A 57,671-nucleotide genomic window follows, 5' to 3' on the forward strand; every position below is an offset into this window, starting at 1 on the left:
TCAGCCCGGCGAGGGCGAGCGCGCCCACTGCCACGGCAGCGGTCGCCGCGGCGCAGGCGCGTCTGCGGAACAGAGTCGTCTCCACGTCACTCTCCTTGTGTTCGGGGGGTGTCGGGCTCCGGGGGAGCGGAGCCCGGGGCGGGGGAACTGCCGCGAACGTAACCGCGCGGACCCGGGGAGCAGGAGATCCCGTCCGCCCCCTACCGCCGCGTTATGGAGCGCCTGGGGCCGGCGCCGGAACCCGCGGGCGGGGGGCACCCGGCGCGCCCCGGATCCGTTCCCGGGCGGTGCGCCGTGCCGCTATAGGCTCCGGCCATGGCGACGCACGAGCACGAGATCACCGGGCCGGTCGACCTCTGCCTGCCCGACGGGGGCCTGAATCCGGCGGCGGTCGGCTGGTCCAGGAATCCGCTGCACCGGGCCAATCTGCGGGGCTGGGGCCGGACGAAGCGGTGGGAGCACTGGTGCGTGACCACCCCCACCCACCTGGTGGCCCTGACCGTGAGCGACCTCGACTTCCTGGCCCTGAACTCGGTCTACGTGCTGGAATTCGGCCCCGGCGGGCGCGAGTTCGAGTGCTCCTCGATCGTCCCCGCGGCCAGGGGTGTCCGGCTCCCGGAGGGCATCGCCGGGGCGCCGGGCTCCGAGGACGTGGTCGTGGGCCCGGCGCGGCCGACCGGCGGCAAGGTGCGGGTCGAGATCCGTGACGAGAACGCCGGGACGCGGCTGCGGGCCCGCTGCCTGACCCCGGAGCGGCTGCCGCTGGAGGTCGGACTCCTGGTGGCGCGGCCGGAGGGGCACGAGTCGCTGTCCGTGGTCGTGCCGTGGAGCGGGCAGCGCTTCCAGTACACCTCGAAGCACACCGCGCTCCCCGCCTCGGGCCGGGTGCGCATCGGATCGGAGATCCTGAAGTTCGGCGGGGAGGGCAACGACACGTGGGCCGTCCTGGACCACGGCCGGGGCCGCTGGCCGCGCACGGTCGACTGGAACTGGGGCGCCGCGTCCGGCCGTACGGACGGTCACACCGTCGGCCTCCAGTTCGGCGGGCGCTGGACGAAGGGCACCGGTTCCACCGAGAACGGCCTCTGTGTGGACGGTCGGCTCACCAAGATCGGCGAGGAGCTGGACTGGCAGTGGTCCGTCTCCGACCCGCTGGCCCCGTGGACCCTCCGGACGCCCTCGTCCGGCCAGGTGGACCTGACGTTCACGCCGTTCCACAACAGGGCGGTGCACACGGACGCCGGCCTGGTCGCCAACCGCACCGACCAGCGCTTCGGCCACTACAACGGCCGGATCCGCACGGACGACGGCGGCGAGATCGTCGTGGAGCAGCTCCTGGGCTGGGCCGAGGACGTCCACATGCGCTGGTGACTCCCCCTCGCCGGACGGCGCGGGTAGGCAGAACCCGGCGGTTCGTCGCGTCGGTCAGGGAGAGGTCGAGCTTGGTCAGGATCGAGCCGAAGTGCTTGCTGACCGTGCCCTCACTGACCGTCAGCGCCTCGGCGACCGAAGCGTTCGACCGGCCCTCCGCCATCAGGGCCAGCACCTCCCGCTCCCGCGCCGTCAGCCGTGACAGCGGGTCGCGGCGGTGCCGCAGGAGCTGACGCACCACTTCCGGATCGACGACGGTGCCGCCTTCGGCGACCCACTGGAGCGCGTCGACGAACTCCTCCACCTTCCCCACGCGCTCCTTGAGTGGGCTCGCTGCTCGGCACCGTGGCCACGATCGGGGAGGGCAGGGCCGCCGAGACGGCGGCGACCGTCTCGGGCGTGGACTACGTGGCCGGCGGGGGCGGCCCGCTGGACCCCCGCTTCGTGCAGCGCGTACGGAACCTTCCCGGAGCCGTGACCAGTGCCTCCCGCTCCACCGGGGTCACGGTCCTCGAAGAGGGCACCGCGCTCGTCTCCTCGGAGGCACGGGCAGCCGATCCGGCCGCCCTGGCGGCGACCGCCCGTCTGCCCCTCGTGGCCGGCCGGACCGGCGACCTCGACGACGGCTCCGTCATCGTCAACGAGGAGTGGGAGACGCGGACGGTGGGGCAGCGCGTGAGCCTCTGGCTGGGCGATGGCCGCAAGGTGTCGCTCCGCGTCGCGGCCGTGATGCGGACCGGCACCGGAAGCAACGGGGGTCTACCTGACCCCGGCGAACGCGGCGGGTGCCGCGATCGACCGTATCGACGTCAGGCTCCGTGCGGGCGCGGACCGTGCGGCCGTCCGCGCCCTCCTGGAGAAGGCCGGGCGGGACACGGGCACCCCCGTCCTGACGAGAGATGCCTGGGTGGCCGCGCAGCACCCGCGCACCGGCGGCAACGCCCGGGCGGGCCTGCTGCTCATCCTCGGCATCGCCCTGCTGTACACGGGGATCGCGCTGGCCAACACCCTGGTCATGGCCACCTCGGACCGGGTACACGAATTCGCGTCGCTCCGGCTCACCGGCGCCACGAGGTCTCAGGTGCTCCGCCTGGTGGCGGTCGAGGCCCTGATCGTCGTCGCGGTGGGGGCGGTCCTGGGAGGAGCGGTGGCCGGGCTGAACCTCCTGGGGGTGAAGGGCGCCCTGGAACTCCTCGCGGTGAGCTCACCGGTGGCCGTCCCCTGGGCGAGCCCGGGCGGGGTACTGGCCGCGTGCGCCGCGGCGGCCACGGTCTCCGCCGTGCTCCCCGCGCTCGCGGCCCTGCGCACGAGGCCGGCCGGACCGGCCGGCACCCGCGAGTGAGGCGACGGGTCCACGGGCCGGGCCCGTGGACCCCGGTGACCAGGTACTCCCGCTCGGATCATGCCGGGCTCGCGGGGCCTGACCCGAACGAAAGACCCTACGGGCCCGTCTCGACCGGAAGCGCCGACGGCAGGCCCCACTCGCTCCATGACCCGTCGTACACGGACACCTCGCGGTACCCGGCGAGTTCGGCCCCCAGCGCCAGGACACACGCCGTGACCCCCGACCCGCAGCTGACGACCAGCCGCTCCCGGTCCCCCGCCGACGCTTCGAACACGGCGCGGAGTTGCTCCGGCGGGAGCATCCGGCCCTCGCGCTGGAGCGTCCCGAAGGGCAGATTGACCGCCCCGGGCATGTGGCCGCCGCGCAGCCCGGGCCGGGGTTCGGCCGCCGTACCGGCGAACCGCTCGCGGGAGCGCGCGTCGAGGACCGCCGCCCCGGGGTCGGCCAGGGCCTCCACGACGGCTCCGCTGCCGACCAGCGCTCCCGGGCGGGGACGGGCGGTGAAGTCGCCTGGCCGCTCGGCGCCTGCGGGCTCGCGGTCCTCCACCGGGAGGCCGGCCGCCTCCCAGGCGGGAAGCCCTCCGTCGAGGACCGCGACGCGGTCGGAGCCCATCGCGCGGAGCATCCACCAGGCACGGGCGCTGGAGTAGATGCCGGCGGTGTCGTAGACGACGACGGTGTCGGTGTCGTTCACCCCCAGGATCCGCATCTCCTCGGCGAACCGCGCCGCCTCCGGCATCGTGTGCGGCAGCGGCCCGGAGTGGTCGGAGAGCACCCCGTCGATGTCGAAGCGCCGGGCCCCCGGGATGCGCCGGCCGGTCGCGCGGTGCGCGCCCACCGAGGCGTCGAGGACCACGGTCCCCGGACAGGTCAGCCACACGGCCAGCCGGTCGGCGCCGACGAGCGGGCCGTGCCCCGGTCCGCGGCCATCCGCCGTTCCCTCGTGCCCTGTGCCCATGAAAGGCCTCCCCCACGTCGATCTCGCCCACCTGAGCACCTGTTGTACGCCGCCGGCCGGGCCCCGCGCCACCGGGAACCCGCGTACGCGGCGGGCTCGCCGGCCCGGCCGGTCAGGCGGCCCGGACGGAGTACTCCCCGGCACCGTTGAGGCGCTGGTAGGCGTGGGCCGCCGAGACGAGGGCCCTGTGCCGGTGCCACCCGGGCAACGAACGGCCCTCGAAGTCCTGCGTGCCGTGGTGGGCGCCCAGCGCCGCGACCGTGTCGGTCGCTCCCTGGAGCAGCTGGGTGAGCATCAGTGCGACCGTACGGGACCCGTCGGGCCGCAGGACGGCGGTCCTGGTGGGGGCCGACACCACCTGGACACGGCGGGGGCGGCCGTCGGAGCCGGTCACGGTCGTGACGCGCGGGCGCCGGATCCCGGCGCGGAGCAGCCGCCGACGGGCGGTCTCCACGGCCCGGCCCCGGGACGGCACCGGCGGGGGCCTGGTCGGGAAACGGCGGGGCCGGCCACCGTCGTCACCCCGCACCACTTCCGGAAAAAAGCAAAAGCCCCAGGTCACGGCGAGTGAGTCCTGAGGCTTCCACAGAGCCGCCTTCGGGATTCGAACCCGAGACCTACGCATTACGAGTGCGTTGCTCTGGCCAACTGAGCTAAGGCGGCACGCTCTGTCGCACCATGGTGCGGTCAGCAGCGACGCCAAGTCTACACAGTTTCCAGGGGTGCTCCGCACCGCCCGGCGCCGCCGCCGTATCCGCAGGTCAGCTGCACTTCTTGCCGTCCTTGGGCGGCGTGCCGTCCAGCAGGTAGGTGTTGATCGCCGTGTCGATGCAGTCGCTGCCCCTGCCGTACGCGGTGTGCCCGTCACCGTCGTAGGTGAGCAGGGAGCCGGACGAGAGCTGGTCCGCGAGGGACACCGCCCACTTGTACGGGGTGGCCGGGTCGCGCGTGGTACCGACCACGACGATCGGGGCGGCTCCCTCGGCCTCCGTGCGGTGCGGGGTGCCGGTGGGCTCGACGGGCCAGGAGTCACAGTTCAGGGCGGCCCAGGCGAAGCCCCTGCCGAAGACCGGGGAGGCCTTCTCGAACTCGGGGAGGGCCCTCTCCACCTCTGCGGGACCGGCGAAGGCGGGGGCCAGGTCGAGGCAGTTGACGGCGGCGTTGGCGAACATCAGATTGGCGTACTTCCCGCTGGGCCCACGCTCGTAGTAGCTGTCGGCCAGGGACAGCAGGCCGGAACCGTCGCCACGCTGTGCGGCGGCAAGGGCCTCGCGGAGCTGGGGCCAGGCGGTCTCGTCGTACATCGCGGCGATCACCCCCGTGGTCGCCAGGGACTCGGTCAGCTGCCTGGTCTCGCCGGTGGGCACGGGCTCGGAGTCCAGGTCGCGGAAGAGCTTCTTCAGAGCGGTCGCCGCGTCGGCGGTGGACGTGGTGCCGAGCGGGCAGTCCGTCTGCTTCACACAGTCCGCGGCGAAGGACTGGAAGGCCGCCTCGAAGCCCGCGGTCTGATCGCGGTTGATGTCGATCGCGGGGAGCGAGGGATCCATCGCCCCGTCCAGGACGAGCCTGCCCACCCGGGCGGGGAACAGTTCGGCGTAGGTCGCGCCGAGGAACGTGCCGTACGAGGCTCCGACGTAGTGCAGCTTCTCGTCGCCGAGCAGGGAGCGCAGGATGTCCATGTCCCGCGCCGTCTCGACCGTGGACACGTGCGGGAGGATCGTGCCGGAGCGCTTCTCGCAGCCGTTCGCGAACGCCTCGAAGGACTCGTTCAGCTCCCTGACCTCACCGCTGTCGTCGGGGGTCTGGTCCACCTGTGTATAGGCGTCCATCTGCTTGCCGGTGAGGCACTCGACGGGTTCGCTGCGGGCCACCCCGCGTGGGTCGACGGCCACCATGTCGTACCGGGCGCGGACAGGGGCGGGATAGCCGATGGCCGCGTACCCCTGGAGGTAGTCGACGGCCGAGCCGCCGGGGCCTCCCGGGTTCACCAGGAGCGAGCCGATGCGCTTGCCCGGTCCGGTGGCCTTGTTGCGGGAGACGGCCAGCTCGACGTCCCCGCCGTCGGGCTTCCCGTAGTCCAGCGGGGCCTTCATCGTGGCGCACTGGAAGCCCTCCACGCCGCAGTCCCGCCAGCGCAGCTTCTGGCCGTAGTACGGCTTGAGTTCCTCGGCGACGGCCGAGCCCGTCGCCGAGGCGCTGGGCGCCGAACCTCCGCTGCTGCAGCCGGAGACGAGAAGGCCGGCCGCGCCGAGCGCGGTGGCGAAGATGCGGAGCAGGCGCCTGGAGTCCATCCCCGGAGCGTAGCCGCCGCCTGACGACTCGATCGATTCCCTGCTCATACGGGTGAATTCGCTCAGCCCGGTGGCATACGGGCCCCTGGCTCCGCGCGGGACGGCGACTCCCCGGGACCGTGCCACGGCGGGATCGCGCTCGGAGCGCGCGGGGGGCGGGCGTCAGCCCGCCCGGAGCGCCACCGCCATCGCCTCCACGGCGAGCAAGGGCGCGACGTTGCGGTCGAGGGCACGGCGGCAGGCGATCACGGCCTCGATCCGGCGCAGGGTGCGCTCCGGCGTGGACTCCTCGGCGACCCGGTCGAGGGCGTCCCGTACGTCGGTGTTGGCGAGGGCGATCCGGGAGCCGAGCTGGAGCGCCATCACGTCCCGGTAGAAGCCGGTGAGTTCGCTGAGTGCGAGATCAAGGCTGTCGCGCTGTGTACGTGTCCTGCGGCGCTTCTGCCTGTCCTCCAGCTCCTTCATCGCGCCGGCCGTTCCGCGCGGCATCCGCCCACCGGCCACACCACCGAGCGCCGCCTTCAGGTCCTCCGTCTCCTTGACGTCGACCTCCTCGGCGACCTGCTTGGCGTCGTCCGTGGCCGTGTCGATCAGCTCCTGGGCCGCCTTGAGACATCCGCCCACGTCGTGGACGCGCAGCGGGAGCTTCAGCACGGCGGCACGGCGGGCGCGCGCCCGCTCGTCCGTGGCCAGACGGCGTGCCCTGCCGATGTGCCCCTGGGTGGCACGGGCGGCGGCCGCGGCCCGTTCGGGGTCGATGCCGTCGCGCCTGATCAGCACATCGGCCACGGCGTCCACGGGGGGCGTGCGCAGCGTGAGATGACGGCAGCGGGAGCGGATCGTCGGCAGCACGTCCTCGAGGGACGGGGCGCAGAGCAGCCACACCGTGCGGGGGGCGGGCTCCTCCACCGCCTTCAGCAGGACGTTCCCCGCGCCCTCGGTGAGGCGGTCCGCGTCCTCCATGACGATGACCTGCCAACGTCCCACGGCAGGGGACAACTGGGCACGGCGGACGAGCTCACGGGTCTCCTTCACACCGATCGAGAGCAGATCCGTGCGGATGACCTCGACGTCCGCATGTGTACCGATGAGGGCCGTGTGGCAGCCGTCGCAGAAACCGCAGCCCGGAGCCCCGCCCAGGGCCCGGTCGGGGCTGGTGCACTGGAGCGCCGCGGCGAAGGCCCGCGCGGCGGTGGACCGGCCGGAGCCGGGCGGCCCCGTGAACAGCCAGGCGTGGGTCATCTTCGAGCCGGGGGGAACCGGCTCACCCTCGGAGTGGGCGGTCACCAGCGCATCGGCGTCCCGGGCGGCGGCACCGAGCTGCTCCTGCACGCGGTCCTGTCCGACCAGGTCGTCCCATACGGACACGGTCACGCCCTTCCGGTGGTGTGGTGCGGAACGCCGGAATCCCAGCGCTTCCCTATTGTGCGGGAAGGCACTGACAATCCCGGCGTTCCGTACGCGGGCCTGAGCCCGCCCCTCAGCGGCGCGGCTTGCGCCCGCCCCTGCCGGACCCGCCCTGGTCCTCGTCCTGGCCGCCGAGCAGTTCGTCGGCGAGGGACGGCAGATCGTCGAGCGGTGTCTCCTCGGCCCAGTCGGGACGCGGCCGCTTCGGACGGGCGGGGGTCTCCCGGGCCGCCCGTCCGGCCCGCGGGTCCTCGCTGACCTGGGGCAGTTCGCGGGTGCGCTCGTTCTCGCCCTCGGCAGCCGATGTGCGGCGTTCGTCGCGGAAGACGCCCGGCGGCACCCGGTCCGAGGGGGCCTCGTCCCGCACGGGCGGCAGGACGGCCGTCTCGTCCGCATCACGCACGGGCGGGAGGACGGTCGTCTCGTCCGCGTCACGCTCCGGCCTGGCGACCGGCACGGGCTGCGTGATCTCGTTCGGGTTGACGACCGGGGTCGGGACGGTGAGCTCGTTGTCCTGCACCGGCGACGGTCCGGTGGACCCGGTGCCGGTACGCCCGGACTCGCGGGCACGCTCCGCGGACGCGGCGGCCGCGGCCTCCTCGGCCCGTGCGGCCGCCTCGGCCTCGGCCCGGCGGCGGGACTCCTCCGACCGGATCAGCGCCTCCTCCGCCTTGCGCTGCTTCTCCAGGCGCACTTCCTCCGCCTCCTTGCGCAGCCGCGCCTCCTCCAGGGCCTGCAGGCGCAGCCTCTCCTGCTCGGCCTCGCGCACCTGCTCCTCGGCCTCGAGACGGGCCCGCTCCTCCTCCGCACGGCGGCGGGCCTCCTCGGCGCGCTGCCTGGCCTCCTCCGCCTGCCGCTCGGCCTCGCGCTGCCGCGCCTCTTCCTCCTCGCGGCGCCTGCGCTCCTCCTCCTCGGCACGGAGCTTGGCGAGCTGAGCCTGCCGCTCGGCCTCCAGCCGCTCCTCCTCGGCCTTGCGTGCGGCCTCTTCCTCGGCCTTGCGCCTGGCCTCCTCCTCGGCGGCCCTGCGCGCCTCCTCCTGCGCCTTGATCTCGGCCTCGGAGAGCGGGAGGAGCCGGTCGAGCCGGTGGCGTACGACGGTGGTGATCGCCTGCGGCTCCTGCCCGGCGTCCACGACCAGGTAGCGGGCCGGATCGGCCGCGGCCAGCGTGAGGAACCCGGACCGCACCCGGGTGTGGAATTCCGCCGGCTCGGACTCCAGCCGGTCGGGTGCCTCGGTGAAGCGTTCCCGCGCGGTCTCCGGGTCGACGTCCAGGAGCACCGTCAGATGCGGCACGAGCCCGCTCGTCGCCCAGCGGGAGATCCGGGCGATCTCGGTCGGGGCCAGGTCCCGGCCCGCGCCCTGGTAGGCGACGGACGAGTCGATGTAGCGGTCCGAGATGACGACCGCGCCGCGCTCCAGTGCCGGACGGACCACCGAGTCCACGTGCTCGGCCCGGTCGGCGGCGTACAGCAGTGCCTCGGCCCGGTTCGACAGACCTGCCGACGAGACGTCAAGCAGGATCGAGCGCAGCCGCTTCCCGACGGGGGTGGCCCCCGGCTCGCGGGTCACGACGACCTCGTGGCCCTTGGCCCGGATCCACTCGGCGAGCGCCTCGACCTGGGTGGACTTGCCGGCTCCGTCGCCGCCCTCCAGGACGAGGAAGAAACCGTTCGCCGCGGGCGCGACGGCGGGGTCGCCCCCACGCAGCGCCTCTCGCAGGTCACGGCGGAGCGGGACACCGGCACGGTCGTCGGTCCTGGCGAGGACGAGGACCGCGACGGGCAGCAGCAGCGCACCGATGAGCATCAGCGCGAAGGCCGCGCCGCCGTGCGCGAAGACGAAGTCGCCGGAGCCCAGACGGTGCCGGCCGATGGCTGCGGCGAGCAGCGGACCGCCCACCGCGCCGAGCGCGACGAGCACCCGGACGACGGCCTGGAGGTGCTCGGCGGCCCGTGCCTGGTGGGCGGCCTCCGTCTCCTGGTCGATGACCGCGTGGCCGGTGTGGGCCGCGACCCCCGCCGAGTAGCCGGCGAGCAGCGCGATCAGCAGGCCGGTCGCGGTGTCGGGCACCAGGCCGAGTGCGAGGAGCGCCACCCCCGTGAGGGCGACGGCCAGGGCCAGCAGCCGGCGTCGCGACAGTGCGGGCAGCACCTTCTGCGCCGTACGGATGCCGAGCGCGGTGCCCCCGGTAAGGACCAAGGTCAGCAGGGCGAACGTGGCCGGTCCGCCCCCGAGGTCGGAGGCGTGCAGCACGGAGACGGAGGCGGCGGCGGCGATGGCTCCCGCGACCGCGGCGCACGCGGCGACGACCAGCGGGATGCTGCCGGTCCGGCCCTTGTCGGAACCCGTGCCGGCGGCCGGCCGGCGCAGGCCCTCCAGGGGCGAGCGCGGGCGGGGCGTCCGGGTGGCGGGAAGTTCGAGGAAGTACAGGGTCGACACGGAGGCGGAGAAGAGTCCCGCCGCCACGTACGACCCGAGAGCGGCCTGGTGGAAGGAGAACCACTCGAAGCCGGTGCCCAGCAGTTCACCGACCAGTGCGGCGACCACGAGGACCGCCGCGGCCGCGGGGACCGCGAGGAAGTTCGTCCGCAGGGACAGCCTGCGCAGGGCGTCGAGGTGGTCAGGCAGCGGGCGCACGGCGGCGCCCTCCGGCGGCGGGGCGGGGAGCAGCGCGGGAGCCGCGCTCTCCTTGGCCACCGCCCACAGACGTTCGCCGACACCGGCCACGAAGACGGTGATCAGGATCATCATGAGTGCCTTGTCCGGCATCCAGTCGATCCACAGGGGCGCGACGACCAACAGCGCGAGCCGCAGCCCGTCGGCCCCGATCATCAGCCAGCGGCGGTCGACCGGACCGCCGGGCGCAGTGAGCGCTGTCAGAGGCCCCAGGAGTACGGCTCCGAAGAGCACGGTGGAAAGAATCCGGGCACCGAACACGGCGGCGACGGCGAAGGCCGCCCCGCGGTATCCGGCCCCGAATGAGCCCTCGAGGACCGCCGCCTGCAGCGACAACAGCACAAGCACGAGAAGGGCGAGTGAATCGCCGATACTGCCGACGAGCTGGGCGCTCCACAACCGCCGGAGCGGGGGAATGCGCAACAGGGCTCGTACGGCGCGCTCGCGTGAGTCTGCGGCAAGTGTGTCGGAGGTGGGGCTCACGACCGGTGGCTGCTCGGCTCGCGTCATCCGCCCAGCCTATCGGGAGCGGCACGGTGCCCGGGGGCCGCGTCCGAACATATGCCCAACGGGCACACGGTCCGTACGACGAGCGAACGCCGGGAGGGCTGGGACGTCCCAGCCCTCCCGGCGTTGCGGTGCACGTCCGAAGCCGGTGTCAGCTCTCCTCGGACGAAGCCGTGGCCGTCTTCCTCGCCGCGGCCGTCGTCTTCTTCGCCGGCGCCTTCTTGGCGGCGGCCGTCGTCTTCTTCGCGGCCGTCGTCTTGGTGGCGGTCGTCTTCTTCGCGGCCGTCTTCTTCGCGGTCGCCTTCTTGGCCGTGGTGGCCTTCTTCGCGGTCGCCTTCTTCGCCGGAGCCTTCTTCGCCGTCTTCTTCTTCGCCGGCCCCTTGGCCCGCTTCTCGGCGAGCAGCTCGTAGCCGCGCTCCGGCGTGATGTCCTCGACGCTGTCGTCGGTCCGCAGCGTGGCGTTCGTCTCGCCGTCCGTGACGTACGCGCCGAAGCGGCCGTCCTTCACGACCACCGGGGCACCGCTCACCGGGTCCGTGCCCAGCTCCTTCAGCGGCGGCTTGGCCGCGGCCCGCCCGCGCTGCTTCGGCTGCGCGTAGATCGCCAGCGCCTCTTCGACCGTGATGTCGAAGAGCTGGTCCTCCGAGGTGAGCGAACGCGAGTCCGTGCCCTTCTTCAGGTACGGGCCGTAGCGGCCGTTCTGCGCGGTGATCTCGACGCCCTCGGCGTCCTCGCCGACGACCCGGGGCAGGGACATCAGCTTGAGAGCGTCGGCGAGGGTCACCGTGTCGAGTGACATCGACTTGAAGAGCGAGGCGGTCCGCGGCTTCACCGCGTTCTTGCCCGTCTTCGGCGTGCCCTCGGGCAGCACCTCGGTGACGTACGGGCCGTAGCGCCCGTCCTTCGCGATGATCTGGTTGCCGCTGACCGGGTCCGCACCGAGCTCGAAGTCGCCGCTCGGCTTGGCCAGCAGCTCCTCCGCCAGGGTCACGTCCAGCTCGTCGGGTGCCAGGTCCTCGGGCACGTCCGCGCGCTGGTGGCCCTCGGAGTCCTTCTCACCGCGCTCGATGTACGGGCCGTAGCGGCCGACACGGAGCTTGATGTCGTTACCGACGGGGAACGAGGAGATCTCCCGGGCGTCGATGGCGCCGAGGTCCGTGACCAGCTCCTTCAGACCACCGAGGTGGTCCCCGTCCCCGTTGCCCGCGTCCGAGGCCGCGCCGGCACCGGCCGTGTCGCCGCCCGCGCCGAAGTAGAAGCGTCGCAGCCAGGGCACGGACTGGGCCTCGCCCCGCGCGATGCGGTCGAGGTCGTCCTCCATGCGGGCGGTGAAGTCGTAGTCGACGAGCCGGCCGAAGTGCTTCTCCAGCAGGTTGACCACGGCGAACGAGAGGAACGACGGCACCAGGGCCGTGCCCTTCTTGAACACGTAGCCGCGGTCCAGGATCGTCCCGATGATCGAGGCGTACGTCGACGGACGGCCGATCTCGCGCTCTTCGAGCTCCTTGACCAGCGAGGCCTCGGTGTAGCGGGCCGGCGGCTTGGTGGCGTGCCCGTCGACGGTGACCTCGTCGGCGGTCAGCGCGTCGCCCTCGGCGACCTGCGGCAGACGGCGCTCACGGTCGTCCAGCTCGGCGTTCGGGTCGTCGGCCCCTTCGACGTACGCCTTCATGAAGCCGTGGAAGGTGATCGTCTTGCCGGACGCGGAGAACTCGGCGTCGCGTCCGTCGCTCGCCCGGCCACCGATCTTCACGGTCACGGAGTTACCCGTGGCGTCCTTCATCTGGGAGGCGACGGTCCGCTTCCAGATCAGCTCGTACAGCCGGAACTGGTCGCCGGTGAGACCGGTCTCGGCGGGGGTGCGGAAGCGGTCGCCCGAGGGACGGATCGCCTCGTGCGCCTCCTGCGCGTTCTTGACCTTGCCCGCGTAGGTGCGCGGCTTGTCGGGGAGGTAGTTCGCCCCGTACAGCTGCGTGACCTGCGCCCGGGCCGCGGAGACCGCGGTGTCCGAGAGGGTCGTGGAGTCCGTACGCATATAGGTGATGAAGCCGTTCTCGTACAGCTTCTGTGCCACCTGCATCGTGGCCTTCGCCCCGAAGCCCAGCTTCCGGCTCGCCTCCTGCTGGAGGGTCGTCGTCCGGAAGGGCGCGTACGGCGAGCGGCGGTAGGGCTTCGACTCGACCGAGCGGACCGCGAACGCGGAGTCGGCGAGCGCCGCCGCCAAGGCGCGGGCGTTCGTCTCGTCCAGGTGCAGTGTCTGGGCGGAGCCCTGCTTGAGCTGCCCGTCCGGACCGAAGTCACGGCCCTGGGCGATGCGCCGCCCGTCGACCGCGCTGAGGCGGGCGGTGAGCGTCGAGGGGTCGGATCCGTCACCGGTGCGCCCGGTGGCGAAGGTGCCCGTCAGGTCCCAGTACTCGGCGGAACGGAACGCGATGCGCTCGCGCTCGCGCTCGACGACCAGACGGGTCGCGACGGACTGGACGCGGCCTGCCGAGAGCTTCGGCATGACCTTCTTCCAGAGGACCGGCGAGACCTCGTAGCCGTAGAGGCGGTCGAGGATACGGCGGGTCTCCTGGGCGTCGACCATGCGCTGGTTCAGCTCGCGCGGGCTGGCGACGGCGGCCCGGATCGCGTCCTTGGTGATCTCGTGGAAGACCATCCGGTGGACCGGGACCTTGGGCTTGAGAACTTCCTGCAGGTGCCACGCGATGGCTTCGCCCTCGCGGTCCTCATCGGTGGCGAGGAAGAGTTCGTCGGATTCGGCGAGGAGCTGCTTGAGCTTCCTGACCTGGGCTTTCTTGTCTGCGTTGACGACGTAGATCGGCTGGAAGTCGTTCTCGACGTCCACGCCGAGGCGGCGCACCTCACCGGTGTACTCGTCCGGCACCTCGGCGGCGCCGTTCGGCAGGTCGCGGATGTGCCCGACGCTCGCCTCGACGACGTATCCGGGGCCGAGATAGCCCTTGATCGTCTTCGCCTTGGCAGGCGACTCGACAATGACGAGTCGGCGGCCTGCGGTCTCGCTGGTCGGGGACAACTTCGCTCTTCTCTCCGGTCGGCACTCGTGGGCATCCGGGCAGCGGTATGGCGCTGCTCGCGGTGCTGTCGCTGCGGAGTGTGACGGTACAACCCGCCCCCGTGTCAAACGGCAAAAGCCCGCAACGGCCACTCGAACGGTAACCCGACTTCCGCCATTCCTGCCGCCCGGACCGGCCGGTCCGTCCCCCGCGGTGCTGTCGCCTGCGGGTTTCGGGGCCCTGTCGGGGAACCCCCGGGGAGGCTGCTCTACGGCCGCCCGCACTGCCGGGGATGTGGATCAGATGCGGGTGAAGCACCACACGCCGAGGACGAGGAAGAGTACGCCGAAGAGCGTGGCGAGAGCGGTGGAGGCGACGGGGCTCACACCGAGCGCCACCGGCGCGCGCTGGATGGTGCGCGCCCCCGTCCAGACGAGGAGAGCGGCGCCGAACAGCGCGAATGCCGTACCGGCGAAGACCGCGGTGACGCTCTCCATGGCCGAACCCCTCAACTCGTTCCCCGACTGCCGCCGTGGCGCTCGCGCGCCGCGTCGCCCGTGTCTGCCGGCCCCGCGCTGCGCGGACGGCTCGGCAGAGGGAGGCTGCCACGCCGGAGCGTCCTCGGCGCGAACCCCGGATGAACACCGCGCAGCCGCCCGGGGAACGGCCGTGAGCGGAACCCGCGGGCCGCGACGGACCGGGACACGAGCCGCCGAGGAGCCGCTGGTCGGAAGGGCGCCGGGTGTCGAAAGGCGCACTCCGGCGCCAGGAACGGAGGCGCGGCCGGGGGTCGTGGTCGACGCCATCGCCGGAGTCGGGCCGCCGGGCCGGCGACCGGGGGACGGAGCCACTGCCCGGCACCCGGCGGCGTACGCCGTCGCCGGGTGCCGGGTACGCCGCTGCCGGGTGCCACTGCAGCCACCTGTGCGGTCACCGGGTGTCGCCGCGTGTAACCGTGTCCCCGCGTGACGCCGTGCGCGGTGTGCGATGCGCGGTGTGCGATGCGCGGTGTGCGATGCGCGATGCGCGGTGTGCGATGCGCGGTGTGCGATGCGCGGTGTGCGATGCGCCGTCCGATCAGCGCACCGGGTCCAGGAATCCTTCCTCCACCAGCAGCCGGATCGCCTGCGGAGTGCGGTCGCGCAGCAGCACCGGGTCCTCGGCCATCAACTGGGCGATGGCGTCCAGGATCCTGCCCGCGGGCAGCGAACCGTCGCACACCCCCGCGAACCCGGCCCCGACCGCGTCGACCTTGGTCGCCCGCCGCATCCCCCGGTGCTGACGCAGCACCACATGCTCGGGATCCTCGGCACCCGGCAGCCCGACCTGCTCCTGGACGACCTCCTCGGCGAGGGTGAAGTGGGCTGCGAGCAGAGCCGCGTCGTCGTGTTCCCGCAGGTAGTCCTGGCGTGCGAAGTGGGTCTCCACAGCGGAGCCCAAGGGCTGCTCCACGGCGTGCGGCCACTCCTCGGCCACGAGCGAGGGGTTCCCGGCAGCGGCCGCCTCCGATCTGCGGAGAGTGATCCAGCCGAAGCCGACGGCCTTGGTGCTGCGCGCCTCGAACTCGTCCAGCCAGGCCTCGTAGCGCTCGGTGTACAGCGCGGGATCGGTGCGGTGGTCCCCGCTGTCGCGCAGCCACAGCTCGGCGTACTGCGTGATGTCCTGCACCTCGCGCTGCACGATCCAGGCGTCACAGCCGGCGGGCACCCACGAGCGCACCCTGTCCTGCCAGTCCTCGCCCTCCACGTGCTGCCAGTTGGCGAGGAACTGCGCGTACCCGCCGTCGTTGAGCCGGTCCCCGGCCTGCTGCACCAGGGTCCGGCAGAGGTCGTCACCGCCCATGCCGCCGTCGCGGTAGGTGAGCCGGGCACCGGGCGAGATCACGAAAGGCGGGTTGGACACGATCAGGTCGTACGTCTCGCCGTCGACCGGTTCGAAGAGGGATCCCTCCCGCAGATCGGCGGGTGCCGCACCGGACAGGGCGAGGGTGAGGCGGGTGAACTCCAGAGCGCGCGGGTTGACGTCCGTGGCCGTGACACGGGTGGCGTGCTGGGCGGCGTGCAGGGCCTGGATGCCGGAGCCCGTGCCGAGATCGAGCGCCGAGGTCACGGGCTCGCGCACGGTGATGCCGGCCAGCGTGGTGGAGGCTCCGCCGACCCCCAGGACGACACCTTCCTCGTGCGAGCCGATGCCACCGGCCCCGCCCACGGCGCACCCCAGGTCGGAGACAATGAACCAGTCCTGGCCCTCGGGTCCTCCGTAGGGCCGCACGTCGACGGTCGCCCGGACGAGGTCGCCCTCAAGGACGGCCCAGCCGTCCTCCACGCACTCCTCCAGCGGGAGTGCGGCGGCGGCCGCGGGCGCCGGCACGGGGCGCTGCAGAAGGAACAGCCGCACCAGCGTGTCGAGCGGCGATTCCCCCCGGGTGGCCCGCAGCGCCGGGACGGTCTCGCTGCGGGCGAGCGCGGCGTACGCGGGCGCACCGAGCCGTTCGAGGAGGCCGTCGGCGGTGAATGCCGCGCCGATCAGGGCTTCGCGGAGCCGGGGAGCGCGGTCGGATGCGGGGAGGCTGGTCGTACTCACCCGACCATTGTGTCCGCTCCCGCCGACAAAGGCAGCGGCCCGGCGCCCACGAGGGCGGCCGGGCCACTGCGAGCGGGCCTTCTTCGCTACGGCCGCACGCTGTTCACCGCTTCGGACAGGCAAGGCCAACCCGGCCGTGACGGCGTGGACGGGCGAGGCCACCCCGGCCGTGACGACGGGCGGGACCACCCGCTGTCCTGGGCCTTCGCGCCCACGGCCTCCCGCCCGTCGGACGCCAGGTGAGCCGTCCTCCCGCCGCTAGGCCTTCTCGCTCGCCGAGGCCGAGGGCGACGCGGACTTCGACGCCGGGGCGGACGGGGCGGAGGCGGGCGGCGCGGACGCCGTCGGCTTCTGGCATCCCTTCTGCTTCGCCATCGCGGAGCCGACCTCACCGGACTGCAGCTTCTTCAGCGCCTGGTCACCGTTGGTGCTGATCTTGTTCAGCTCGTCGGCGATGCCCTTGAGGCCGTCGGCGAACTTCGCCTGGTCCTTCGTGTCGAGGTCGTCGACCTGCGTCTTCAGGCCCGCGTAGGCGACCGAGGAGGCGTTGAGCTCCTTCACGGCCTCCTTCTGCGTGGTCTCTCCGCCGTCCACGGGCGGCGCGCCCGCCGACTGCACGGCCGCGCCCAACGCCTTGTACGCCTGAGAGATCTGCTGGAAGGCGGCCGAGTCGGTCTTCTGGACGTCGGCGGGCTTGCTGTTGTCGGCCGTCTGCTGCTGGATCGCGGCATTGGCGTTCGCGATCTTCTGCAACTGCGGCTGAACCTGGTCGCAGACCTTCTTCGCCCAGTCGTTCACCTTGTTGTCGCTGTCGTCGCTGCAGCCCGACAGCGTCAGTACGAGTACCGCACCGCCGGACAGTGCGGCTGCAAGCTTCTTGTTCACCGGATTGGGTCCCTTCCAAGGCTCTCGGCCCCGGAACTTACACGTCAAGTGGGCGGCAATCAGGCGCCGGGCATCCGATATATATTCTTTTGCAGCCATTTGCACCAAGGAAGGTGGGGGAGATACAACTCACCTGCCCGCTCGGACGCGTGTACGGGCCCTTCCCTTCCCCGAAGTCCCTCCCGGCACGGAAGCGGCGGACGGCGCATCAGAGAGCGCCGTCCGCCGTGTCGCTGATCAGGCGTCACACACCCAGTCCCTCCACCGGCTCACGAAACGGCCGCAGGACCGGTGGACTTGGCGGGGCCGCCGTCGTCGCCTCCGCCCTCCGGGCCTTCACCGTCGCCCACGGCGATTCCCCGCCTCTTGGACACGTATACCGCGCCGACGATGACGGCGATCGCGACAACGGCCACCAGAGCCCGGACCCCCGCACTGGCGTCGTCGCCGTAACTGAACTGCACCACCGCGGGCGCGATGAGCAACGCCACGAGATTCATCACCTTGAGGAGCGGGTTGATCGCCGGGCCCGCCGTGTCCTTGAACGGGTCGCCGACCGTGTCGCCGATGACCGTCGCGGCATGGGCATCGCTGCCCTTGCCGCCATGGTGTCCGTCCTCGACGAGCTTCTTGGCGTTGTCCCACGCGCCACCGGAGTTGGCGAGGAAGACGGCCATCAGCGTGCCGGTGGCGATCGCACCCGCGAGGTACGAGCCAAGAGCCCCGACCCCGAGGCTGAATCCCACCGCGATCGGCGCCAGGACAGCGAGCAGGCCCGGTGTGGCCAGCTCGCGCAGGGCGTCCTTGGTGCAGATGTCGACGACACGGCCGTACTCGGGCTTCTCCGTACGGTCCATGATCCCGGGGTGCTCCCGGAACTGCCGGCGCACCTCGTGGACCACGGCACCGGCCGACCTGGCGACCGCGTTGATAGCCAGCCCCGAGAAGAGGAAGACGACCGCGGCCCCGAGGATCAGGCCGACCAGGTTGTTCGGCTGGGAGATGTCCAGACTCAGCCCGAGCTCTCCCGCACGGGCCCCCACGTCGTCGACCGCCGTGGCGATGGCGTCCCGGTACGAGCCGAAGAGCGCGGCGGCCGCCAGGACCGCCGTGGCGATCGCGATGCCCTTGGTGATGGCCTTGGTGGTGTTGCCCACGGCGTCCAGGTCGGTGAGCACCTGGGCTCCCGCGCCGGTGACGTCCCCGGACATCTCGGCGATGCCCTGGGCGTTGTCGGACACGGGACCGAAGGTGTCCATCGCCACGATGACACCCACGGTGGTCAGCAGGCCGGTCCCTGCCAGGGCCACCGCGAAGAGCGCCAGCATGATCGACGTACCGCCGAGCAGGAACGCCCCGTAGACGCCGAGGCCGATCAGGAGCGCGGTGTAGACGGCCGACTCCAGGCCGAGGGAGATACCTGCGAGCACGACCGTCGCGGGGCCGGTCAGGGAGGACTTCCCGATGTCCTGGACGGGGCGCCGGCTGGTCTCGGTGAAGTAGCCGGTGAGCTGCTGGATCAGGGCGGCGAGCACGATGCCGAGAGCGACGGCGACCAGGGCGAGGACGCGCGGGTCTCCGCCGTGGGAGGAGATGGCCCCGTCGGTGACCCCGTCCAGTTCGGCGTACGAGGACGGCAGGTAGACGAAGACGGCCACCGCCACGAGGACCAGCGAGATCACCGCGGATACGAAGAACCCGCGGTTGATGGCGCTCATCCCGCTGCGGTCGGCGCGCCGGGGTGCGACGGCGAAGATTCCGACCATCGCGGTGATCACCCCGATCGCCGGGACGATCAGCGGAAAGGCCAGCCCGGAATCCCCGAAGGCGGCCTTGCCCAGGATCAGCGCCGCCACCAGCGTGACGGCGTACGACTCGAAGAGGTCGGCGGCCATGCCCGCGCAGTCACCGACGTTGTCGCCCACGTTGTCGGCGATGGTCGCGGCGTTGCGCGGATCGTCCTCCGGGATGCCCTGCTCCACCTTGCCCACCAGGTCGGCCCCCACGTCGGCGGCCTTGGTGAAGATGCCGCCCCCGACACGCATGAACATGGCGATCAGCGCGGCACCGAGGCCGAATCCCTCGAGCACCTTGGGCGCGTCGGCAGCGTAGACGAGCACCACGCAGGAGGCTCCGAGCAGTCCGAGGCCGACCGTGATCATCCCGACCACACCGCCCGTACGGAAAGCGATCTTCATCGCCTTGTGCGAAACGGTGGTGAGATCCTTCTCCGGTTCTCCCTCGCCAGGAGTCGCTTCGCGGGCGGCGGCGGCCACGCGCACATTGCTGCGGACGGCGAGCCGCATACCGATGTATCCGGTGGCCGCCGAGAAAAGGGCACCCACCAGGAAGAACAGCGAGCGCCCTGCGCGCTGAGACCAGTCGTCGGCCGGGAGCAGCAGGAGCAGGAAGAACACGACGACTGCGAAGATGCCGACGGTACGCAGTTGCCGGGCCAGATAGGCATTTGCGCCCTCCTGGACCGCGGCGGCGATCTCTTTCATGCGGTCGGTGCCCTCACCGGCCGCCAGCACCTGACGTGCGAGCAGCCGGGCGAGGACCAGCGCGGCAAGGGCGACGACCGCGATGACCACGACGATCAGCCGGTTGCCGTCGGTGAGTACTGCGGCTGCGAGTGAGGTGGAGCGGACGGAAGGTACGGAAACGTGCGTCAGTTCCGCCAGTGGGGTGTTGAAGAACTCCGCCATACGTCCTCCTTGACGCTGAGCGCTCAAGACGTGGACGGATTGTAGGGAGCAGAACCTGATCAAAACAGTGGGTGGTCAATGAAATCGACTTTCGTCCACCCAATGACAAATGATCTCTTCCACCGATGAACCCGAATGCAGTAATGGGGCAGGGGCATGGCGTGCGGAATTCCCTGGGATCAGGGATCAGACACAAGCATCAGGCACGAGGATCAGGTACGAGGATCAGGTACGAGAAAAAGGCCCTGCTCAGCAGGGCCGCACGATGTGATCGCACCCGGGAGCGGGGTGGTGGGCACGTGGAACAGAATCCCGGGCTCAGCGGCGGCGCAACTACTCAGAGGCGCAGGGCTGCCTGATCCTGAACCGCGAAGGGCTGGACAGTGGCGGCCGAGGTGAACGGCGAGCCTCCGGCAGCGCGCGGCGGGATCGGACGGCGCAGGTGTACCAGGCACCACCGGCCACGCGGCAAGCCCGGGCCACCGGGCCAGACAAACCGCCTGGCGAGGCGAACCACCAGGCCGAGATGCACCGAGGTGCCCGCACAGGGCGGGGTGGGTCAGGGAAGCAGCACGGCCGGAGTCGTCGGCCAGGTCATGCGGATCACTCCGCCGTCCTCACCAGTACGAACTTCGACGTCGTCGACCAGGCCACTGATGACGGCGAGGCCCATCTCGTCCTCGGTGTCGGCGTCGGTTTCCGCATCGCCCGGGCCTCCCCCGCCGGGTGCTCCCGAACGTGACGAGCCGCTTCCCGGGGCGAGAAGCCCGTCGCCGACCTCGATGGAGAAGGCCTTCTCGTCCTCGGTCAGAACAACCGTGACCGGGGCGGAGATGTCATGGCTCCGATGCAGTCCGACGGCGCGGCTGCATGCCTCGCCGACCGCGAGTCTGACCTCGTCGAGCACCGCCTCGTCGACGCCGGCCCGGCGCGCCACGGCGGCTGCCACGAGGCGGGCCGTCCTGACGTGTTCAGGCTGAGCGCTGAAGCGGAGTTCAACGGTTGGCATGCCATCCCCCTCGAACGTTAGAGCGTGCTTCTCAGGGGCCCGGGCGTGACGCCCGGTACCCCTGGTCTCATTCTCCTCCGGAAACCGACGAAGCCGGCAGCCGACCACATGGTCGACCGCCTGCCCTTGGCGGCCTGTCTGCTGCCGCCTGCCGGTCTGTCACTGCGCGCCTGCCGGCCCGGGAGCTGCCGACGTGCACCCGACGGTTCAGTCGGTGGCAGCGACAGCCTCGTCGACCGAAGTGTGAATGGGAAACACCTTGGTCAGACCTGTGATCCGGAAGATCTTGAGAATGCGCTCCTGGTTGCACACCAGGCGCAGCGAGCCCTCATGGGCCCGGACACGCTTCAAGCCACCCACGAGCACGCCGAGTCCGGTGGAGTCGAGGAAGTCGACGCCTTCCATGTCGACAACCAAGTGGTAGCTGCCGTCATTCACCAACTCGACCAACTGCTCGCGCAGCTTGGGCGCGGTATACACATCAATCTCGCCACCGACCTCGACGACCGTACGGTCGCCACCAGGGCCGGACACATTGCGAGTCGACAGGGACAGGTCCACGGATCCTCCAGCACCTTGCTATCGAGCGGTCGCCCCTCGGTCTCCCCGGCGGAGGCCAGGGGACGGATCGCCAGCCGCGATGGCATTCAATCACTTACCAGCAGCCATGCACGACGCCTTGGGACCATTGTCCATCACGCCAGTGACACACTCGGTGCCGATGGCCAAGAATCACCGCCCCAGTCGACCACCCGAGAACGCGGGCTCGCGCCCGTCTCCCGCAGTGGTTCTCGACCGGCTCGCCGCAGCGGCGGGCCGGGCAGCGCGCATCACTCATACGGAGCACCTGCCCCCACGTGCGGGAACCCATGCCCTCTGGCCGGATCGCATCCGGCCGGAAGTGATCTCGGCAATCAGCCGGGCCGGAATCGACCATCCGTGGACGCATCAGGCCGCCGCCGCGGAGCACGCCCTCGACGGCGAGTCCGTCGTCATCGCCACCGGAACGGCGTCCGGCAAGTCACTCGCCTACCTCGCTCCGGTACTGAGTACCCTCCTCGACGGTTCGCATGCCCCGAACGGCCGCGGCACGACCGCCCTGTATCTCTCACCCACCAAGGCGCTGGCCGCCGACCAGCGCCGCTCGGTGAAGTCGCTCGCGGAGCCCCTCGGCTCCGCCGTCCGGCCGGCGGTCTACGACGGGGACACGCCGGTCGAGGAACGCGAATGGGTGCGCCAGTACGCCAATTACGTCCTGACCAACCCCGACATGCTTCACCGCGGCATCCTCCCGTCCCACCCCCGCTGGGCCTCCTTCCTCCGTGCGCTTCGCTTCGTCGTCATCGACGAGTGCCACACCTACCGGGGAGTCTTCGGCGCCCACGTCGCCCAGGTGCTCCGGCGCCTCCGGCGTCTCTGCGTCCGCTACGGCTCCGCCCCGGTCTTCCTGCTCGCCTCGGCCACCGCGGCGCAGCCCTCGGTCGCCGCCGGCCGCCTGACGGGGCTGCCCGTCAAGGAGGTCGCCGACGACGCCTCGCCCCGGGGCGAGATGGTCTTCGCCCTGTGGGAGCCGCCGCTGACCGAGTTGCACGGTGAGAAGGGGGCCCCCGTACGCCGTACAGCCACGGCCGAGACCGCCGACCTACTGACCGACCTGACCCTCCAGGGCGTGCGTTCGGTCGCCTTCGTGCGCTCCCGGCGCGGCGCCGAGCTCATCTCCGTCATCGCCAAGGAACGGCTGGCCGAGGTGGACCGCTCCCTGCCCGGGCGTGTCGCCGCCTACCGCGGCGGTTACCTGCCCGAGGAACGCCGGGCACTGGAGAGGGCGCTGCACTCCGGAGAACTGCTCGGACTGGCCGCCACGACCGCTCTGGAGCTCGGCATCGACGTCTCGGGGCTCGATGCCGTCGTCATCGCCGGATATCCGGGCACCCGCGCATCCCTCTGGCAGCAGGCCGGCCGCGCCGGACGTGCGGGCCAGGGCGCCCTCGCCGTCCTCGTGGCCCGGGACGACCCGCTGGACACCTTCCTCGTCCACCATCCCGAGGCACTGTTCCAGCAGCCTGTGGAATCCACCGTCCTGGACCCGGACAACCCCTACGTCCTCGCCCCGCACCTGTGCGCGGCGGCCGCGGAACTCCCGCTCACGGAAGCCGACATCGCGCTCTTCGGTCCCGCCGTGCCCGACCTCCTGCCGCAACTCGAATCCGCGAAGCTGTTGCGCAGGCGGACCACGGGCTGGCACTGGACGCGACGCGAACGTGCCGCCGACCTCACCGACATCCGCGGCGAGGGTGGCCGCCCGGTACAGATCGTGGAGGAAGGCACCGGCAGACTCCTCGGCACGGTGGACGAGTCAGCCGCGCACACGGCCGTGCACGAGGGCGCCGTCCACCTCCACCAGGGCCGGACCTACCTGGTCCGGAGGCTGGATCTGGAGGATTCGGTGGCGCTCGTGGAGGAAGCCGTCCCTCCGTATTCGACCAACGCCCGCGACACGACCGCGATCGCCGTGCTGGAGACCGACGCCGAGATTCCGTGGGGTGACGGGCGGCTCTGCTTCGGTTCCGTCGAGGTCACCAACCAGGTCGTCTCCTTCCTGCGCCGCAAGCTGATCACCGGAGAGGTCCTCGGCGAGACCAAACTCGACCTGCCGCCCCGCACCCTGCGCACCCGCGCCGTGTGGTGGACGGTGACCGAGGACCAGCTCGATGCCGCCCGGATCGGTCCCGAGATCCTCGGAGGCGCCCTGCACGCCGCCGAACACGCCTCCATCGGGATGCTGCCGCTCTTCGCGACATGCGACCGCTGGGACATCGGTGGCGTTTCCGTTCCCCTGCACCCCGACACGCTCCTTCCCACCGTGTTCGTCTACGACGGCCACCCGGGCGGTGCCGGCTTCGCCGAACGCGCCTTCCACACCGCCCGCACCTGGCTCACAGCAACTCGCCAGGCCATCGCGTCCTGCGAGTGCGAGGCGGGCTGTCCCTCCTGCATCCAGTCCCCCAAGTGTGGGAACGGCAACGAACCCCTGCACAAGCGAGGTGCCGTGCGGCTCCTGACCGAGCTGCTCAGGACCGCGCCGCTGGACCCCGGAGAAGCGCCCGGGCCGAACGGCCCGCCGACGGACTCGCCGGATCCGCACCCGGGAAAGGCTGAGGAATGAGGCGGGCCGGAGGCCGGCGGGACCTCCGGAGGCCCCGCTCGCGCCCGGACCTCTGGTTCGTACGGGCCGAAGCGCGCGCGGGCCGTCACATCGGCGATCTCACCCCGGACTCCGCAGCGCACGATCTCAGCTCCCTGCGCCGCGGCGACCTCGTCGGCTGCCCGGCACGCCGTTTCCGCGCCTCGTAGCGCCTGATCGGCTGCGGCGAGCGCCGCCAGATCCGCGGCGCCGCCGGCCCTGTGTCGGGCGGCCACGGCCTGCCCGAGCGCGAGCACCATCGCGAACACGGTGCACAGCGTCGCAGTCGTCACGGCCACCCAGACCGTCGCCAGCCCTTGATCCCCCGGGCCGCCCCTCATTCTCGTCATCCTCGTCACAGGCCGGTCCCCACCGTGTCGGTCCCCACCGCGTCCTCTGCAGATGCGACCGCGTCGGCGCTCAGCGTCAGACTCAACGGACCAGGCCCTGGCGTCGGCGCCTCCACTCGGACCCGCCACAAACCCCCGGCCCGCTCCACGGCGACCCGGGCCCTGTCGGGGGCCGCCTCCCGGGCCGCGGACAGCACCGCCTGCTCCGGCTCCGATCGAGCCGCGGCCCGGGCTCCGGCCCGAGCGGCGTCCACACAGCGGATCTGATCCGAGGCTGCCACCAGCGCCCAGACGAGTGCGAGCACGAACGCCACCAGCACGGGGAGGGCCATCGCGGCCTCCGCCGTCACCGCTCCTCCGTCACCCCGCCGAACCTTCCGCGACACCTCAGAACTTCGCATCGAGGGCGTCCTTGATCAGCGCCTGCAGCGCCGACACCACCGCCCCGCTGGTCACCACCTTGTAGAGCACCGCCGCGAACGCGCAGGCGGCGATGGTCCCCACAGCGTATTCGGAGGTCGTCATCCCCCGGTCGAGGCCTGCGCGCCGGGCATGACTGCCGAACCTCGTCTGCCAGGCCCGACGCAGCGCTCGCAAGCACTTCCGCACAGCGTTACCACCCATTTCAACCCCCACGATCACAATTCGCGTCGTCTCGTTCGGAAATTCGGATTCCGGTGCTCCGGATCTGGAACTCCAGATCTGCAACTCCAGATCTGGAGCTTCGGGATCTGGAACTCCAGATCCCGAAGCTCGGTTCTCACAGACCGACTTCGGCTCCGGGCTTGGGGCAGCTCCGGCCCCCGGCGGGCCGGACAGCGCTCAGCCATGTCCGGGTCCCGTCCGGCCAGGGCGAAGTCGGGCCGGACCGGATCCGGTGTCGGCCTGAAGTGCCGCCCTTGTTCAGGTGCGGTGCAGCAGACCGGACGCCAGTCCGATCACCACAGGTGCCACGCCCACCGCCAGAAAGGCGGGCAGAAAGCAGAGCCCCACCGGTGCGGTGATCAGCACGGCCGCCCTCTGGGCGCGTGCCACGGCCGCGCTCGCTCGCTCGGCTCGCATCTCGTCGGCGATCCTGGAAACGGGCTCCGCCGCAGGAGCGCCCGTCGATGAGGCCCGGGCCAGGCAGCGGGCCAGGGGTGCGGCACCCGGTATCTCCCCGAACCGTCCCCACGCTTCCGCCGGTTCACCCCCGAGCAGAATCTCGGCCGCCGTACGGGCCAGCCGCTCGCCCACCGGACCGGTCATGGATTCCCCGACCGCCTCCGCCGCCTCTCTCGGCCCTGCCCCTGCCGAGATGCAGGACGCCAGCAGATCTGCGGCAAGCGGCAACTGCCGTACGACCTGGGCATCTTCGGCATCCCGTCCGACGGCCGCTCGTCCCCTTCGGGACTTGTGCCACCGCCGCAGACCGAACGCCGCCACGAGGCCGACCCCGCAGCCGGCGGGCCCGCCGACGAGGATCCAGCCGATCGCCCAGGCGGCCAGGAACACCATCCACCGCCGAGCGCGCGTCCCGCCCGCCAGCCGCATTTCCGACCACCCCCGCTTCGGCACCTTCGCCCGGGACTTGGTCAGCAGCTCCCCACGCCTCCGTATCCCTCGCTCACGCCGTCGGACAGTGAGCGAGAGAGTGAGATACACAGCGGCGCCCAGCACCGCCCCCGCCGCCCCCAGACGTTCCCCCGCCTCGGGCATCCCGCTCACGACCACCTCAGGCATCCCGCTCACGACTCCCCCGCCCTCACGATCCGCGCCGCCCAGAACAGCCCCGCCGCCTCCAGAAGGCCACCCGTGAACAGGCAGACCAGCCCGCCCGGACTGTGCAGCAGAACCTCCAGCGGATCCGCCCCGAGCGCCGCCCCCAGACCCAGCCCCACCACCGGCAGCAATGCCAGGACCGCGACCGTCGACCACGCGCCTGCCAGTTGCGCCCGCAGCTCCTCCCGTCGGCGCCGCTCGCCCCGCAGGGCACTCTCGAGGCGTGCCAGACCTGCCGCGAGACCGGCTCCGCCGTCCACTGCCACACGCCAGCAGGCCGCCATCCCCGCCAGCCCGTCGAGACCGGGCCCGTCGGCCGCCTGCCGCAGCGCGCCCGGCACGTCGCCGCCGAACCGCGCTGCGGCCAGCACCGCGGACTCCGCGGTTCCCAGCGCGCCCGTGCTCCGCACGGCGGCGCGCAGAGCCTCTCCGGGTTCGCGCCCTGCCCGCAGCTCGCCCACCACCGACCCGCAGAGCGACGTCACCGCGTCGGCGACCCGCTCCCGCTCGCGTCCCCGCGCCCGCCGCTGCAGCCACCGCCGCACGAGCGGGACCGCCACAGCTCCCGCGAGCAGAGGAAGCACCGATTCACCCAGCACGGCGAGAAGGGCCGCCACAGGGGCACACAGCCATTCCCTGCGCCCCACGAGGAAGGACCGGAGCATTACCCCCGCCGTCGGGACCCATCGGGCCTCCCGCCCCCTCTGCATCAGGGCCCGGGCTCGGCGTGCCCCTGGATCCCGTGCCACGGCCAGCCCACCCGCGAGGCCCGCGCAGCCCGCCATCACCCAGGCGAGCCCCTGCATCAGGGGTTCGGACCCCGCCGTCACGTCCCCTCCCCGAGCAGCACGCCGAGTCGCTCCCGGCCCGGCTCCGGCTCGAACCCGTCCGTCCCCCAGCGCAGCGCGGGCACCGTGACGACCAGGCCCGCCGAATCCCGCTCGAGCACATGCACTTCGGCGAGCCTGCGCTGCCCGTCCCTGTCCCGCACGAGGTGAAGGACCACGGAGAGGGCGGCTGCAAGCTGGCTGTGCAAGGCCGCCCGGTCAAGGCCGGCCGCCGTCCCGAGCGCTTCCAGACGCGCAGGAACGTGCTCTGCGGCATTCGCGTGGACCGTGCCGCAACCGCCTTCGTGCCCGGTGTTGAGCGCCGCCAGAAGCTCGGTCACCTCGGCGCCACGGACCTCTCCCACCACCAGCCGGTCGGGCCGCATGCGCAGCGCCTGGCGTACGAGGTCCCGTAGCACCACGCGCCCGGCACCTTCCTGATTGGCGGGACGGGACTCCAGGCGCACCACGTGCGGGTGATCCGGGCGCAGTTCCGACGAGTCCTCGGCCAGCACGATGCGCTCCCGTTCGCCCACCGCCCCCAGCAGACTCGACAACAGAGTGGTCTTCCCCGCGCCGGTTCCTCCGCTGATCAGGTACGAGACCCGGGCCTCGACCAGCGCCTTCAGCAATAGGTCGCCGCCGGGCGGAACCGTCCCCGCCGCCACGAGCTCCGCCAGGGTGAAGGCCCTGGGCCGCACCACCCGCAGCGAGAGGCACGTCGAACCGACGGACACAGGCGGCAGGACCGCATGCATGCGCGTCCCGTCCGGCAGCCGGGCGTCCACCCACGGCCGGGCGTCGTCCAGACGACGGCCCGCTACCGCAGCGAGCCTCTGTGCCAGCCTCCGGACAGCCGCCGCGTCCTGAAAGGTGACCCGGGTCAGCTCGAGTCCGCCGCCACGGTCCACCCACACCCGGTCCGGAGAGGACACCAGCACGTCGGTCACCGCCGGATCGGCCAGCAGCCGTTCGAGCACCCCGGTGCCGACCAGTTCTCCTCGCAGCTCCTCGGCCGCGCCGAGGACTTCCGCGTCACCCAGCAGGCGCCCCTGCTCCCTCAGCGCGGCAGCCACTCCGGCAGGAGTGGGCGCCGCACCACTGCGTGCCAGTCGTTGGCGTACGGCGTCGAGCAGCGCGTCGGTCATGAGACCGCGCCCCAGGACGACCGGGCGGGGACGCCGGCGAAGCGGCCGGGAGAATCCGCCAGCTCCCAGAAGGCCTTACAGAATCGGGCCAACGCACCCCGGGGATTTCCGCCGGGAGGCACACCACTGTCCTGAGCCGAGGACAACCCGGCCTCCAGGGGCAGGTCTCCGACGAGAGGCAGTCCCAGTGCCTGAGCCACCCAATGCTCGTCCAGGCCCGCCGTGTAGGGCCCCCTGGCGACTACCCGTAGGTCCTCAAGGACCATCCCGGCCGCCGACGCGACGCGTTGCGCCGCTGCGACCGCTCTCAGCTCACCGGGCACGACCAGCAGCCCGACGTCCAGCTGCGCGAGCGCCTCCACCACGCTTTCGTCGACTCTCCTGGGCAGATCCACGACCACAACTCCACCGAGGCGACGCGATGCGGCGAGCACCGACCGCATGGCCTGCGGCGGCACGATCACCTCGTCGTCCCGGCCCCAACTGAGCACGCGCAGCCCATGCAACGCCGGCAGGGACTCCTCCAGCGCCCCTCCGCCGACCCTTCCCTTCGAACGGGCGAAATCCGGCCACCGCAAGCCGTCGGATTCCTCACCGCCGAGCAGTACGTCGATGCCACCGCCCAAGGGGTCACCGTCGATCAGCATCGTCCGCCGCCCCGATCGCGCCGCTGTCACAGCCAGCGCACATGCCAGCGTGGACGCGCCGGAGCCGCCACGTCCGCCGATCACCCCCACCGTGAGCGCGGATCGGCCCACGCCCTCCACCGCGTTGGCGATCTGATCGACGAGCCAGCTCTCGGAATCGGGCAGTCGCAGCACGTATTCGGCCCCGATCTCCACCGCGCGACGCCATACGTCAGGATCGTCCTGGTCCCGCCCCACGAGCATGACGCCGGGCCTTCGGGACGCCCCACGGCATCGCGACGCCGCGTCGTCACCCACCAGGACCATCGGCGCCCGCTCCCAGCCACCTCTCTCCGCAGGAGGCCCGTGACGCACCTCGGGTACCGCCCCGGCTGCTGCGCACAGCCTGAGCAGATCGTCGAGCAGTTCCGCTTCCTCGGTCACGATCAACGGCCCGCACCGGCGCTCCTCGACGCTCGGCAGACCCTCGCTCGCGCAAGATCCAGCCACGATCTCCGCCCCTTCCCACTGTCCCTTCGGTGCGGTTTCGCGGTGATCTCGAACGCTTCCGAGACACGCGATTCCGGAACCCGCGGACTTCGCGGGTGGAATCAACATGCAAGCTCTCGGAAAAACATGTGGATCTTGCTCAAAAACTGTGGACAACTACAGCGTTGTGAATATCTCGGTAGCTCGTACAGGGGACATTCGGAGCGCACCCCTTTCACTACTCAGCGTGACGAGAGATGATCGGACCGATCCCCGGGAGGCGCTGGCCACGGAGAGCCGCAGAAGGACGAAGAACCCTGCCCCCTCACCGGAAAACGGGTCCGGACATGCGACGACCCCCGCCGGGGGGGAGAGCGGGGGTCGTCCCCACGGCCGACTCGGGGGGGGAGGAGTCGGACCGGGTTAGCACGGTCGCGAACGATCCGTGACTTCCATGGTGTACCCGAGCACCTTCTCAGGCAAACCCACCCGCCGGACTTTACGCCGAATGGCGGGCCCCTATGCTCACCTTTGTGGAAAACTGCTTCTCACCGCGCACAGCAGCCTTCTTTGACCTGGACAAGACGGTCATTGCGAAGTCATCGACACTGACCTTCAGCAAGTCCTTCTACCAAGGCGGGCTGATCAACCGCCGTGCCGTACTGCGCACCGCGTACACACAGTTCGTGTTTCTCGCCGGGGGCGCCGATCACGACCAGATGGAGCGGATGCGCGACTACCTGTCGGCGCTCTGCAAGGGGTGGAACGTCCAGCAGGTGAAGGACCTCGTCGCCGAGACCCTGCACGAGCTGATCGACCCGATCATCTACGACGAGGCGGCAACACTCATCGAGGAGCACCACACCGCCGGACGCGACGTGGTCATCGTTTCGACCTCCGGCGCCGAGGTCGTCGAGCCGATCGGGGAACTGCTCGGCGCCGACCGGGTCGTGGCGACCCGGATGGTCGTGGGGGACGACGGCTGCTTCACCGGTGAGATCGAGTACTACGCCTACGGTCCCACCAAGGCCGAGGCGATCAGGGCACTCGCCGAATCGGAAGGCTACGACCTCTCCCGCTGCTACGCGTACAGCGACTCCGCAACAGACGTGCCCATGCTGGAATCGGTGGGCTATCCGCACGCGGTCAACCCTGACCGGGCGCTGCGGCGCGAGGCCACGCTGCGGGAATGGCCGATTCTCGTCTTCGACCGGCCGGTCCGGCTCAAGCAGCGTCTCCCCGCGTTCTCGATGCCGCCCCGACCGGCGCTCGTGGCCGCCGCTGCGGTGGGAGCGGCGGCCGTCACCGCCGGACTGGTCTGGTACGCCAACCGCCGCCGCGCCGCAGCGCCCACCACCTGAGAGGCGTGACCGGCCGGCACCGCTTCTCGGCGCGCAGCCCTCGCAGCCACGGCCGACCACTCGCAGAAACGTCCGGCCCGACCGCATTTGAACATAAAAGTAAAGAAGTGGGGCCAGGGCTTCCGATCCCCCCGCTCCAGGAGTACAAAGGATTCAACGGCCCGCGAGACCAAGGACATCCGAGAGGATGACCTTTCACGCACACACGGCCCCACGGACCGAGCACGAAAGCCGAGCACCCACGCGACGTCGACCCGTCGATTACGGGCCAGCCGCACCAGGTGACGGGCAATGAACCCGACCTGATGGGCACATTCCGAGGACGCTTGGTAACTGGGCGGACGTGCCAGCGGCGGTACCGGAACCGGTACCGCCGCACCCCTGTCCGGGGTCCGCCCGTGCGCATCTCCGACCGCGCGAGCAAACTTCGGTCCGGCCCCGCACGGGCACGGGCCGATGCGCTCAGGCCGCGCCGCGCTGCATCGCTTCACACACCGCCGTGGACTCCCTGACGCCAAGACCCACCGAGCGCCCGCAGTGGGCGATCCAGGCGGCCATCCCCTCCGGCCTCCCCGAGAGGTACCCCTCGAACGCCGCAACGTAGGCCGCACGCCCCTGCTCCGCATGACCGACCTCGGCAGGGCAGATCGATTTGGGGTCGAGCCCGCTGCCGATCAGCACGATCCGCTCGGCGGTACGGGCGACCAAGCCGTTGTGCGAGCCGAAGGGGCGAAGCGCCAGCAGTTCACCGTGCACCACCGCCGACGTCACGAGTGCGGGCGCCGAGCCGCCGGCGATGATCAGCCCGGACAGCCCCTCGAGGCGGCCGGACACCTCGCCCGCGTCCGGGAGGGGCGCCTCGATCAAGGGCTCGTCGACCGGTTCGCCCGCCACCCGCGGCCGGCCGACCGTTTCATCGGGAGTCCCGCCGCCCGCCGCCACCAGGTGCAGCCGCGCCAGCACACGGAGGGGCGACTGCCGCCAGATGGAGAGCAGCTGCCCGGCCTCCGCCGTGAGTCTGAGGGCGGCGCCTACGACGCGAGCCTCGTCGTCACCACGGAAGTCCGTACGCCGCCGCACCTCCTCGAGATTCCAGTCGGCGCCCGAGAGCGCCGCCGAACCGCGAGCCCCCCGCAGAGCGGCCTCCGCGGTCACCTCGTTACTGCGGCGCCGCATGACCCGGTGCCCGTAGGCCCTGTCCACAGCCTTGCGTACGGAGTCCACCGCGTCGGCGACGCCCGGCAGGTCACCCAGGGCGGCAAGCGGGTCCGAGGAAGTCGTACTCATAAGTAGGGAGGCTACGCGCCCCGCGTGCGGATGCCGTCCAGGAGTGGCCTTCTTCACGAAGCATGACAGCACTGAGCGATGAGACCGCTACCCTAGGTGAACATGAAGATCGCTTTCGTGGGGAAGGGCGGCAGCGGCAAGACAACGCTGTCCTCGCTCTTCATCCGCCACCTCGCAGCCAATGAAGCCCATGTCGTCGCGGTGGACGCCGACATCAACCAACACCTCGGGGCCGCCCTCGGCCTGGACGAGAACGAATCCGCTGCGCTGCCCGCCATGGGCGCCCAGCTGCCCCTCATCAAGGACTACCTCCGCGGAAGCAACCCCCGGATCGCGTCCTCCTCGACGATGATCAAGACAACACCTCCAGGAGAAGGCTCCCGGCTCCTGCGGGTCCGCGAGGACAACCCGGTCTACGACGCCTGCGCCCGCACGGTCCGTCTGGACGACGGGGACATCCGACTGATGGCCACCGGCCCCTTCACCGAGTCCGACCTCGGTGTCGCCTGCTACCACTCCAAGGTCGGTGCGGTCGAACTCTGCCTCAACCACCTGGTCGACGGCCCGGACGAGTACGTGGTGGTCGACATGACCGCGGGGTCGGATTCGTTCGCGTCAGGGATGTTCACCCGGTTCGACATGACGTTCCTCGTCGCCGAACCGACCCGGAAGGGCGTCTCCGTCTACCGCCAGTACAAGGACTACGCACGGGACTTCGGCATCGCGCTGAAGGTGGTGGGCAACAAGGTGCAGGGCGCGGACGATCTCGACTTCCTGCGCGACGAGGTCGGCGACGACCTGCTGGTCGCCGTGGGCCAGTCGGACTGGGTCCGGACGATGGAAAAGGGCCGCCCCGCCCCCTTCGAGCTGCTGGAGGCGGACAACCGCATGGCTCTTCAGGCCCTGCAGGACGCAGCCGAGGATTCGTACGAGCTGCGTGACTGGGAGCGCTATACCCGGCAGATGGTGCACTTCCACCTGAAGAACGCCGAGAGCTGGGGCAACGAGAAGACGGGCGCCGACCTGGCTGCCCAGGTCGACCCCGCCTTCGTCCTGCATGAGCACCGCGCGGCGGGCGCCGCCCAGCCGGCCTGACCGGACGGAGCAGCGCCGGGGTGGCCCTAGTCCGTGCCCCTGTCAGCCCCCTCGCCTGCCGGCTGATCCGCCGGCCCGGCAGGCACGGGGCTGCCTGTGGGCTTGACCGGCGCCGCTCCCGCGAGGAACGCGGTCCAGCCCCGCTCGGGCTTCTGCCCCACCTTCAGAGTGCCGAGCCTGGCGAGCGTCGCGGGGTCCTGCGCGTCCAGCCAGTCGGTGAGCTGCCGGAAGGACACGCATTGCACATCCTTCTGGGTGCACACCGTCTTGATCGTCTCCTCGACCGCACGCATGTAGGTGCCGCCGTTCCAGGATTCGAAGTGGTTGCCGATAATCATCGGGGCGCGGTTCCCGTTGTAGGCGCGGTCGAACGCCTGGAGGAGGCCGTCCCGCATCTGGTTCCCCCAGTAATCGTGCTTGTCGGGGTCGCCCTGAGTCGTCGTACCGGACTGGTTGAACATGAAGTTGTAGTCCATCGAGAGAGTCTCGAAGGCGCGGCCCGGCACGGGGACGAGTTGCAGGGGGAGGTCCCAGAGCCCGTCCTTCTTCGCGGGCCAGACCTGGTTCCCCACACCACTGGAGTCGTAACGGAATCCCATGGTCCGTGCCGCTGCGACCATGTTCTTCTGGCCCTCCAGGCACGGGGTGCGGGCGCCGATCAGTTCCTTGTCGTAGTCGAAGGGCAACGGAGCTTCACTCTTGAGGGCAGGAGTGTTGGACTTCCAGCTCTTCACGAACGCCTTCGCCTGGCTGATCTCGCTCTTCCACTCCTCGACCGACCAGGTGCCCACACCTCCGTCCGGGCCGCAGAAGTGCCCGTTGAAATGGGTTCCGATCTCATTGCCGTCCAGCCAGGCCGCGCGCAGCTCCGTCAGCGTGTGGCGAATTCCCTCGGTGTCGTTGAACCCGATGTCGGAGCGGCCCGCCGAGTGCTGAGGCGGGTCGTAGAGCGCCCGCTTCTCCTCCGGCAGGAGGTACACACCACTGAGGAAGTACGTCATCCTGGCGTCGTACTTCTTCGCGACCTCGCGGAAATGCGAGAACAACTTCTGGCTGTCCTCACCCGCTCCGTCCCAGGAGAACACCACGAACTGCGGAGGCTTCTGACCGGGCTTGAGGCGCTTGACCGCTGGAAGCCGCGGCTGGGCTCCGGTGTAGGCCGTGGAACCGTCACCGATGAGGTCGACCGCCCCCTTCGGCGCCGCAGCCGGGGAGTTCGCCGGGGCCGACTTCTTCCCGAGGCCGGGGCCCTCGGCCCCCGTACCCAGGTCCGAACAGCCGGCGAGGCCGGCGACCAGGGCCGTGACCACGGCACCCAGAGCGATCCGCTTCGTGGCGGCCATCATCCGTCCACCCTCTTCCTTGCAGGATTCGTGCGGTCAAGTGCCTACACGGCGCGGCCAACCTCACACGCAGCCCGGCCGGAATCAGTACGACAAGCCAGATGAAAAGCTGCTTATTCACTGGAATGAGTGACTCAGTGGGCTATTTGCTCGAAAGCATGGACACTCTTCTTTACTCTCCATTACGATTCATTTACGGAGAGTTGAGAAATCCCGCCGCTTTACCCCACCGCTGCACGCCGTGACCCACGGCCGCCGTCACTCACATACCGCGACCGCGCTGCCCCGGAGGAGACGGGAACATGTCTGCCTGCGTCCCTACCCGCAACGACCACTCGTCCCGCAGTTCGCGCCAATCCCTCGCCTCGGGATTCAAGCGCCCGCACAGTCCGCCGCCACCGCCCCGACGCGGACGCTTCCGCGTCTCGGGCGCGGATCTGTCCGCATCGATCACCGTCTTCCTGATCGCCGTTCCCATGTCGCTCGGTCTCGCCGTCGCCATGGACGCCCCCCTCGCCGCCGGCCTGGTCTCGGCCGCGATCGGCGGCATCGTCGCCGGCCTGCTGGGCGGCACCCCCCTCCAGGTCAGTGGCCCATCCGCCGGACTGACCGTGGTCACAGCCGAGTTGATCCAGATCTACGGCTGGCGCACCACGTGCGCGATCACCGTCGGGGCAGGGCTCCTGCAGATCCTGCTGGGCTCGCTGAAGGCGGCCCGCAGCGCCCTTGCCGTCAGTCCCGCCATCGTGCACGGCACGCTCGCGGGAATCGGTGTGGCCATCGCTCTCGCCCAGATGCACATCGTGCTCGGCCGGGCACCGCAGAGTTCCGCGCTCGACAACGCCCTCTCGCTACCGTCCCACTTGGCCCAGTTCGAACCAGCGGCTCCTCTGATCGGGGCCCTGACCATCGTGCTGCTCGTCGTGTGGCCGCGCCTGCCCGGACGCGTCGGAGCATCGCTGGGCAGAATTCCTGCCGCGCTCGCCGCCGTGGTCGTCGCGACTGCGGTGGCCGCCGTGGCAACCCCCGGAATCGCCCGGGTGGACCTTCCTTCATGGCGCTCGCACGCACTGCCCGAGATGCCCCAGGGGCCGGTCGCCGCACTGGCGGCAGCGGTGTTCACGGTCATGCTCGTGGCGAGTCTCGAATCCCTGCTCGCCGCGGTCTCCGTCGACAAACTGGCCGCGGACCGGTCGGCCGCCGCACCCAAGGACGGAGCACCTGCGCCGGCGCCGGTCAAGCGATCCGATCTCGACCGTGAGCTGCGGGCCCAGGGGGTCGCCAATGCACTCTCAGGGCTGGCCGGAGGGCTTGCCGTGTCCGGCGGCGCCGTACGCAGTTCCGCGAATGTGCGGGCGGGTGCCGAGAGCCGCGCCTCCACCGTGCTGCACGGCGTATGGGTGCTGTCGGCGGCCATGCTGCTCGTCACCGTCCTCGAGTGGATCCCCCTGGCGGCACTCGCCGCCCTCGTGATGGTGGTGGGCATCCAGATGGTCAGCTTCGCCCATATCCGCAAGGTCCACAGACACCGTGAGTTCCTGGTCTACGGCGCGACGATCAGCGGTGTGATCCTCGCCGGGGTGCTCGAAGGCGTGGCGATCGGCATCGTCGTGGCGGTGGCCGTCGCCCTGCACCGGCTGGCCCGGACGCGGATCACCGTGACGGAACAGGACGGCCGCTACCTCGTGGCCGCCCGCGGGCAGTTGACGTTTCTGGCCGTCCCCCGTCTCAGTCGCCTGCTCGGACGGCTCCCCCACGGGGTCGACGCCGTGGTCGAACTGGACGGCTTCTTCATGGATCATGCCGCGTACGAGACGATCCAGGACTGGTACGCCGCACAGACCGCGATGGGCGGTCGGATCGAGTTCACGGGGCGTTCGGGAGGCCGGATCGCCGAGCCCGCGTCGGCGGCCCACTCCTGCTGCCGCCCCTGGACACCATGGCGCAACCATCACTGTCACGACCGTACGCACAACGCCGCACCGCACGCCGAGGCGCCTGCCTCGCACACCGTCCAGAAGTCCTCTCCCTCAGATCCGGCGGTCTCCCCTCACCGCAGGCACGGTGCCCACCGGCTGCTCAGCGGACTGAGTTCGTTCCAGCGCACCACCGCTCCCCTGGTCCGCGAGGAGCTGGCCCGGCTGGCCGCCGAAGGGCAGCGGCCTTCACAGCTGTTCCTCACCTGCGCCGACTCCCGCCTGGTCACCAGCATGATCACCGCGAGCGGCCCGGGCGACCTGTTCACCGTGCGGAACGTCGGAAACCTGGTACCCCCGCCGGACACCGGAAGCGAGACGAGCAACGACGACTCGGTGGCGGCCGCCATCGAATACGCGGTGGACGTGTTGGAAGTCGAGTCCATCACCATCTGCGGCCACTCCGGATGCGGAGCGATGCAGGCACTGTTGGGCGCTGCGCCGGAGACTCCCCGTACACCTCTATGGCGCTGGTTGCGGCACGGCCTGCCGAGTCTGGAGCGCATGCGCTCCCGTCACCACTCATGGGCACGCATCGCCGGGCGACTGCCGACCGATGCGGTCGAGCAACTCTGTCTGACCAACGTGGTCCAGCAGTTGGAGCACCTGCGCGCGCACGAGTCGGTGGCCCGCCGGCTCGCGGCGGGCACCCTGCAACTCCACGGCATGTACTTCCACGTCGGTGAGGCGCAGGCCTACCTGCTGACCGAGGGCGCCAGCTCCGGAACGGGGCCCGACGAGGTCTTCGCCCGGGTCGCCCCGGGTGCGGAATGGAGTGCGGAACCCGGCGTCGACGCCCTGCTCACCGCCCCCGGCACCACCGTCGGGGCCTGAACCTCTCACCTACCCGGTCCGTGAGACCTTGTGGTCCCGCTTTCGCCACGCACGATGTTGCTTGCGGAAGCGGGACCTGTGGCTCCATACACGAGGCACAGGTCTAAACCAATTCCCGGCAGACACTTGTCACCTGGCCCTCGGCCTGATGAGCTGTCCTCCGGGACACAACGGACACCCTGGGAATGGGAGATGTCGTGAGCAACGAAAGCCTGGCCAATCTGCTCAAGGAGGAGCGGCGGTTCGCACCGCCTGCCGATCTGGCCGCGAACGCCAACGTGACAGCACAGGCGTACGAGCAGGCCGAGGCGGACAGGCTGGGCTTCTGGGCCGAGCAGGCCCGCCGCCTGACCTGGGCCACGGAGCCGACCGAGACGCTCGACTGGAGCAACCCGCCCTTCGCGAAGTGGTTCGCGGACGGCACGCTCAACGTCGCGTACAACTGCGTGGACCGCCACGTCGAAGCGGGCAACGGCGACCGGGTCGCGATCCACTTCGAGGGTGAGCCCGGCGACAGCCGCGCGATCACCTACGCGGAGCTGAAGGACGAGGTCTCCCGCGCCGCGAACGCCCTCACCGAACTCGGTGTCACCACGGGTGACCGGGTCGCCGTCTACCTGCCGATGATCCCCGAGGCCGCCATCGCGATGCTGGCCTGCGCCCGCATCGGCGCCGCGCACTCGGTGGTCTTCGGCGGCTTCTCCGCCGACGCGATCGCCGCCCGCATCCAGGACGCCGACGCCAAGGTCGTCATCACCGCCGACGGCGGCTACCGGCGCGGCAAGCCCTCGGCCCTCAAGCCGGCCGTGGACGACGCCGTCTCGCGCATCGACAGCGTCGAGCACGTCCTCGTGGTCCGGCGCACCGGGCAGGACACCGCGTGGAACGCGGGCAAGGACGTCTGGTGGCACGAGATCACCGCACGCCAGTCCACCGAGCACACCCCGGAGGCCTTCGACGCCGAGCAGCCGCTGTTCGTGCTCTACACGTCCGGGACGACGGGCAAGCCCAAGGGCATCCTGCACACCTCCGGTGGCTACCTCACGCAGGCGGCGTACACGCACCACGCGGTCTTCGACCTCAAGCCCGAGTCCGACGTGTACTGGTGCACCGCCGACATCGGCTGGGTGACCGGGCACTCCTACATCGTCTACGGGCCGCTGGCCAACGGCGCGACGCAGGTCATGTACGAGGGCACGCCCGACACCCCGCACCAGGGGCGTTTCTGGGAGATCGTGCAGAAGTACGGCGTCACGATCCTCTACACCGCGCCGACCGCGATCCGCACGTTCATGAAGTGGGGCGACGACATCCCCGCCAAGTTCGACCTGTCCTCGCTGCGGGTGCTGGGTTCGGTCGGTGAGCCGATCAACCCCGAGGCGTGGGTGTGGTACCGCAAGCACATCGGCGCCGACACCTGCCCCATCGTGGACACCTGGTGGCAGACCGAGACCGGCGCGATGATGATCTCGCCGCTCCCCGGGGTCACCGAGACCAAGCCCGGCTCCGCCCAGCGCGCCCTGCCCGGCATCGCGGCCACCGTCGTGGACGACGAGGCCCGCGAGGTCCCCGACGGCGGGGGCGGCTACCTCGTCCTCACCGAGCCCTGGCCCTCGATGCTCCGCACCATCTGGGGCGACGACCAGCGCTTCATCGACACCTACTGGTCGCGCTTCGAAGGCAAGTACTTCGCAGGCGACGGCGCCAAGAAGGACGAGGACGGCGACATCTGGCTGCTCGGCCGGGTCGACGACGTCATGCTCGTGTCCGGCCACAACATCTCCACCACCGAGGTGGAGTCCGCCCTCGTATCGCACCCCTCGGTCGCCGAGGCCGCCGTCGTCGGCGCCAACGACGAGACGACCGGCCAGGCCATCGTCGCCTTCGTCATCCTGCGCGGGACGGCCACCGCCTCCGAAGAGCTCGTCGCCGAGCTCCGCAACCACGTCGGCACCACCCTCGGACCCATCGCGAAGCCCAAGCGCGTCCTGCCCGTGGCAGAACTACCCAAGACCCGCTCCGGCAAGATCATGCGCCGCCTCCTGCGCGACGTCGCCGAGAACCGCGAACTCGGAGACGTCACCACCCTGACGGACTCCTCCGTCATGTCCCTCATCCAGACGCAGCTGCCGTCCGCCTCCGCCGAGGACTAGGAACAGCAGCAGAATCAGGACGGCCGGAGGCCAGACCTGTGCCGGGCGGCCACGAGCACTCCCGCCCGGCACAGGTCTGTTCGCAGGCCCGTTCGCGGGCCCATCAGCAGGTCTGTCAGTAGCTCCGCCAGCAGTCCGTTCGCACGTTGCCGAGGGGCACCCGGAAGCAGTCCGGGTGCCCCTTCCGGCGCTCGGCAGGCAGGGGCTCGCCGATGCACCCGCCGGGCGGCGCTACCGGTCACACGTCGGCAGGCGGCAGGCACCGGAGCCGGATAGGTTTTCGATGCCCCAGGTAGAGTGGTGTTTCCGCCAGCACGACACCTCGACCGAACATGCATGCCGGACGAGTGCGTCCACGCTGGAGCCGGCTGGCCGGCACGGTCACACCGCGACAACTTCACAGGAAATCTCCACAGGGGCGCCGGGAAGTCTGGTCGGCATGTGAATCAGCCATGCCACCACTGCCGTCACCCGACCGGAGGTCTTCTTCGTGGCTCCACCCCTCCCCCCTTCCGGCCGCCGTACCCTGCTCGGCCGGCTCTCCCTCCCCGAGCGCAACTACGTCGCCGAGGCCCTGCGCGCCGAGACGGTGGGCGGCATCATCCTGCTGGTCGCGGCCGTCGCCGCACTGGTCTGGGCGAACACCTCCGGCTCCAGTTACGAATCCGTCAGCTCCTTCCACTTCGGCCCGGAAGCGCTGGGGCTCGATCTCTCGGTGGCCCACTGGGCGGCCGACGGACTGCTCGCCGTGTTCTTCTTCGTCGCCGGGGTCGAACTCAAGCGCGAGCTCGTAGCAGGCGAACTCCGTGACCCCCGGGCCGCAGCCCTGCCCGTCGCCGCAGCACTCTGCGGCATGGCCGTCCCCGCACTCGTCTACACGCTGACCGCTGTACTCGGCGGAGGAGCTCTCGGCGGCTGGGCCGTCCCCACCGCCACCGACATCGCGTTCGCGCTCGCCGTGCTCGCGGTCATAGGCACCTCACTGCCGGCGGCGCTCCGGGCCTTCCTGCTGACACTCGCCGTCGTCGACGACCTCTTCGCCATCCTGATCATCGCGGTCTTCTTCACCGAGAGCATCGACTTCCTCGCGCTCGGGGGCGCTGCGGTCGGTCTGGTCGTGTTCTACGTGCTGCTGCGTACGGGGGTGCGCGGGTGGTACGTCTACGTGCCGCTGGCCCTGGCCATCTGGGGGCTGATGTACAACAGCGGCGTGCACGCCACGATCGCCGGCGTCGCCATGGGTCTCATGCTGCGCTGCACCCGCCGTGAGGGCGAGGAGCACTCCCCGGGCGAACACATCGAGCATCTGGTCCGCCCTCTGTCGGCGGGCGTCGCGGTGCCGCTCTTCGCCCTGTTCTCTGCCGGGGTCGCCCTCAAGGGCGATGCCCTGGCCGGCGTCTTCACCCGGCCCGAAACGCTCGGGGTGGTCCTCGGTCTGATCGTCGGCAAGACCGTCGGCATCTTCGGAGGCACCTGGCTCGTCACCCGTTTCACCAAGGCCGAGCTGAACAAGGACCTGGCCTGGGCGGATGTCTTCGCCGTCGCCACGCTGGCAGGTATCGGGTTCACCGTTTCCCTGCTCATCGGGGAACTGGCCTTCGCCGGCGACGAGGACATGATCAACGAGGTCAAGGCAGCGGTCCTCACCGGTTCTCTGATTGCCGCCGTACTCTCCGGTGTACTGCTCAAACTGCGGGTACGCAGATACAGGGCACTGTACGAGGCCGAGGAGCTCGACGCCGACGAGTCGGGGGTGCCCGACGTCTACGAGCAGGACGACCCGGAGTACCACCTGCGCATGGCAGCGATCTACGAGAGGAAGGCTGCAGAGCACCGGCGCCGTGCCGAACAGGCGGGGGCAGCGAGCAGCAAGCCGGACAGTCCGGCATGATCTGACATCGGATGTACGGAAGAGAAGAGGGAGTCAGGGATGAGCGACCCCGGCAACTACGCGGGCAGCACCGACCGTAGTCTCGGACAGCTGTTCGCTTCGGCCACCGCCGAGATGTCCGCGCTGGTGCACGACGAGATCGCCCTGGCGAAGGCCGAGGTGCGCCAGGACGTCAAGCGCGGCGTGATCGGCAGCCTGGCGTTCATCGTCACGGGTGTGCTGATCCTGTTCGCGATCCCCGTGCTGAGCTTCGCCGCCGCCTACGGGATCCACAATCTCGGGCTCGGTCTCGCCTGGTCGTTCCTGATCGTCGGCGGTGCGTTCATCCTTCTGGGCCTCCTGCTCGCCCTCTTCGGGCTCGCCAAGTTCAAGAAGGTCAAGCCGCCGGAGAAGTCCATCGCTTCGGCCAAGCAGACCGCGGCGGTCCTGCAGGGCGTCAAGCCGCATCCCCGCCCCGTGGTCGGCGCACGCGCGATCGAGCAGGCGCAGGGCAGCACACTCGCGGACGAGGCCGTCGAGAGCCGGCCTGTCCAGGACAAGGCTCTCCCTGTGACACGCTCGTCCACATGACCGACCCCGATTACGGCGCCTCCGGCACGGTGGGCCCGCTGGGGCCGGCCGGCTCCGGCAGTCCCGTCCGCCTCGACGGGCCCTGGACCCACCGCGACGTGGCGGCCAACGGCGCGCGCTTCCACATCGCCGAGCTCGGTGACGGCCCGCTGGTCCTGCTGCTGCACGGATTCCCGCAGTTCTGGTGGACCTGGCGCCATCAGCTGACCGCCCTGGCCGACGCCGGGTACCGAGCGGTCGCGATGGACCTGCGCGGGGTCGGCGGCAGCGACCGTACGCCCCGGGGCTACGACCCGGCGAACCTGGCGCTCGACGTCACCGGTGTGATCCGCTCGCTCGGCGAGCCGGACGCGGCGCTCGTGGGACACGACATGGGCGGTTATCTCGCCTGGACCGCCGCGGTGATGCGCCCCAAGCTGGTGCGACGGCTCGTCGTCTCGTCCATGCCGCATCCGCGCCGCTGGCGTTCCTCGATGCTCTCGGACCTCTCGCAGTCCCGGGCCGGCTCGCACATCTGGGGCTTCCAACGGCCCTGGGTTCCGGAGCGTCAGCTCGTCGCGGACGACGCGGCGTTGGTGGCACGGCTGATCCGCGACTGGTCGGGGCCGCGCACCTCCGACTTCCCCGACGACAAGACGGTGGACGTCTACCGGCGCGCGATGTGCATCCCGTCGACGGCGCACTGCTCGATCGAGCCGTACCGCTGGATGGTGCGCTCCCTGGCCCGTCCGGACGGCGTCCAGTTCAACCGGCGAATGAAGCGACCGGTGCGCGTACCGACGCTGCACCTCCACGGCTCCCTCGATCCGGCGATCCGGACCCGTAGTTCCGCGGGGTCGGGCGAGTACGTCGAGGCGCCCTACCGGTGGCGACTTTTCGACGGTCTGGGGCACTTCCCCCATGAGGAGGATCCGGCCGGGTTCTCGACCGAACTCATCAACTGGCTCAAGGATCCCGAGCCCGACAGGTAGTCGACGGGCACGGGTGTCCGACGCACAGCCACTTGCCTGCCGCATAAGCCAATTGGCTGACTCGCGCACGATTACCGACCTTGGGTGCCGGGCAGACGTCGGGGTATGGGCTGGACGCGCGACTTCAATGACGCAGCACGCAACCGCCGCTCGACCGCTCTTGCCGGTCCGAGCATTCACGAGGGGGACGGCTCGCTGAGCCGGGTGCACGATGTGAGCGATTTCCATGATCTGCGGCTGGGCATTCCGCGCATCCTCCACCGCCGGGCCCGTTGGGTTTCGGCGCGGCTGCGCCACCCCCGCGGATGACGTAGGACCGAGGGAACGACGTCATGAGAGAGGCCCCGGACCTTCGAGGTCCGGGGCCTCTCTCATGACACCCGACGACAGCGGACGGTAGTCCTCCTCGGCACGGGCCGACCGCGGTTCCTCAGAGGGCGCAGCCCTGGCTGTCGACCTGCTGGACCGCGGACCTGCCGGCCTCGATGTCCTGGCGGATCTCGTCGCCCGTCAGCGCGTATCCCGTGTCCGGATCGTCGAGCGACTTGGCGAACACCACGCCGTACACCTTGCCGTCCGGAGTGAGCAGCGGGCCGCCGGAGTTGCCCTGGCGCACCGTCGCGAAGAGCGAGTACACATCGCGCCGCACGGTGCCCCGGTGGTAGATGTCCGGGCCGTTGGCGTCGATACGGCCCCGGATGCGGGCGGAGCGCACGTCGTACGCGCCGTTCTCCGGGAACCCGGCGACGATGGCGCTGTCCCCGCTCCCCGCGTCGTCGTCGCTGTCGGTGAAGCGCAGCGGTTCGGCGTCCAGGTCCGGGACGTCCAGCACGGCGATGTCCCGCTGCCAGTCGTAGAGGACGACCTTGGCGTCGTACAGCCGGCCCTCCCCACCGATCTGGACGGTCGGTTCGTCGACGCCGCCGACCACATGGGCGTTGGTCATCACCCGGCGGTCGGAGAAGACGAATCCGGTGCCTTCGAGCACCTTGCCGCAGCCGGGCGCCATGCCGACGACCTTGACGATGGACTTCTTGGCCCGGGCGGCGACCGGGCTGCCGACCAGCGCGGGGTCGGGGGGTTCCACCTCGGTGATGGGCTCGTTGGCGAACGGGCTGAAGACCTGCGGAAAGCCGTTCTGCGCCAGGACGGAGGAGAAGTCCGTGAACCAGGTGGAGGCCTGATCGGGCATCACCCGGGACACACCGAGCAGGACCGAGGAGTTGCGGACCTCCTTGCCCAGCGTCGGCAGTGACGTACCTGCCAGGGCGGAGCCGATCAGCCAGGCGACCAGGAGCATGGCCACCACGTTGACCAGGGAGCCGCCGGTGGCGTCCAGGGCACGCGCCGGCGACCAGGTGATGTACCGGCGGAGCCTGTTGCCGAGGTGCGTGGTGAACGCCTGCCCCACGGACGCGCACACGATCACGATCACGACCGCCACGATCGCCGCGGTGGAGGAGACCTCCGATCCGTCGGTCACCTGGTCCCAGATGACCGGCAGCAGGTAGACGGCCACGAGACCGCCGCCCAGGAAGCCGATCACGGACAGGATGCCGACGACGAAACCCTGGCGGTAACCGATGACCGCGAACCACACGGCGCCGACGAGCAGCAGGATGTCCAGCACGTTCACCGTCTATAGCCTCGCAGATTCGTCGCCTGGCCCGTCCGGTTCGACGGGGTCCGGGCCGGCCCCGGAACAGCGCAGCACGGGAGTCAGCCTGTCATGCGCGCCAGTCGAGCGGCACCTGCTTGGTCCTGTCCCAGGGGCGTTCCCACCCCGCGTAGTGCACAATCCTGTCGATCACACCGGCTGTGAATCCCCAGACCAGTGCGGATTCGACCAGAAATGCCGGGCCCCGGTGGCCGCTCGGGTGGACCGCCGTCACGCGGTTGGCCGGATCCGTGAGATCCGCCACGGGGGCGGTGAAGACCCGCGCGGTCTCGGCCGTATCGACGACGCGCACCGGGCTGGGGGTCCGCCACCACCCGAGGACGGGTGTGACGACGAAGCTGCTCACGGGGATGTAGAGCCTGGGCAGCACGCCGAAGAGCTGGACCCCGCTCGGATCGAGTCCGGTCTCCTCCTCGGCCTCCCGCAGCGCGGCCCTGAGCGGGCCGGTGGTCGTGTGGTCGCCGTCCTCGGGGTCGAGGGAGCCGCCGGGGAACGACGGCTGCCCCGCGTGGGAGCGCAGGGTCCCGGAACGCTCCATGAGCAGCAGCTCCGGACCGCGCTCCCCCTCGCCGAAGAGAATCAGGACGGCGGACTGACGCCCGGCGCCGCTCTCCGGCGGGAGGAAGCGGCTGAGCTGCTGGGCCTGCACGGTCCGGGCCGCCCGGGCCACGGGCTGGAGCCAGGCGGGCAGCCCGTCGGTGGAGACGGTGAGCGCACTGTCGTGGTGCGCACCCTTCCCCGTGCCGGCCGCGTCGGCCGCGGCCCGTGTGCTCTGTGCGTGCGTCATGGGCACCCCCGTCGTTCCAACGCCTGTCGTCGGCCATTTCGTTCCGCGCGGACCCGCCCCGGGGCCGGAAGGAACACCGCTCACCCGGCCCCCAGCGGAGGGGCGGGGCTGCCCGGATAGTCCGGGGGCGGGCTGAGCCGCTGGCCCGGATGACCGCCCATCTCGTACTTCAGGAGCTTCTTCGCCTTCTCGGGGTCCGTCTCGCCCTCGCCGTACGCCGGGCAGAGCGCGGCGATCGGGCAGGCGCCGCAGGCGGGCTTGCGGGAGTGGCAGATGCGGCGGCCGTGGAAGACGACACGGTGCGAGAGCATCGTCCACTCGCTCTTCGGGAAGATCGCCGCGATCTCCGCCTCGACCTTCTCCGGGTCCTCCTGCTCGGTCCACTTCCAGCGGCGGACCAGCCGGCCGAAGTGCGTGTCCACTGTGATGCCGGGCACCCCGAAGGCGTTGCCGAGGACGACGTTGGCCGTCTTGCGCCCGACGCCGGGCAGCTTCACGAGATCCTTCAGCCGCCCGGGGACCTCTCCCCCGAAGTCGTCCCTCAGGGCGGCCGACAGCCCCATGAGCGACCGCGCCTTCGCCCGGAAGAAGCCGGTCGGCCGGATGATCGCCTCCAGCTCCTCGGGCACGGCGGCGGCCATGTCCTCCGGCGTCGGATACGCGGCGAAGAGCGCGGGAGTCGTCTGGTTGACCCTCAGGTCGGTGGTCTGGGCGGAGAGGACCGTGGCCACCAGGAGCTCGAAGGGATTACGGAAGTCCAGCTCGGGGTGGGCGTACGGGTAGACCTCGGCGAGCTCGCGGTTGATCCGGCGGGCGCGGCGGACCATCGCGAGGTGCGACTCCGGCTTCGCGGGCCGCGCCGACGGTCCATTCGCGGGCCGCGCCGACGGTTCGAGAGACCCGCCCGGCGGTTTCAGGGGCGCTCCCGACGACTTGGCGGACCTCGCCGCCCCCGACGAGCGTTTTGCGGCTTTTTCTCCACTCCGTACACCCTGTTCGCCCACAGCGGAATTCTTGTCTCCCGACACCCCATCAGCCCCCTTGGCCTGCGCTCTCACCGGCGATCCGGACACCCGGCCAGCCTAGAGCCAGGGACTGACATCCGCCCCGGTCACCGCGTATCCACGCCCAATCGGCCCCCTGCCGTAGGGTCCGGCACGCCCGTGCGTCAAACTGGTTTGTGATCGATCGCACGGTTTTACCGTCCGGCATCATGGAAACCACGCTTCCCTGAACAGGCCGACAAGGAGAGAACTCGTGGACGACGTTCTGCGGCGCGCCCCGCTTTTCGCGGCGCTCGATGACGAGCAGGCCGCGGAGCTCCGCGCCTCGATGAGTGAGGTGACCCTCGCGCGCGGCGACGCGCTGTTCCACGAGGGCGACCCCGGGGACCGCCTGTACGTGGTCACCGAGGGCAAGGTGAAGCTCCACCGCACCTCGCCCGACGGGCGGGAGAACATGCTGGCCGTCCTCGGCCCCGGCGAGCTGATCGGGGAGCTGTCGCTCTTCGACCCGGGCCCGCGCACCGCGACGGCGTCCGCGCTCACCGAGGTCAAGCTCCTCGGCCTCGGTCACGGAGACCTCCAGCCCTGGCTGAACGCCCGCCCCGAGGTGGCCACCGCGCTGCTGCGCGCCGTCGCCCGCCGACTGCGCAAGACCAACGACCAGATGTCCGACCTGGTCTTCTCCGATGTGCCGGGCCGTGTCGCCCGCGCGCTCCTCGACCTGTCGCGCCGCTTCGGTGTGCAGTCGGAGGAGGGGATCCACGTCGTGCACGACCTGACGCAGGAAGAGCTGGCCCAGCTGGTCGGCGCCTCCCGCGAGACGGTCAACAAGGCGCTCGCGGACTTCGCGGGCCGCGGCTGGCTCCGGCTCGAGGCACGCGCCGTGATCCTGCTGGACGTGGAGCGGCTGGCGAAGCGCTCCCGCTGACGCCCCTGCCCGCAGGCGGTGACCGGACGGCGACCGCGGCAGGACACCTGTGACCGAAAGGCCCCACCTCACCGGTGGGGCCTTTCGCGTGCGCGGCCGGACCTGTCAGATCAGGCCGTGCTCCGTCAGGTACTCCATCTGGGCACGCACCGACAGCTCCGCCGCCGGCCAGAGGGACCGGTCGACGTCCGCGTAGACCGCCGCCATCACCTCCGAGGGCGTCCGGTGGCCGGCCTCGACGGCCGTCTCGACCTGCGCCAGGCGGTTCGCCCGGTGGGTGAGGTAGAACTCCACGGCGCCCTGTGCGTCCTCCAGGACCGGTCCGTGTCCCGGGAGCACCGTGTGCACCCCGTCGTCGACCGTCAGCGAGCGCAGCCGCCGCAGGGTGTCCAGGTAGTCGCCGAGCCGGCCGTCGGGGTGGGCGACGACCGTGGTCCCGCGCCCGAGGATCGTGTCGCCCGTCAGCACCGCACGGTCGGCGGGCAGATGGAACGAGAGCGAGTCCGCGGTGTGCCCGGGGGTGGGGACGACACGGAGTTCGAGCCCTCCCGTGGTGATCACGTCGCCTGCCGAGAGCCCTTCGTCGCCCAGCCGCAGCGCCACGTCCAGAGCCCGCACCTTCGTGCCCGTGAGCGCGGCGAAGCGGGCGGCACCCTCCGCGTGGTCGGGATGGCCGTGCGTGAGCAGGGTGAGCCCGACACGCCTGCCCGCCTTCTCCGCGGTGTCGACGACGGCCCGCAGATGTGCGTCGTCGAGCGGACCGGGATCGATCACGACCGCGAGGTCCGAGTCGGGTTCCGCGACGATCCAGGTGTTCGTCCCGTCGAGGGTCATCGCCGAGGGGTTGGGCGCCAGGACGTTGACCGTCCGGGTGGTGGCGGGTCCGGAGAGGACGCCGCCGCGGGGTTGTCCGGGCAGTGCGGCCGCGTCGCTCATGAGGGATTCCCGTCCGTTCCGTCGGCCACCGAATCCCGTCCGTCGCCCACAGAATCCGTTCCGTCGGCCGGGGAGGGGGAAGCGGGTCCGTCCGCGGTCGGGATGTGCTTGGTGAACTCGTCGTGGCCCGGCCAACTGAGCACCAGCTCGTCACCCTCCATACGGGCCTCTGCCAGCACCGGAGCGAGGTTCTGGGAATCCGCTGCCTTCAGCGCCTCCGCGGCCGTCCCGTACGGCCTGAGCGCCCGCAGGGTGGCCACGGTGGGCGGCATCATCAGCAGTTCGCCCTTGTCGTAGCCGTCAATGGCGTCCCCGGGGCGGATCCACACCGTCCGGTCGGCCTCGGTGGAGGCGTTCCGGGTGCGCTGACCCTCGGGGAGCGCGGCCACGAAGAACCAGGTGTCGTAGCGGCGCGGTTCGAAGGCCGGCGTGATCCAGCGCGCCCACGCGGCCAGCAGATCGGAGCGCAGCACCAGGCCCCGGCGGTCCAGGAAGCCCGCGAAGGACAGCTCCCGGTCGACGAGGGCCTGGCGGTCGGCCTCCCAGTCCTCGCCCGTGGTGTCGCTCACGACGGTGTCGGCGGTCGGCCCGGCCAGCAGGACGCCCGCCTCCTCGTACGTCTCGCGGACCGCGGCACAGACCACAGCCTGGGCCTCGGCCGCCGTGGCGACGCCCAGCCGGACGGCCCAGGTCTCCAGGGACGGTCCCGCCCAGCCGACGAGGTGGTCGTCGTCGCGCGGGTCGACCCCGCCACCCGGATAGGCGTACGCGCCTCCGGCAAAGGCCATGGTGGTGCGCCGGCGCAGCATGTGGACCGACGGACCGGCGGCGGCGCCCGGGGCCGGTGTGCCGTCCCGGAGCAGCATCACCGTGGCCGCACGCCTGGGCGTCACGGCCGTCAGCTCGCCGCTGGCGAGGGCCCTGATCCGGGCGGGCCATTCCGGTGGGTACCACTGACCGTTGGACATGGCCGGAGGCTATCCGGAACCGCGCCGATGTTCGAGGGGCCCGGAGACTGACGGCCGGGCCTCAACGCGCACGGTCCCGGCAGGTCGGGGGGGCACACATGCCCGCACCGGGCCGTGACGCACGCGATCCCGCCCGGCCACGGACGGCCGGACGGGATCGGAGAGGACGGAATCGGAGAGGCGCGGGATCAGGCGTCGACGAGCTCGACCTGGACCTCGACCTCCACCGGTGCGTCCAGCGGGAGCACGGCGACACCCACCGCGCTGCGGGCGTGCACACCCTTGTCGCCCAGGACGGCGCCCAGCAGCTCGCTCGCGCCGTTGATCACACCCGGCTGCCCGGTGAAGTCGGAGGCCGAGGCGACGAAGCCCACGACCTTCACGACCCGTGCGATCCGGTCGAGGTCACCGGCGACCGACTTCACGGCCGCCAAGGCGTTCAGCGCGCAGGTCTTCGCGAGCTCCTTGGCCTCGTCCGCCGTCACCTCGGCGCCGACCTTGCCGGTCACGGCGAGCTTGCCGTCCACCATCGGCAGCTGGCCGGAGGTGTAGACGTACACCCCGGACCGCACGGCCGGCTGGTAGGAGGCCAGCGGCGGTACGACGTCCGGAAGCGTCAGGCCGAGTTCGGCGAGCTTCGCCTCGACGGCGCCCGCCACTACGGCTTCTCCCGCTTCAGGTAGGCCACGAGCTGCTCGGGGTTGTTCGGGCCGGGAACGACCTGGACCAGCTCCCAGCCGTCCTCGCCCCAGGTGTCCAGAATCTGCTTGGTCGCGTGCACGAGAAGGGGCACGGTCGCGTATTCCCACTTGGTCATGAGCCGACTGTAATGCCTGGCACACGCGGCCTCGTGCGTAGCCTGCCTGCCGACTGGTTAGGCTCGAAGACGTGAGCAGGTTCCAGGTCGTCAGCGGCAAGGGCGGGACCGGTAAGACCACGGTCGCCGCCGCACTCGCGCTCGCCCTCGCGACCGAGGGCAGGCGCACTCTCCTCGTCGAGGTCGAGGGCAGGCAGGGCATCGCCCAGCTCTTCGAGTCCGATGCCCTCCCCTACGAAGAACGCAGGCTCGCCGTGGCGCCCGGCGGCGGCGAGGTCCACGCCCTCGCGATCGACGCCGAGCGCGCGCTCCTCGACTACCTCCAGATGTTCTACAAGCTGGGCAGCGCCGGCCGGGCGCTGAAGAAGCTCGGCGCGATCGACTTCGCCACCACCATCGCGCCGGGGGTCCGGGACGTCCTGCTGACCGGCAAGGCCTGCGAGGCCGTGCGCCGCAAGGACAAGCAGGGCCGGTTCGTCTACGACCACGTGATCATGGACGCTCCGCCCACCGGCCGCATCACCCGCTTCCTGAACGTGAACGACGAGGTTGCGGGGCTGGCGCGGATCGGCCCGATACACAATCAGGCGCAAGCCGTGATGCGGGTCCTGAAGTCCCCCGAGACGGCGGTCCATCTGGTGACGCTCCTGGAGGAGATGCCGGTCCAGGAGACCGCGGACGGCATCGACGAGCTACGGGCCGCCGAACTGCCCGTTGGCCGGGTCGTGGTCAACATGGTGCGGCCCCACCTGCTGGACGAGGAGACACTGCGCACCGCGTCGGGGGGCCGCCGCAAGGAGATCGCGAAGGCGCTCACCCGGGCCGGGGTGACGGGCTCCGCCGGGCTGGTCAGGCCTCTGGTCGAGCAGGCGGCCGAGCACGCCCAGCGGGTCGGCCTGGAGCGTGAGCAGCGCACGGTGCTGGCCGGGCTCGGGCTGCCCATGGCGGAGCTTCCGCTGATGGGCGAGGGAGTGAGTCTGTCGGCGCTGTACGAGCTGGCGGAGGAGTTCCGTAAACAGGGGGTCGGCGACGAGACCGCGGACGCGGCGGGGCAGACGCCCCGGGGCGGGAAGCGGCGCGGCTCCGGACGAGGGGTGGCGTCATGACGCTGGGCACGGACATCGCGGGGCTGGACACCGACGCGCTGCTGGACGACCCGGAGATCCGCATCGTCGTGTGCTGCGGCTCCGGCGGCGTGGGCAAGACCACGACCGCCGCGGCGCTCGGGGTACGGGCGGCCGAGCGCGGCCGCAAGGTCGTCGTCCTCACGATCGACCCGGCCCGCCGGCTCGCCCAGTCGATGGGCATCGACCAGCTGGACAACATCCCGCGCCGGGTCGAGGACATCGAGGGCCAGGGCGAGCTGCACGCCATGATGCTCGACATGAAGCGCACCTTCGACGAGACCGTCGAGGCGCACACGGACGCCGAACGGGCCCGCGCGATCCTGGACAACCCCTTCTACCAGTCCCTGTCGGCCGGGTTCGCGGGCACGCAGGAGTACATGGCGATGGAGAAGCTGGGGCAGCTGAGGGCACGCGACGAGTGGGACCTGATCATCGTCGACACCCCGCCGTCCCGTTCCGCGCTGGACTTCCTGGACGCGCCGAAACGTCTCGGCTCCTTCCTGGACGGGAAGTTCATCCGGCTGCTGATCGCCCCGGCGAAGATCGGCGGGCGGGCGGGGATGAAGTTCCTCAACGTCGGCATGTCGATGATGACGGGCACGCTCGGCAAACTGCTCGGCGGACAGTTCCTGCGCGACGTACAGACGTTCGTCGCGGCGATGGACTCCATGTTCGGCGGATTCCGTACCCGGGCCGACGCGACGTACAAACTGCTCCAGGCGCCCGGTACGGCGTTCCTCGTCGTGGCGACGCCGGAGCGGGACGCCCTGCGCGAGGCCGCCTACTTCGTGGAACGGCTGGCCGCGGAGGAGATGCCGCTGGCCGGCCTCGTCCTCAACCGGGTGCACGGCAGCGAGGCCTCCAGGCTCTCCGCGGAGCGGGCGGTGGCCGCCGCAGAAAATCTTGAGGACGCCGGCATTGTGGATCAGACGGCCGGGAAGGCTGGCTTTGGCGACCCGACGGACCCGGTGGCCCCCACCTCTCCCGACGCCGCGGAGTCGCCTCTCTCCCCCGAGCACGACGACGAGCCCTCCCCGCACGAGCCGCCACAGCAGGAGCCGCCCCCGCACGACCGGACGTCACAGACCTCCGAGCCGCACAGCCGTGGCCGGAAGTCGCCTGACCCGTCCGGGCCACCCACGGACACGGAAGCAGACACGCACGACACACCCGTCACGGACGCCGTGTCCGTCGAGGTATCCGTCGATCAGCTGGCCGCGGGACTACTGCGCCTGCACGCCGAGCGGATGCAGGTCGTCGCACGCGAACAGCACACACGCGAGCGCTTCACCACGCTCCACCCCGAGGTCCCGGTGACCGAGGTGGCCGCGCTGCCGGGTGACGTGCACGACCTCTCAGGCCTCAGGGCCATCGGGGAACGGCTCGCGACCGGTTCCGCTTCTGCCCCGGCCGGAGCTGCGTAGGAACACCACCAGGGCCTCCGCCACTCCGGGCCGCCCCGTGGCACTACCCCACGGCGGCGAACGTCTCGTGCAGGTCGTCGTGCAGGTCGTCCTCCAGGCCCACTGCTGCGGGCAGCATGCCCGTGGACCGCTCGTACTCACTGCGCGCGGTCTCCAGCAGGCGCCGCCAGGACGTCACTGTGGGCCGTCGCCGCAGCAGTGCGCGGCGCTCCCGCTCCGTCATTCCGCCCCACACGCCGAACTCGACGCGATTGTCCAGCGCGTCGGCCAGGCACTCGGTCCGCACCGGGCATCCGGTGCACACCGCCTTGGCCCTGTTCTGCGCTGCCCCTTGTACGAACAATTCATCCGGATCGGTAGTGCGGCAGGCTGCCTGCGCACTCCAGTCGGTTACCCAGCCCATGCCGGCGCCGTCCTCTCCCGAATCGAGGCTCCCCCACGGCGGCAGCGGCATATTCACCGCTGCCAGTTGAGGACGTTACGGAAGGTGGCGACAGCACAACACCCCCTTCGGGCCCAATCTTGAATGGCCCGAACGGACTATGCGTACGCGGTAGATCACCCAGGGGAGTGACGAGAGGACATGAGCGACCATCCCGATGGAATCGGGACAGGACCCCCTAAGTCGCAACGGACATTCACTGACACATGGGGCGATTTCGGGAGCGCCTCGACAGGTGGCTGAATTCCGCAGAAGGCCATGCAGGGGGGTTGATACAAAAACGGACTGCTGTGACAGTTGAGAGCAGCTTAGGCCAAGGCCTATACGCGTGTCCGGCGAATGAGAACGTAGGCTGCCCCCATGCCAAAGAAGCGCTCAGGCGGGGGTCTGACGACGACCCAGCAGGCCGCCAAGTTCCTCGGTGTCGCCGCACTCTCCGGAGCTGTGCTGGCCGGCATCGCACTGCCGGCCGCCGGCGCACTCGGGCTCGCCGCCAAGGGGACGGTCGAGGGATTCGACGAGATCCCTTCCAACCTCAAGACCCCGCCGCTGAGCCAGCGGATCACGATCCTGGACAACGAGGGCGGGCTCATCGCGACGGACTACTCGCGCGACCGCACCGTCGTCCCGCTCAAGAACATCTCTCCGTACATGCAGGACGCGATCATCGCGATCGAGGACTCGCGCTTCTACGAGCACGGCGCGGTGGACCTCAAGGGCATCCTGCGCGCGATGAACCGCAACGTGCAGGAGGGAGGCACCGCGCAAGGTGCCTCGACCCTCACCCAGCAGTACGTGAAGAACGTGTTCGTCGAAGAGGCGGGCGACGACCCGGAGAAGGTCGCCGAGGCCACGCAGCAGACCCTGGGGCGCAAGGTCCGGGAGCTGAAGTACGCGATCCAGGTCGAGGAAGAGCTCGGCAAGAAGAAGATCCTGGAGAACTACCTCAACATCACGTTCTTCGGGCAGCAGGCCTACGGCATCGAGGCGGCTTCCCAGCGCTACTTCTCCAAGCACGCCAAGGACCTGAAGCTCGAGGAGGCGGCGATGCTGGCCGGCCTCGTCCAGTCGCCGACCCGCTACGACCCGGTCAACGACGCGGAGGAGGCGACCAAGCGCCGCAACACCGTGCTGCAGCGCATGGCCGCCGTCGGCGACATCTCCCAGGACGAGGCGGCCAAGGCCGCCGCCACCCCGATCAAGCTCAAGGTCAGCAAGCCGAACAGTGGCTGCATCACGGCCGTCAGCGGCGCCGGGTTCTTCTGCGACTACGTGCGCAAGACCGTCCTGACCGACCCGATCTTCGGGAAGACCAAGGAGGAGCGCACCAAGCTGTGGAACCTGGGCGGCCTGACCGTCAGGACCACGCTCTCGCCGCGTGCGCAGCAGGCGGCCGACGAGGCGGCCACCTCGAAGGTCAACAAGGACGACAAGGTCGCCGCCTCGGTGGTGCAGGTCGAGCCCGGCACCGGCAAGATCCTCTCGATGGCCCAGTCCAGGCCGTACGGCCTGGACCAGAAGAAGAACGAGACAGTACTCAACCTCGCCGTCAGCAACAGGATGGGCGGCAGCACCTACGGCTTCCAGGTCGGTTCCACCTTCAAGCCGATCACGGCCGCCGCGGCCCTGGAGAAGGGGATCAGCCCGGCGCAGAGCTACACCTCGGACTGGAAGATCTCCGTGCCGATGAAGTCCTACCGGAACTGCGCGGGATCGCCGGTCGGCAGCGGGAACTGGGACCTCCAGAACGAGCTGGAGTCCGAGAAGGGCGCCTTCGACATGACGAGCGCGCTCGGCAAGTCGATCAACACCTACTTCGCCAAGCTGGAGCAGCAGGCCGGACTGTGCGAGACGGTCACCATGGCGAAGAAGCTCGGCTACGAGCGCGGTGACGGCAAGCCCCTCTCCGACAGCCACCCGTCGATCACGCTGGGCGGCACGGAGAGCACCCCGCTCGGCATGGCCGCCACGTACGCGGCGTTCGCCAACCGTGGCACGTTCTGCACGCCGGTCGCCATCGACGCCATCACGGACTCGAACGGCAAGAAGATCGACGTACCCAAGTCCTCGTGCTCGCAGGCGATGAGCGAGAAGACGGCCGACACCATCAACCACATGCTCAAGGGCGTCGTCGAGGACGGCACCGGCACCCATGCGGGGCTGACGGACCGCGACAACGCGGGCAAGACCGGTACCACCAACGACCGCGTGGACGCCTGGTTCGTCGGTTACACGCCGAACCTCTCCACCGCGGTGTGGGTGGGCGCGGACGTCGGCAAGAAGGTGCCGATGTACAACATCACCATCGGCGGCCAGTACTACGACAAGGTCTGCGGCGGCTGCCTTCCCGGCCCCATCTGGAAGACCGCGATGACCGGTGCCCTGAACGCCTCGGAGACCCCGGCCTTCAATCCGGTCTCGGTGCCGCGTGCCAAGGAGAAGGAGAAGGACAAGGGGAGGGACAAGGGCCGCGGCGACGACGACGGCGGCAAGCCCGGCACGAACGACCCCATCGGCGGGATCACCCTGCCGCCCGGCATCATCGGCGGCAACGACGGCGGGCGCGGCGGGCGCGGCGGCAACGGCCCCTGACCGGCCGGGGCACGTGACGGCATCATGAAGGAGGAGGGGCACCCCGGGCGGGGTGCCCCTCCTGCTTTCGTCCGTCGGGCCTCCCGGCCGTCGCGGGTGCGTCCGGGCCGGTCAGCCCGCGAGCAGCTTCTTCACCGTGGCGGCGACCCGGCCGCCCTCGGCCAGCCCCGCCACCTTGGGGTTGACGATCTTCATGACGGCGCCCATCGCCCGCGGCCCCTCGGCGCCGCCCGCCTTCGCCTCCTCGACGGCCTGCGCCACGATCCCCTGCAGCTCGTCGTCGGAGAGCTGCCTGGGCAGGTACGCGTCGAGCAGCTCACCCTCGGCCTTCTCGCGCTCGGCCTGCTCCGTCCGGCCGCCCTGTGCGAAGGCCTCGGCCGCCTCGCGGCGCTTCTTCGCCTCCTTGGCGATCACCTTCTGCACCTCGTCGTCGGAGAGCTCGCGCGACGTCTTGCCGCTGACCTCTTCCTTGGTGATCGCGGTGAGGGTGAGCCGGAGGGTGGACGAGGTGAGCTCGTCACGCGCCTTCATGGCCGTGGTGAGGTCTTCCTTGAGCTTGGACTTGAGCGTGGTCATGCGGCGATTGTGACAGGTACGGGGCACCTACCGCCCTCCTGTTTTCGTCGCACCGCACCGTTTCTGCGACGATGGCCCCATGCGCGCACGCTACGGAGTACCCCTGAAAGTCACGGCAGTCGGCGCAGCGGTCGGTGCCGCCGGCCTCGTGTACGCGGCCGGGTTCGAGGCCCGGTCGTTCCGTCTCCGCCGCATCACGATTCCCGTACTCCCGCACGGGGCACGCCCGTTGCGCGTACTCCAGGTCTCCGACATCCACATGGTGAGCGGCCAGCGCAAGAAGCGCGCCTGGCTGCAGTCGCTGGCGGGCCTGCGGCCGGACTTCGTGGTGAACACCGGCGACAACCTCTCCGACCCGGAGGCCGTACCGGAGCTGCTCGACGCCCTCGGCCCGCTGATGGAGTTCCCGGGGGTCTACGTCTTCGGCTCCAACGACTACTACGGGCCGAAGCTCCGCAACCCGGTGCGCTACCTCATGGAGAAGGCGCAGGGCAGGACCGGGCTGAACGGAAACGCGCCGGCCGTCAACGTCGTCCACAACCCGTGGGAACCGATGCGGGACGCCTTCGACGTGGCCGGCTGGCAGAACCTCTCGAACACCCGGGGCATGATCAAGGCCGACGGGCTCGAGATCGCCTTCACCGGGCTGGACGACCCCCACATCAAGCGGGACCGTTACGCCGAGGTCGCCGGCGGCCCCGAAACGGGCGCGGACCTCTCGATCGGCGTCGTCCACGCCCCGTACCTGCGCTCGCTGGACGCCTTCACCGCGGACGGCTACCCCCTGATCCTGGCGGGCCACACCCACGGTGGGCAGCTCTGCATCCCCTTCTACGGCGCCCTCGTCACCAACTGCGACCTGGACACGGACCGGGTGAAGGGCCTCTCCGGCCACACGGTCGGCGATCAGCGGTCCTACCTCCACGTCTCGGCGGGCTGCGGCACGAACCGCTACACCCCGGTCCGCTTCGCCTGCCCGCCGGAGGCGACCCTGCTGACGCTGACGCCCCGCGACTGAGGCCCTGTGCCTCGCACGCGCCCCGGCGGGAAACCGGATTTCGCCTCGGGGCGCGGGTGGGCTAAGGTTATCGATGTCGCCGGGACAACCGGTGGACATCGGGGTGTAGCGCAGCTTGGCAGCGCGCTTCGTTCGGGACGAAGAGGTCGTGGGTTCAAATCCCGCCACCCCGACAGCTGAAACACCAGGTCAGGGGCCTGATCCACTTAGTGGATCAGGCCCCTGACTCGTTCCCGGAGATCGTTTGGGAGAAATCTGGGAGAAGATCTTGGTCGGCTTCTCCCAGCGGCCGATCGCCCGACAAGGGAGGCACGCCTCCCACGCGTCCGCTCGCACCTGCGCGGTCGCGAACTTCAGTCGACCACTCGACCTGAGGACAGCCTGTGGACTACGGCTTCAGCAGCACCGACGACGCCGACAACAGCGCCTCTGAACGAGCGGGTCGCCCGTGCTCGGTCTGCGGCACGGTGATGGAGTATTGGCGCCCGCGCAGCCAGAAGTACTGCTCCGATCCTTGCCGTGCCTCGGCTGCCAAGAGGCAGCGGGTCGAACGCCCGAAGGACGCGCCGAAGGTGCGGCGCCCGATGCAGACGCTCACACCGGGGACGCCTCCGGTGCCCGACCCCGCCAGGAGCCGCAAGGTTCCTGGCGATCCTTACTGGAACCCCATCCTCACGGCTGCGGAACGTGCCACGGGCGGCGAACCTTGCCGGATCTGCGGAGTGCCCGTGCCAAAGAGCGCGCACTGGG

The 57,671-nt window shown here is 70.7% G+C and carries 46 protein-coding genes, 2 tRNA genes and 2 pseudogenes; 17 read left to right on the top strand and 33 right to left on the bottom strand.

Features of this window, described 5'->3' with window-relative positions; genetic code table 11:
* The first annotated feature begins 315 nt into the window (after positions 1-315).
* A complete protein-coding gene (locus tag B9S57_RS02230) occupies positions 316-1,371 on the top strand; it encodes a DUF2804 domain-containing protein (protein WP_103513842.1) in 1,056 nt (351 codons plus the stop codon).
* A gap of 4 nt (positions 1,372-1,375) precedes the next feature.
* Here B9S57_RS02230 and B9S57_RS02235 read toward each other — a convergent pair.
* Positions 1,376-1,696 (bottom strand): annotated as a pseudogene (locus B9S57_RS02235) (response regulator transcription factor); the annotation flags it as partial.
* A 582-nt stretch (positions 1,697-2,278) separates the two neighbouring features.
* On the opposite strand from B9S57_RS02235, the gene B9S57_RS36160 reads away from it, so the two are divergent.
* Positions 2,279-2,713 carry an ABC transporter permease gene (locus tag B9S57_RS36160; protein WP_308457373.1) on the top strand — a complete coding sequence of 145 codons (435 nt, stop codon included), beginning with the start codon at positions 2,279-2,281 and terminating at the stop codon, positions 2,711-2,713.
* Between the two features lie 97 nt (positions 2,714-2,810).
* Here B9S57_RS36160 and B9S57_RS02245 read toward each other — a convergent pair whose 3' ends face one another.
* From B9S57_RS02245 to bldG, 13 genes are all read right to left on the bottom strand, one after another.
* Positions 2,811-3,674, bottom strand: coding sequence for a sulfurtransferase (locus B9S57_RS02245; protein WP_103513843.1), 864 nt, complete (start codon positions 3,672-3,674; stop codon positions 2,811-2,813).
* 112 nt (positions 3,675-3,786) lie between these two features.
* Positions 3,787-4,128, bottom strand: coding sequence for a hypothetical protein (locus B9S57_RS02250; RefSeq protein ID WP_103513844.1), 342 nt, complete (start codon positions 4,126-4,128; stop codon positions 3,787-3,789).
* A gap of 135 nt (positions 4,129-4,263) precedes the next feature.
* Positions 4,264-4,337, bottom strand: a tRNA-Thr gene (locus B9S57_RS02255).
* A gap of 98 nt (positions 4,338-4,435) precedes the next feature.
* Complete coding sequence (locus B9S57_RS02260; protein ID WP_103513905.1) at positions 4,436-5,965, bottom strand: alpha/beta hydrolase; 1,530 nt, start codon at positions 5,963-5,965, stop codon at positions 4,436-4,438.
* A gap of 162 nt (positions 5,966-6,127) precedes the next feature.
* Positions 6,128-7,333, bottom strand: a complete 1,206-nt coding sequence (locus B9S57_RS02265) for a DNA polymerase III subunit delta' (protein WP_103513906.1) — start codon at positions 7,331-7,333, stop codon at positions 6,128-6,130.
* Positions 7,334-7,445: 112 nt separating this feature from the next.
* Positions 7,446-10,559 carry a dTMP kinase gene (tmk, locus tag B9S57_RS02270; protein ID WP_103513845.1) on the bottom strand — a complete coding sequence of 1,038 codons (3,114 nt, stop codon included), beginning with the start codon at positions 10,557-10,559 and terminating at the stop codon, positions 7,446-7,448.
* A gap of 148 nt (positions 10,560-10,707) precedes the next feature.
* The gene (gene topA, locus B9S57_RS02275) at positions 10,708-13,593 is read right to left on the bottom strand and encodes a type I DNA topoisomerase (protein ID WP_103513846.1); all 2,886 of its coding nucleotides are present in this window, start codon (positions 13,591-13,593) and stop codon (positions 10,708-10,710) included.
* Between the two features lie 279 nt (positions 13,594-13,872).
* On the bottom strand, positions 13,873-14,070 hold the full coding sequence (locus B9S57_RS02280; protein ID WP_103513847.1) for a hypothetical protein: 198 nt from the start codon (positions 14,068-14,070) through the stop codon (positions 13,873-13,875).
* Positions 14,071-14,650: 580 nt separating this feature from the next.
* Positions 14,651-16,156, bottom strand: coding sequence for a class I SAM-dependent methyltransferase (locus B9S57_RS02285; RefSeq protein ID WP_103513848.1), 1,506 nt, complete (start codon positions 16,154-16,156; stop codon positions 14,651-14,653).
* Positions 16,157-16,414: 258 nt separating this feature from the next.
* Positions 16,415-17,041 carry a small secreted protein gene (locus B9S57_RS02290; protein WP_103513849.1) on the bottom strand — a complete coding sequence of 209 codons (627 nt, stop codon included), beginning with the start codon at positions 17,039-17,041 and terminating at the stop codon, positions 16,415-16,417.
* A gap of 269 nt (positions 17,042-17,310) precedes the next feature.
* Entirely contained in the window at positions 17,311-19,749 is a 2,439-nt protein-coding gene (locus B9S57_RS02295; RefSeq protein ID WP_181011203.1) for a sodium-translocating pyrophosphatase, read from the bottom strand.
* Between the two features lie 559 nt (positions 19,750-20,308).
* Positions 20,309-20,758, bottom strand: coding sequence for an ATP-binding protein (locus B9S57_RS02300; RefSeq protein WP_103513850.1), 450 nt, complete (start codon positions 20,756-20,758; stop codon positions 20,309-20,311).
* Positions 20,759-20,965: 207 nt separating this feature from the next.
* On the bottom strand, positions 20,966-21,319 hold the full coding sequence (bldG, locus tag B9S57_RS02305; protein ID WP_093799810.1) for an anti-sigma factor antagonist BldG: 354 nt from the start codon (positions 21,317-21,319) through the stop codon (positions 20,966-20,968).
* Between the two features lie 79 nt (positions 21,320-21,398).
* On the opposite strand from bldG, the gene B9S57_RS02310 reads away from it, so the two are divergent.
* Positions 21,399-23,924: a DEAD/DEAH box helicase gene (locus tag B9S57_RS02310; protein ID WP_258036180.1), complete on the top strand. Its 2,526-nt coding sequence runs from the start codon at positions 21,399-21,401 to the stop codon at positions 23,922-23,924.
* An 89-nt stretch (positions 23,925-24,013) separates the two neighbouring features.
* On the opposite strand, the pseudogene B9S57_RS02315 reads toward B9S57_RS02310, so the two are convergent.
* The 7 genes and pseudogenes from B9S57_RS02315 to ssd form a co-directional block, all read right to left on the bottom strand.
* Positions 24,014-24,292, bottom strand: a pseudogene (locus B9S57_RS02315) (Rv3654c family TadE-like protein); the annotation flags it as partial.
* A gap of 5 nt (positions 24,293-24,297) precedes the next feature.
* The gene (locus tag B9S57_RS02320; RefSeq protein ID WP_308457374.1) at positions 24,298-24,642 is read right to left on the bottom strand and encodes a TadE family type IV pilus minor pilin; all 345 of its coding nucleotides are present in this window, start codon (positions 24,640-24,642) and stop codon (positions 24,298-24,300) included.
* Positions 24,643-24,679: 37 nt separating this feature from the next.
* Complete coding sequence (locus tag B9S57_RS02325) at positions 24,680-24,916, bottom strand: DUF4244 domain-containing protein (protein WP_103513909.1); 237 nt, start codon at positions 24,914-24,916, stop codon at positions 24,680-24,682.
* A 279-nt stretch (positions 24,917-25,195) separates the two neighbouring features.
* Complete coding sequence (locus tag B9S57_RS02330; protein ID WP_258036181.1) at positions 25,196-26,014, bottom strand: type II secretion system F family protein; 819 nt, start codon at positions 26,012-26,014, stop codon at positions 25,196-25,198.
* A gap of 5 nt (positions 26,015-26,019) precedes the next feature.
* Positions 26,020-26,859 (bottom strand): type II secretion system F family protein, encoded by an 840-nt coding sequence (locus B9S57_RS02335; RefSeq protein ID WP_103513910.1) that lies wholly within the window; start codon positions 26,857-26,859, stop codon positions 26,020-26,022.
* Positions 26,860-26,879: 20 nt separating this feature from the next.
* Entirely contained in the window at positions 26,880-28,028 is a 1,149-nt protein-coding gene (locus B9S57_RS02340; protein ID WP_103513852.1) for a TadA family conjugal transfer-associated ATPase, read from the bottom strand.
* A complete protein-coding gene (ssd, locus tag B9S57_RS02345; protein ID WP_103513853.1) occupies positions 28,025-29,164 on the bottom strand; it encodes a septum site-determining protein Ssd in 1,140 nt (379 codons plus the stop codon). Before ssd ends, B9S57_RS02340 begins: the two co-directional genes overlap by 4 nt.
* A gap of 500 nt (positions 29,165-29,664) precedes the next feature.
* Here ssd and B9S57_RS02350 point away from each other — a divergent pair, with 500 nt between their 5' ends.
* Complete coding sequence (locus B9S57_RS02350) at positions 29,665-30,504, top strand: HAD family phosphatase (protein ID WP_103513854.1); 840 nt, start codon at positions 29,665-29,667, stop codon at positions 30,502-30,504.
* Between the two features lie 462 nt (positions 30,505-30,966).
* Here the strand turns inward: B9S57_RS02350 and B9S57_RS02355 are convergent, their stop codons facing one another.
* Positions 30,967-31,791 (bottom strand): oxidoreductase, encoded by an 825-nt coding sequence (locus B9S57_RS02355; protein WP_103513855.1) that lies wholly within the window; start codon positions 31,789-31,791, stop codon positions 30,967-30,969.
* Positions 31,792-31,893: 102 nt separating this feature from the next.
* Between B9S57_RS02355 and B9S57_RS02360 the strand changes: the two genes are divergently transcribed.
* Positions 31,894-32,886: an ATP-binding protein gene (locus B9S57_RS02360; RefSeq protein WP_103513912.1), complete on the top strand. Its 993-nt coding sequence runs from the start codon at positions 31,894-31,896 to the stop codon at positions 32,884-32,886.
* A 26-nt stretch (positions 32,887-32,912) separates the two neighbouring features.
* On the opposite strand, the gene B9S57_RS02365 is transcribed toward B9S57_RS02360, so the two are convergent.
* On the bottom strand, positions 32,913-34,232 hold the full coding sequence (locus B9S57_RS02365) for a hypothetical protein (RefSeq protein WP_103513856.1): 1,320 nt from the start codon (positions 34,230-34,232) through the stop codon (positions 32,913-32,915).
* A 299-nt stretch (positions 34,233-34,531) separates the two neighbouring features.
* On the opposite strand from B9S57_RS02365, the gene B9S57_RS02370 reads away from it, so the two are divergent.
* From B9S57_RS02370 to B9S57_RS02395, 6 genes are all read left to right on the top strand, one after another.
* A complete protein-coding gene (locus tag B9S57_RS02370; RefSeq protein ID WP_103513857.1) occupies positions 34,532-37,039 on the top strand; it encodes a SulP family inorganic anion transporter in 2,508 nt (835 codons plus the stop codon).
* Positions 37,040-37,224: 185 nt separating this feature from the next.
* Positions 37,225-39,192 (top strand): acetate--CoA ligase, encoded by a 1,968-nt coding sequence (gene acs, locus B9S57_RS02375; RefSeq protein ID WP_103513858.1) that lies wholly within the window; start codon positions 37,225-37,227, stop codon positions 39,190-39,192.
* A 490-nt stretch (positions 39,193-39,682) separates the two neighbouring features.
* Positions 39,683-41,083 carry a Na+/H+ antiporter NhaA gene (nhaA, locus tag B9S57_RS02380; protein ID WP_103513859.1) on the top strand — a complete coding sequence of 467 codons (1,401 nt, stop codon included), beginning with the start codon at positions 39,683-39,685 and terminating at the stop codon, positions 41,081-41,083.
* Between the two features lie 39 nt (positions 41,084-41,122).
* Entirely contained in the window at positions 41,123-41,653 is a 531-nt protein-coding gene (locus B9S57_RS02385; protein ID WP_103513860.1) for a phage holin family protein, read from the top strand.
* Positions 41,650-42,624 (top strand): alpha/beta fold hydrolase, encoded by a 975-nt coding sequence (locus B9S57_RS02390; protein WP_103513861.1) that lies wholly within the window; start codon positions 41,650-41,652, stop codon positions 42,622-42,624. The genes B9S57_RS02385 and B9S57_RS02390 overlap by 4 nt, the downstream gene beginning before the upstream one ends.
* 105 nt (positions 42,625-42,729) lie before the next feature.
* On the top strand, positions 42,730-42,933 hold the full coding sequence (locus B9S57_RS02395) for a hypothetical protein (RefSeq protein WP_103513862.1): 204 nt from the start codon (positions 42,730-42,732) through the stop codon (positions 42,931-42,933).
* 121 nt (positions 42,934-43,054) lie between these two features.
* On the opposite strand, the gene B9S57_RS02400 is transcribed toward B9S57_RS02395, so the two are convergent.
* The 3 genes from B9S57_RS02400 to nth all read right to left on the bottom strand — a co-directional run bounded on the left by B9S57_RS02400 (position 43,055) and on the right by nth (position 46,093).
* Positions 43,055-44,260, bottom strand: coding sequence for a MarP family serine protease (locus B9S57_RS02400; RefSeq protein ID WP_103513863.1), 1,206 nt, complete (start codon positions 44,258-44,260; stop codon positions 43,055-43,057).
* A 91-nt stretch (positions 44,261-44,351) separates the two neighbouring features.
* Positions 44,352-45,089, bottom strand: a complete 738-nt coding sequence (locus tag B9S57_RS02405) for a CoA pyrophosphatase (protein ID WP_103513864.1) — start codon at positions 45,087-45,089, stop codon at positions 44,352-44,354.
* A gap of 80 nt (positions 45,090-45,169) precedes the next feature.
* Positions 45,170-46,093: an endonuclease III gene (gene nth / locus B9S57_RS02410; protein WP_374935904.1), complete on the bottom strand. Its 924-nt coding sequence runs from the start codon at positions 46,091-46,093 to the stop codon at positions 45,170-45,172.
* Between the two features lie 253 nt (positions 46,094-46,346).
* Between nth and B9S57_RS02415 the strand changes: the two genes are divergently transcribed.
* Positions 46,347-47,021, top strand: coding sequence for a Crp/Fnr family transcriptional regulator (locus B9S57_RS02415; protein ID WP_031090867.1), 675 nt, complete (start codon positions 46,347-46,349; stop codon positions 47,019-47,021).
* A gap of 105 nt (positions 47,022-47,126) precedes the next feature.
* Here the strand turns inward: B9S57_RS02415 and B9S57_RS02420 are convergent, their stop codons facing one another.
* From B9S57_RS02420 to B9S57_RS02435, 4 genes are all read right to left on the bottom strand, one after another.
* On the bottom strand, positions 47,127-47,957 hold the full coding sequence (locus B9S57_RS02420) for an MBL fold metallo-hydrolase (protein WP_103513866.1): 831 nt from the start codon (positions 47,955-47,957) through the stop codon (positions 47,127-47,129).
* On the bottom strand, positions 47,954-48,925 hold the full coding sequence (locus B9S57_RS02425) for an NUDIX hydrolase (RefSeq protein WP_258036182.1): 972 nt from the start codon (positions 48,923-48,925) through the stop codon (positions 47,954-47,956). Before B9S57_RS02425 ends, B9S57_RS02420 begins: the two co-directional genes overlap by 4 nt.
* 188 nt (positions 48,926-49,113) lie before the next feature.
* Entirely contained in the window at positions 49,114-49,584 is a 471-nt protein-coding gene (locus tag B9S57_RS02430) for a RidA family protein (RefSeq protein ID WP_103513867.1), read from the bottom strand.
* Positions 49,584-49,742: a DUF4177 domain-containing protein gene (locus B9S57_RS02435; protein ID WP_019992579.1), complete on the bottom strand. Its 159-nt coding sequence runs from the start codon at positions 49,740-49,742 to the stop codon at positions 49,584-49,586. Before B9S57_RS02435 ends, B9S57_RS02430 begins: the two co-directional genes overlap by 1 nt.
* Before the next feature lie 71 nt (positions 49,743-49,813).
* Here B9S57_RS02435 and B9S57_RS02440 point away from each other — a divergent pair, with 71 nt between their 5' ends.
* Positions 49,814-50,848, top strand: a complete 1,035-nt coding sequence (locus B9S57_RS02440) for an ArsA-related P-loop ATPase (RefSeq protein ID WP_103513868.1) — start codon at positions 49,814-49,816, stop codon at positions 50,846-50,848.
* Positions 50,845-52,293 (top strand): ArsA family ATPase, encoded by a 1,449-nt coding sequence (locus B9S57_RS02445; RefSeq protein WP_103513869.1) that lies wholly within the window; start codon positions 50,845-50,847, stop codon positions 52,291-52,293. The genes B9S57_RS02440 and B9S57_RS02445 overlap by 4 nt, the downstream gene beginning before the upstream one ends.
* 43 nt (positions 52,294-52,336) lie before the next feature.
* Here the strand turns inward: B9S57_RS02445 and B9S57_RS02450 are convergent, their stop codons facing one another.
* Positions 52,337-52,696 carry a WhiB family transcriptional regulator gene (locus B9S57_RS02450; RefSeq protein WP_181011204.1) on the bottom strand — a complete coding sequence of 120 codons (360 nt, stop codon included), beginning with the start codon at positions 52,694-52,696 and terminating at the stop codon, positions 52,337-52,339.
* 399 nt (positions 52,697-53,095) lie between these two features.
* Between B9S57_RS02450 and B9S57_RS02460 the strand changes: the two genes are divergently transcribed.
* The gene (locus B9S57_RS02460; RefSeq protein ID WP_103513872.1) at positions 53,096-55,327 is read left to right on the top strand and encodes a transglycosylase domain-containing protein; all 2,232 of its coding nucleotides are present in this window, start codon (positions 53,096-53,098) and stop codon (positions 55,325-55,327) included.
* A 111-nt stretch (positions 55,328-55,438) separates the two neighbouring features.
* Here the strand turns inward: B9S57_RS02460 and B9S57_RS02465 are convergent, their stop codons facing one another.
* On the bottom strand, positions 55,439-55,903 hold the full coding sequence (locus B9S57_RS02465) for a GatB/YqeY domain-containing protein (protein WP_103513873.1): 465 nt from the start codon (positions 55,901-55,903) through the stop codon (positions 55,439-55,441).
* 79 nt (positions 55,904-55,982) lie between these two features.
* Between B9S57_RS02465 and B9S57_RS02470 the strand changes: the two genes are divergently transcribed.
* Together B9S57_RS02470 and B9S57_RS02475 are read left to right on the top strand one after the other, a co-directional pair.
* On the top strand, positions 55,983-56,921 hold the full coding sequence (locus B9S57_RS02470; protein ID WP_103513874.1) for a metallophosphoesterase: 939 nt from the start codon (positions 55,983-55,985) through the stop codon (positions 56,919-56,921).
* A gap of 99 nt (positions 56,922-57,020) precedes the next feature.
* Positions 57,021-57,094, top strand: a tRNA-Pro gene (locus tag B9S57_RS02475).
* A gap of 215 nt (positions 57,095-57,309) precedes the next feature.
* Here the strand turns inward: B9S57_RS02475 and B9S57_RS02480 are convergent.
* Positions 57,310-57,519 (bottom strand): hypothetical protein, encoded by a 210-nt coding sequence (locus B9S57_RS02480; protein WP_146057702.1) that lies wholly within the window; start codon positions 57,517-57,519, stop codon positions 57,310-57,312.
* Positions 57,520-57,671: the final 152 nt, after the last annotated feature.

The sequence above is a fragment of the Streptomyces sp. SM10 genome (genome assembly GCF_002910915.1).
Taxonomy (GTDB): domain Bacteria; phylum Actinomycetota; class Actinomycetes; order Streptomycetales; family Streptomycetaceae; genus Streptomyces.

Excerpts from the sequence above, each read along its gene's own strand:
- B9S57_RS02395 (WP_103513862.1), top strand. The coding sequence starts at position 42,730 with ATGGGCTGGACGCGCGACTTCAATGACGCAGCACGCAACCGCCGCTCG.
- B9S57_RS02350 (WP_103513854.1), top strand. The coding sequence starts at position 29,665 with ATGCTCACCTTTGTGGAAAACTGCTTCTCACCGCGCACAGCAGCCTTC.
- B9S57_RS02245 (WP_103513843.1), bottom strand. The coding sequence starts at position 3,674 with ATGGGCACAGGGCACGAGGGAACGGCGGATGGCCGCGGACCGGGGCAC.
- B9S57_RS02385 (WP_103513860.1), top strand. The coding sequence starts at position 41,123 with ATGAGCGACCCCGGCAACTACGCGGGCAGCACCGACCGTAGTCTCGGA.
- B9S57_RS02420 (WP_103513866.1), bottom strand. The coding sequence starts at position 47,957 with ATGAGCGACGCGGCCGCACTGCCCGGACAACCCCGCGGCGGCGTCCTC.
- tmk (WP_103513845.1), bottom strand. The coding sequence starts at position 10,559 with ATGACGCGAGCCGAGCAGCCACCGGTCGTGAGCCCCACCTCCGACACA.
- B9S57_RS02230 (WP_103513842.1), top strand. The coding sequence starts at position 316 with ATGGCGACGCACGAGCACGAGATCACCGGGCCGGTCGACCTCTGCCTG.
- B9S57_RS02335 (WP_103513910.1), bottom strand. The coding sequence starts at position 26,859 with ATGCAGGGGCTCGCCTGGGTGATGGCGGGCTGCGCGGGCCTCGCGGGT.
- B9S57_RS02470 (WP_103513874.1), top strand. The coding sequence starts at position 55,983 with ATGCGCGCACGCTACGGAGTACCCCTGAAAGTCACGGCAGTCGGCGCA.
- B9S57_RS02310 (WP_258036180.1), top strand. The coding sequence starts at position 21,399 with ATGGCATTCAATCACTTACCAGCAGCCATGCACGACGCCTTGGGACCA.
- B9S57_RS02355 (WP_103513855.1), bottom strand. The coding sequence starts at position 31,791 with ATGAGTACGACTTCCTCGGACCCGCTTGCCGCCCTGGGTGACCTGCCG.
- B9S57_RS02360 (WP_103513912.1), top strand. The coding sequence starts at position 31,894 with ATGAAGATCGCTTTCGTGGGGAAGGGCGGCAGCGGCAAGACAACGCTG.
- B9S57_RS02370 (WP_103513857.1), top strand. The coding sequence starts at position 34,532 with ATGTCTGCCTGCGTCCCTACCCGCAACGACCACTCGTCCCGCAGTTCG.
- B9S57_RS02295 (WP_181011203.1), bottom strand. The coding sequence starts at position 19,749 with ATGGCGGAGTTCTTCAACACCCCACTGGCGGAACTGACGCACGTTTCC.
- B9S57_RS02260 (WP_103513905.1), bottom strand. The coding sequence starts at position 5,965 with ATGGACTCCAGGCGCCTGCTCCGCATCTTCGCCACCGCGCTCGGCGCG.
- B9S57_RS02405 (WP_103513864.1), bottom strand. The coding sequence starts at position 45,089 with ATGACGCACGCACAGAGCACACGGGCCGCGGCCGACGCGGCCGGCACG.
- B9S57_RS02330 (WP_258036181.1), bottom strand. The coding sequence starts at position 26,014 with ATGCCTGAGGTGGTCGTGAGCGGGATGCCCGAGGCGGGGGAACGTCTG.
- B9S57_RS02465 (WP_103513873.1), bottom strand. The coding sequence starts at position 55,903 with ATGACCACGCTCAAGTCCAAGCTCAAGGAAGACCTCACCACGGCCATG.
- B9S57_RS02435 (WP_019992579.1), bottom strand. The coding sequence starts at position 49,742 with ATGACCAAGTGGGAATACGCGACCGTGCCCCTTCTCGTGCACGCGACC.
- B9S57_RS02300 (WP_103513850.1), bottom strand. The coding sequence starts at position 20,758 with ATGCCAACCGTTGAACTCCGCTTCAGCGCTCAGCCTGAACACGTCAGG.
- B9S57_RS02365 (WP_103513856.1), bottom strand. The coding sequence starts at position 34,232 with ATGATGGCCGCCACGAAGCGGATCGCTCTGGGTGCCGTGGTCACGGCC.
- B9S57_RS02425 (WP_258036182.1), bottom strand. The coding sequence starts at position 48,925 with ATGTCCAACGGTCAGTGGTACCCACCGGAATGGCCCGCCCGGATCAGG.
- B9S57_RS02340 (WP_103513852.1), bottom strand. The coding sequence starts at position 28,028 with ATGACCGACGCGCTGCTCGACGCCGTACGCCAACGACTGGCACGCAGT.
- acs (WP_103513858.1), top strand. The coding sequence starts at position 37,225 with ATGGGAGATGTCGTGAGCAACGAAAGCCTGGCCAATCTGCTCAAGGAG.
- B9S57_RS02460 (WP_103513872.1), top strand. The coding sequence starts at position 53,096 with ATGCCAAAGAAGCGCTCAGGCGGGGGTCTGACGACGACCCAGCAGGCC.
- B9S57_RS02325 (WP_103513909.1), bottom strand. The coding sequence starts at position 24,916 with ATGGGTGGTAACGCTGTGCGGAAGTGCTTGCGAGCGCTGCGTCGGGCC.
- B9S57_RS02445 (WP_103513869.1), top strand. The coding sequence starts at position 50,845 with ATGACGCTGGGCACGGACATCGCGGGGCTGGACACCGACGCGCTGCTG.
- B9S57_RS02280 (WP_103513847.1), bottom strand. The coding sequence starts at position 14,070 with ATGGAGAGCGTCACCGCGGTCTTCGCCGGTACGGCATTCGCGCTGTTC.
- B9S57_RS02450 (WP_181011204.1), bottom strand. The coding sequence starts at position 52,696 with ATGGGCTGGGTAACCGACTGGAGTGCGCAGGCAGCCTGCCGCACTACC.
- B9S57_RS02390 (WP_103513861.1), top strand. The coding sequence starts at position 41,650 with ATGACCGACCCCGATTACGGCGCCTCCGGCACGGTGGGCCCGCTGGGG.